Origin of the sequence: Serratia sp. CY83965, assembly GCF_052166375.1 — a bacterium.
GTDB classification, from domain to species: domain Bacteria; phylum Pseudomonadota; class Gammaproteobacteria; order Enterobacterales; family Enterobacteriaceae; genus Serratia; species Serratia marcescens.
Window position 1 is genome coordinate 226,883 of sequence record NZ_JBJNOV010000010.1, and the last position, 55,514, is coordinate 282,396.

General features: G+C 60.0%; 59 protein-coding genes (1 of these 59 cut by a window edge). 23 read left to right on the forward strand and 36 right to left on the reverse strand.

Translation table 11 applies throughout. The features are described from left to right. Positions 1-105: 105 nt before the first annotated feature. Both arcB and ACJ8PL_RS18920 read right to left on the reverse strand, forming a co-directional pair. Entirely contained in the window at positions 106-2,445 is a 2,340-nt protein-coding gene (gene arcB, locus ACJ8PL_RS18915) for an aerobic respiration two-component sensor histidine kinase ArcB (protein ID WP_016930193.1), read from the reverse strand. A 92-nt stretch (positions 2,446-2,537) separates the two neighbouring features. After that, positions 2,538-3,476 (reverse strand): TIGR01212 family radical SAM protein, encoded by a 939-nt coding sequence (locus ACJ8PL_RS18920; protein ID WP_079450137.1) that lies wholly within the window; start codon positions 3,474-3,476, stop codon positions 2,538-2,540. A 691-nt stretch (positions 3,477-4,167) separates the two neighbouring features. Between ACJ8PL_RS18920 and gltB the strand changes: the two genes are divergently transcribed. The 3 genes from gltB (at position 4,168) to ACJ8PL_RS18935 (ending at position 10,706) form a co-directional block, all read left to right on the forward strand. Next, the gene (gene gltB / locus ACJ8PL_RS18925) at positions 4,168-8,628 is read left to right on the forward strand and encodes a glutamate synthase large subunit (protein WP_116403809.1); all 4,461 of its coding nucleotides are present in this window, start codon (positions 4,168-4,170) and stop codon (positions 8,626-8,628) included. 14 nt (positions 8,629-8,642) lie between these two features. Then, positions 8,643-10,061, forward strand: coding sequence for a glutamate synthase small subunit (locus ACJ8PL_RS18930; RefSeq protein ID WP_016930196.1), 1,419 nt, complete (start codon positions 8,643-8,645; stop codon positions 10,059-10,061). 165 nt (positions 10,062-10,226) lie between these two features. Beyond that, positions 10,227-10,706 (forward strand): hypothetical protein, encoded by a 480-nt coding sequence (locus tag ACJ8PL_RS18935; protein ID WP_049299898.1) that lies wholly within the window; start codon positions 10,227-10,229, stop codon positions 10,704-10,706. Positions 10,707-10,768: 62 nt separating this feature from the next. On the opposite strand, the gene sspB is transcribed toward ACJ8PL_RS18935, so the two are convergent. From sspB to zapE, 5 genes are all read right to left on the reverse strand, one after another. Further along, positions 10,769-11,269, reverse strand: coding sequence for a ClpXP protease specificity-enhancing factor (gene sspB, locus ACJ8PL_RS18940; protein ID WP_004937084.1), 501 nt, complete (start codon positions 11,267-11,269; stop codon positions 10,769-10,771). Positions 11,270-11,274: 5 nt separating this feature from the next. After that, positions 11,275-11,916, reverse strand: coding sequence for a stringent starvation protein SspA (sspA, locus tag ACJ8PL_RS18945; protein ID WP_004937082.1), 642 nt, complete (start codon positions 11,914-11,916; stop codon positions 11,275-11,277). Positions 11,917-12,241: 325 nt separating this feature from the next. Further along, entirely contained in the window at positions 12,242-12,634 is a 393-nt protein-coding gene (gene rpsI, locus ACJ8PL_RS18950) for a 30S ribosomal protein S9 (RefSeq protein ID WP_004937080.1), read from the reverse strand. A gap of 15 nt (positions 12,635-12,649) precedes the next feature. Beyond that, entirely contained in the window at positions 12,650-13,078 is a 429-nt protein-coding gene (rplM, locus tag ACJ8PL_RS18955; RefSeq protein ID WP_004937079.1) for a 50S ribosomal protein L13, read from the reverse strand. A gap of 264 nt (positions 13,079-13,342) precedes the next feature. Continuing rightward, entirely contained in the window at positions 13,343-14,470 is a 1,128-nt protein-coding gene (gene zapE / locus ACJ8PL_RS18960) for a cell division protein ZapE (protein WP_016930199.1), read from the reverse strand. A gap of 231 nt (positions 14,471-14,701) precedes the next feature. Between zapE and zapG the strand changes: the two genes are divergently transcribed. The 3 genes from zapG to degS all read left to right on the forward strand — a co-directional run bounded on the left by zapG (position 14,702) and on the right by degS (position 17,801). Next, a complete protein-coding gene (gene zapG / locus ACJ8PL_RS18965; RefSeq protein ID WP_004937074.1) occupies positions 14,702-15,103 on the forward strand; it encodes a Z-ring associated protein ZapG in 402 nt (133 codons plus the stop codon). 180 nt (positions 15,104-15,283) lie between these two features. Continuing rightward, positions 15,284-16,654: a serine endoprotease DegQ gene (gene degQ / locus ACJ8PL_RS18970; RefSeq protein WP_123867916.1), complete on the forward strand. Its 1,371-nt coding sequence runs from the start codon at positions 15,284-15,286 to the stop codon at positions 16,652-16,654. Between the two features lie 88 nt (positions 16,655-16,742). Next, the gene (gene degS, locus ACJ8PL_RS18975; protein ID WP_016930201.1) at positions 16,743-17,801 is read left to right on the forward strand and encodes an outer membrane-stress sensor serine endopeptidase DegS; all 1,059 of its coding nucleotides are present in this window, start codon (positions 16,743-16,745) and stop codon (positions 17,799-17,801) included. Positions 17,802-17,872: 71 nt separating this feature from the next. Here the strand turns inward: degS and murA are convergent, their stop codons facing one another. From murA to mlaF, 7 genes are all read right to left on the reverse strand, one after another. Beyond that, on the reverse strand, positions 17,873-19,132 hold the full coding sequence (murA, locus tag ACJ8PL_RS18980) for a UDP-N-acetylglucosamine 1-carboxyvinyltransferase (protein WP_004937068.1): 1,260 nt from the start codon (positions 19,130-19,132) through the stop codon (positions 17,873-17,875). A 55-nt stretch (positions 19,133-19,187) separates the two neighbouring features. Then, entirely contained in the window at positions 19,188-19,442 is a 255-nt protein-coding gene (ibaG, locus tag ACJ8PL_RS18985; protein ID WP_004937066.1) for a BolA family iron metabolism protein IbaG, read from the reverse strand. Between the two features lie 140 nt (positions 19,443-19,582). After that, the gene (gene mlaB, locus ACJ8PL_RS18990) at positions 19,583-19,885 is read right to left on the reverse strand and encodes a lipid asymmetry maintenance protein MlaB (RefSeq protein ID WP_016930202.1); all 303 of its coding nucleotides are present in this window, start codon (positions 19,883-19,885) and stop codon (positions 19,583-19,585) included. Further along, the gene (gene mlaC, locus ACJ8PL_RS18995) at positions 19,885-20,514 is read right to left on the reverse strand and encodes a phospholipid-binding protein MlaC (RefSeq protein ID WP_004937063.1); all 630 of its coding nucleotides are present in this window, start codon (positions 20,512-20,514) and stop codon (positions 19,885-19,887) included. The genes mlaB and mlaC overlap by 1 nt, the downstream gene beginning before the upstream one ends. Before the next feature lie 14 nt (positions 20,515-20,528). Beyond that, on the reverse strand, positions 20,529-21,077 hold the full coding sequence (gene mlaD, locus ACJ8PL_RS19000) for an outer membrane lipid asymmetry maintenance protein MlaD (RefSeq protein ID WP_004937061.1): 549 nt from the start codon (positions 21,075-21,077) through the stop codon (positions 20,529-20,531). A 4-nt stretch (positions 21,078-21,081) separates the two neighbouring features. Beyond that, entirely contained in the window at positions 21,082-21,864 is a 783-nt protein-coding gene (gene mlaE, locus ACJ8PL_RS19005) for a lipid asymmetry maintenance ABC transporter permease subunit MlaE (RefSeq protein WP_004937059.1), read from the reverse strand. A 4-nt stretch (positions 21,865-21,868) separates the two neighbouring features. Beyond that, a complete protein-coding gene (gene mlaF / locus ACJ8PL_RS19010; protein WP_028127533.1) occupies positions 21,869-22,684 on the reverse strand; it encodes a phospholipid ABC transporter ATP-binding protein MlaF in 816 nt (271 codons plus the stop codon). Between the two features lie 303 nt (positions 22,685-22,987). On the opposite strand from mlaF, the gene ACJ8PL_RS19015 reads away from it, so the two are divergent. The 11 genes from ACJ8PL_RS19015 (at position 22,988) to npr (ending at position 31,022) form a co-directional block, all read left to right on the forward strand. Further along, positions 22,988-23,965 carry a calcium/sodium antiporter gene (locus ACJ8PL_RS19015; RefSeq protein ID WP_261106412.1) on the forward strand — a complete coding sequence of 326 codons (978 nt, stop codon included), beginning with the start codon at positions 22,988-22,990 and terminating at the stop codon, positions 23,963-23,965. A gap of 16 nt (positions 23,966-23,981) precedes the next feature. Next, positions 23,982-24,968: an arabinose-5-phosphate isomerase KdsD gene (gene kdsD / locus ACJ8PL_RS19020; RefSeq protein ID WP_016930207.1), complete on the forward strand. Its 987-nt coding sequence runs from the start codon at positions 23,982-23,984 to the stop codon at positions 24,966-24,968. A gap of 17 nt (positions 24,969-24,985) precedes the next feature. Then, positions 24,986-25,540 (forward strand): 3-deoxy-manno-octulosonate-8-phosphatase KdsC, encoded by a 555-nt coding sequence (gene kdsC, locus ACJ8PL_RS19025; RefSeq protein ID WP_021505108.1) that lies wholly within the window; start codon positions 24,986-24,988, stop codon positions 25,538-25,540. Next, complete coding sequence (lptC, locus tag ACJ8PL_RS19030; RefSeq protein ID WP_016930209.1) at positions 25,537-26,115, forward strand: LPS export ABC transporter periplasmic protein LptC; 579 nt, start codon at positions 25,537-25,539, stop codon at positions 26,113-26,115. Before kdsC ends, lptC begins: the two co-directional genes overlap by 4 nt. Continuing rightward, positions 26,084-26,623 carry a lipopolysaccharide ABC transporter substrate-binding protein LptA gene (gene lptA / locus ACJ8PL_RS19035; RefSeq protein ID WP_028127535.1) on the forward strand — a complete coding sequence of 180 codons (540 nt, stop codon included), beginning with the start codon at positions 26,084-26,086 and terminating at the stop codon, positions 26,621-26,623. The genes lptC and lptA overlap by 32 nt, the downstream gene beginning before the upstream one ends. Positions 26,624-26,629: 6 nt before the next feature. Beyond that, positions 26,630-27,355 (forward strand): LPS export ABC transporter ATP-binding protein, encoded by a 726-nt coding sequence (gene lptB, locus ACJ8PL_RS19040; RefSeq protein ID WP_004937040.1) that lies wholly within the window; start codon positions 26,630-26,632, stop codon positions 27,353-27,355. Positions 27,356-27,407: 52 nt separating this feature from the next. Next, the gene (gene rpoN, locus ACJ8PL_RS19045) at positions 27,408-28,841 is read left to right on the forward strand and encodes an RNA polymerase factor sigma-54 (protein WP_016930211.1); all 1,434 of its coding nucleotides are present in this window, start codon (positions 27,408-27,410) and stop codon (positions 28,839-28,841) included. A gap of 23 nt (positions 28,842-28,864) precedes the next feature. Then, on the forward strand, positions 28,865-29,152 hold the full coding sequence (gene hpf, locus ACJ8PL_RS19050) for a ribosome hibernation promoting factor (RefSeq protein WP_004937038.1): 288 nt from the start codon (positions 28,865-28,867) through the stop codon (positions 29,150-29,152). A 155-nt stretch (positions 29,153-29,307) separates the two neighbouring features. Next, positions 29,308-29,769: a PTS IIA-like nitrogen regulatory protein PtsN gene (gene ptsN / locus ACJ8PL_RS19055; RefSeq protein WP_016930212.1), complete on the forward strand. Its 462-nt coding sequence runs from the start codon at positions 29,308-29,310 to the stop codon at positions 29,767-29,769. 129 nt (positions 29,770-29,898) lie between these two features. Continuing rightward, positions 29,899-30,753 carry an RNase adapter RapZ gene (rapZ, locus tag ACJ8PL_RS19060; RefSeq protein WP_015379177.1) on the forward strand — a complete coding sequence of 285 codons (855 nt, stop codon included), beginning with the start codon at positions 29,899-29,901 and terminating at the stop codon, positions 30,751-30,753. Beyond that, on the forward strand, positions 30,750-31,022 hold the full coding sequence (npr, locus tag ACJ8PL_RS19065) for a PTS phosphocarrier protein NPr (protein WP_004937034.1): 273 nt from the start codon (positions 30,750-30,752) through the stop codon (positions 31,020-31,022). Before rapZ ends, npr begins: the two co-directional genes overlap by 4 nt. 40 nt (positions 31,023-31,062) lie before the next feature. Here npr and ACJ8PL_RS19070 read toward each other — a convergent pair whose 3' ends face one another. The 10 genes from ACJ8PL_RS19070 to ACJ8PL_RS19115 form a co-directional block, all read right to left on the reverse strand. After that, entirely contained in the window at positions 31,063-32,979 is a 1,917-nt protein-coding gene (locus ACJ8PL_RS19070; RefSeq protein WP_049299903.1) for a BglG family transcription antiterminator, read from the reverse strand. 51 nt (positions 32,980-33,030) lie between these two features. Then, on the reverse strand, positions 33,031-34,245 hold the full coding sequence (locus tag ACJ8PL_RS19075; RefSeq protein ID WP_397609284.1) for a lactonase family protein: 1,215 nt from the start codon (positions 34,243-34,245) through the stop codon (positions 33,031-33,033). An 87-nt stretch (positions 34,246-34,332) separates the two neighbouring features. Further along, complete coding sequence (dagF, locus tag ACJ8PL_RS19080) at positions 34,333-35,073, reverse strand: 2-dehydro-3-deoxy-phosphogluconate aldolase (protein WP_016930215.1); 741 nt, start codon at positions 35,071-35,073, stop codon at positions 34,333-34,335. Next, positions 35,070-36,188, reverse strand: coding sequence for a DgaE family pyridoxal phosphate-dependent ammonia lyase (locus tag ACJ8PL_RS19085; RefSeq protein ID WP_016930216.1), 1,119 nt, complete (start codon positions 36,186-36,188; stop codon positions 35,070-35,072). The genes dagF and ACJ8PL_RS19085 overlap by 4 nt, the downstream gene beginning before the upstream one ends. Then, on the reverse strand, positions 36,172-37,311 hold the full coding sequence (locus tag ACJ8PL_RS19090; RefSeq protein WP_016930217.1) for an amidohydrolase/deacetylase family metallohydrolase: 1,140 nt from the start codon (positions 37,309-37,311) through the stop codon (positions 36,172-36,174). The genes ACJ8PL_RS19085 and ACJ8PL_RS19090 overlap by 17 nt, the downstream gene beginning before the upstream one ends. 60 nt (positions 37,312-37,371) lie before the next feature. Next, positions 37,372-38,022: a DUF4310 family protein gene (locus ACJ8PL_RS19095; RefSeq protein WP_004937013.1), complete on the reverse strand. Its 651-nt coding sequence runs from the start codon at positions 38,020-38,022 to the stop codon at positions 37,372-37,374. An 11-nt stretch (positions 38,023-38,033) separates the two neighbouring features. Then, entirely contained in the window at positions 38,034-38,810 is a 777-nt protein-coding gene (locus tag ACJ8PL_RS19100; RefSeq protein ID WP_004937006.1) for a DUF4311 domain-containing protein, read from the reverse strand. Between the two features lie 30 nt (positions 38,811-38,840). After that, a complete protein-coding gene (locus ACJ8PL_RS19105; protein WP_004937003.1) occupies positions 38,841-39,137 on the reverse strand; it encodes a DUF4312 family protein in 297 nt (98 codons plus the stop codon). Next, positions 39,137-39,502, reverse strand: a complete 366-nt coding sequence (locus ACJ8PL_RS19110) for a glycine-rich SFCGS family protein (protein ID WP_004937000.1) — start codon at positions 39,500-39,502, stop codon at positions 39,137-39,139. Before ACJ8PL_RS19110 ends, ACJ8PL_RS19105 begins: the two co-directional genes overlap by 1 nt. Before the next feature lie 36 nt (positions 39,503-39,538). After that, the gene (locus tag ACJ8PL_RS19115; protein WP_086013604.1) at positions 39,539-39,865 is read right to left on the reverse strand and encodes a glycine dehydrogenase; all 327 of its coding nucleotides are present in this window, start codon (positions 39,863-39,865) and stop codon (positions 39,539-39,541) included. 444 nt (positions 39,866-40,309) lie between these two features. Here ACJ8PL_RS19115 and rnk point away from each other — a divergent pair, with 444 nt between their 5' ends. After that, the gene (gene rnk, locus ACJ8PL_RS19120; RefSeq protein ID WP_004936993.1) at positions 40,310-40,720 is read left to right on the forward strand and encodes a nucleoside diphosphate kinase regulator; all 411 of its coding nucleotides are present in this window, start codon (positions 40,310-40,312) and stop codon (positions 40,718-40,720) included. 37 nt (positions 40,721-40,757) lie between these two features. On the opposite strand, the gene ACJ8PL_RS19125 is transcribed toward rnk, so the two are convergent. From ACJ8PL_RS19125 to ACJ8PL_RS19135, 3 genes are read right to left on the reverse strand one after another with little or no spacing between them, the layout of a single operon-like run. Beyond that, a complete protein-coding gene (locus tag ACJ8PL_RS19125) occupies positions 40,758-41,546 on the reverse strand; it encodes a sulfite exporter TauE/SafE family protein (RefSeq protein WP_261106416.1) in 789 nt (262 codons plus the stop codon). Then, positions 41,539-42,420, reverse strand: a complete 882-nt coding sequence (locus ACJ8PL_RS19130) for a formyltransferase family protein (protein ID WP_261106417.1) — start codon at positions 42,418-42,420, stop codon at positions 41,539-41,541. Before ACJ8PL_RS19130 ends, ACJ8PL_RS19125 begins: the two co-directional genes overlap by 8 nt. Then, positions 42,417-43,871, reverse strand: a complete 1,455-nt coding sequence (locus ACJ8PL_RS19135; protein WP_016930222.1) for an FAD/NAD(P)-binding protein — start codon at positions 43,869-43,871, stop codon at positions 42,417-42,419. The genes ACJ8PL_RS19130 and ACJ8PL_RS19135 overlap by 4 nt, the downstream gene beginning before the upstream one ends. A 283-nt stretch (positions 43,872-44,154) precedes the next feature. Here ACJ8PL_RS19135 and ACJ8PL_RS19140 point away from each other — a divergent pair, with 283 nt between their 5' ends. After that, on the forward strand, positions 44,155-44,937 hold the full coding sequence (locus tag ACJ8PL_RS19140) for an AraC family transcriptional regulator (RefSeq protein ID WP_016930223.1): 783 nt from the start codon (positions 44,155-44,157) through the stop codon (positions 44,935-44,937). 4 nt (positions 44,938-44,941) lie between these two features. Here the strand turns inward: ACJ8PL_RS19140 and cybC are convergent, their stop codons facing one another. Together cybC and pmbA are read right to left on the reverse strand one after the other, a co-directional pair. Beyond that, positions 44,942-45,328 carry a cytochrome b562 gene (gene cybC, locus ACJ8PL_RS19145; protein WP_016930224.1) on the reverse strand — a complete coding sequence of 129 codons (387 nt, stop codon included), beginning with the start codon at positions 45,326-45,328 and terminating at the stop codon, positions 44,942-44,944. A 138-nt stretch (positions 45,329-45,466) separates the two neighbouring features. Next, positions 45,467-46,807: a metalloprotease PmbA gene (pmbA, locus tag ACJ8PL_RS19150; RefSeq protein ID WP_442531327.1), complete on the reverse strand. Its 1,341-nt coding sequence runs from the start codon at positions 46,805-46,807 to the stop codon at positions 45,467-45,469. A 179-nt stretch (positions 46,808-46,986) separates the two neighbouring features. Between pmbA and yjgA the strand changes: the two genes are divergently transcribed. Next, positions 46,987-47,535 carry a ribosome biogenesis factor YjgA gene (gene yjgA, locus ACJ8PL_RS19155; RefSeq protein ID WP_004936968.1) on the forward strand — a complete coding sequence of 183 codons (549 nt, stop codon included), beginning with the start codon at positions 46,987-46,989 and terminating at the stop codon, positions 47,533-47,535. 27 nt (positions 47,536-47,562) lie between these two features. Here yjgA and ACJ8PL_RS19160 read toward each other — a convergent pair whose 3' ends face one another. The 5 genes from ACJ8PL_RS19160 to aaeX form a co-directional block, all read right to left on the reverse strand. Then, positions 47,563-47,862: a barstar family protein gene (locus tag ACJ8PL_RS19160; RefSeq protein ID WP_004936963.1), complete on the reverse strand. Its 300-nt coding sequence runs from the start codon at positions 47,860-47,862 to the stop codon at positions 47,563-47,565. Positions 47,863-47,867: 5 nt separating this feature from the next. Beyond that, positions 47,868-48,335 carry a ribonuclease gene (locus tag ACJ8PL_RS19165; RefSeq protein WP_004936959.1) on the reverse strand — a complete coding sequence of 156 codons (468 nt, stop codon included), beginning with the start codon at positions 48,333-48,335 and terminating at the stop codon, positions 47,868-47,870. 280 nt (positions 48,336-48,615) lie between these two features. Beyond that, positions 48,616-50,583, reverse strand: coding sequence for a p-hydroxybenzoic acid efflux pump subunit AaeB (gene aaeB, locus ACJ8PL_RS19170; RefSeq protein ID WP_016930226.1), 1,968 nt, complete (start codon positions 50,581-50,583; stop codon positions 48,616-48,618). Next, the gene (gene aaeA / locus ACJ8PL_RS19175; protein ID WP_028127537.1) at positions 50,583-51,518 is read right to left on the reverse strand and encodes a p-hydroxybenzoic acid efflux pump subunit AaeA; all 936 of its coding nucleotides are present in this window, start codon (positions 51,516-51,518) and stop codon (positions 50,583-50,585) included. The genes aaeB and aaeA overlap by 1 nt, the downstream gene beginning before the upstream one ends. A gap of 7 nt (positions 51,519-51,525) precedes the next feature. Next, positions 51,526-51,729, reverse strand: a complete 204-nt coding sequence (gene aaeX / locus ACJ8PL_RS19180; RefSeq protein WP_004936952.1) for a p-hydroxybenzoic acid efflux pump operon protein AaeX — start codon at positions 51,727-51,729, stop codon at positions 51,526-51,528. A 314-nt stretch (positions 51,730-52,043) separates the two neighbouring features. Here aaeX and aaeR point away from each other — a divergent pair, with 314 nt between their 5' ends. Beyond that, a complete protein-coding gene (gene aaeR, locus ACJ8PL_RS19185) occupies positions 52,044-52,955 on the forward strand; it encodes an HTH-type transcriptional activator AaeR (RefSeq protein WP_025304394.1) in 912 nt (303 codons plus the stop codon). Here the strand turns inward: aaeR and ACJ8PL_RS19190 are convergent. Next, entirely contained in the window at positions 52,946-53,290 is a 345-nt protein-coding gene (locus ACJ8PL_RS19190; RefSeq protein ID WP_033639293.1) for a hypothetical protein, read from the reverse strand. The two genes, aaeR and ACJ8PL_RS19190, sit on opposite strands and share 10 nt — an antisense overlap. Then, positions 53,287-53,562 (reverse strand): zinc ribbon domain-containing protein, encoded by a 276-nt coding sequence (locus tag ACJ8PL_RS19195; protein ID WP_016930230.1) that lies wholly within the window; start codon positions 53,560-53,562, stop codon positions 53,287-53,289. The genes ACJ8PL_RS19190 and ACJ8PL_RS19195 overlap by 4 nt, the downstream gene beginning before the upstream one ends. Before the next feature lie 207 nt (positions 53,563-53,769). Between ACJ8PL_RS19195 and uriH the strand changes: the two genes are divergently transcribed. Beyond that, positions 53,770-54,711: a uridine-preferring nucleoside hydrolase UriH gene (gene uriH, locus ACJ8PL_RS19200; protein WP_016930231.1), complete on the forward strand. Its 942-nt coding sequence runs from the start codon at positions 53,770-53,772 to the stop codon at positions 54,709-54,711. A 693-nt stretch (positions 54,712-55,404) separates the two neighbouring features. Next, positions 55,405-55,514, forward strand: partial view of a PglL family O-oligosaccharyltransferase gene (locus ACJ8PL_RS19205; protein WP_079450129.1) — the 5' portion only. Its footprint extends 1,573 nt past the window's final position; 110 of the gene's 1,683 nt are visible here — the first part of the coding sequence; it begins with the start codon at positions 55,405-55,407; its stop codon lies off the right edge, out of view.

Genomic DNA, 55,514 nt, shown 5'->3' on the forward strand with positions numbered 1-55,514 from the left:
AGGAATTCGCAACAACCTGCTCGACCAGAACACTGAAACCAATACGCAGGTTCACAATTTCCCTGGTGTTGGCGCAATATTCGCGCACCCCGGCTTAGGTCGGGGTCATTTTTTTTCAGCGTTCTCAACCCAAGCCCGCAGTACCTGCACGTCGTTGCGCCACTCTTGTTTCAGCTCATCCACCCAATCCTGCACGTTATCCCACCAGGCCGGCAGCGTCGGCGTTTGAATCTGCTGCGCCAGCTGCTGCAGATGGCGCAGACCGACCGAACCGGCGGCGCCCTTGATCTTATGCCCTTCCTCAGTGATGCCTTTCTGATCGCGCGCCGTCATGTTGGAGTCCAGCACCGCCAGATAGCCCGGCATCATCTGTTCGAACATCTCCAGACTTTGGTGGATCAACTGCGGGCCAACCAGATCCATGTACTGTTCCAGCATCGCGGTATCGAGTAACGACTCATTAATCTGCATCGCCTTGTGCTCCGTTTTCTTTGAAGTGTGAGAAGGTTGATGATCCCAATAGTGTTTGATGACCTTGGTCAGCGCCGGCACCGACAGCGGCTTGCTCAGCACATCGTCCATGCCCGCCTCGAGATACTCTTTTTTGTCTTTCAGCACGTTGGCGGTCAGGGCCACCAATGGCGGCAGCGCCTGCCCGGCATAGCGCTCGCGCAGCGCCCGGGCGATGTCCAGCCCGGTCATGTCCGGCAGTTGAATGTCCAGCAGCACCAGATCGAACTCGTCCGGATCGAACATCGCCAGCGCATCGTGGCCGTTCATCGCCACGTCGACGCTGTTGCCCAGCTTCTCCAGCACCGAGCGCGCCACGATCACGTTCAGTTCGATATCCTCCACCAGCAGGATGTGCAGCGCCGGCAACGGCAGCGCCTCTTCTTCCGGCGCCGCGCTGACGGCTTCCTGCACCGCCGGCGCCTTGATGGTTAAGGTAAAGCAAGAACCGTGCCCTTGTTCGCTGCGCACGGTAATGTCGCCGCCCATGCTCTGCGCCAGCCGCTTGGAGACCGCCAGCCCGATGCCGGTGCCGGTGGCCGGGCGGCCGCCGCGCTGATCTTTCACCTGGTAATACATGGCGAAGATCTTGTCCTGCTCGTCCTGCGGGATGCCCATGCCCGAGTCTTCCACCTCGAACACCAGTTTCTCCTGCGCCTCGCGCCGCACGCGCACCACAATTTGCCCCTGCTGGGTAAATTTCACCGCGTTGCCGATCAGATTCCACAAGATCTGCCGCAGGCGGGTGCCGTCGGTCACGATCTGCTGCGGCAGCGGCGTCTGCGGCTCCATGACGAACTGCAGCCCTTTCGGCTGCGCCAGCAGGCCCGAGAGGTTCTCCAAATCCGCCAGAAAACCGGTGAAGTCCACCGGCTGGTTGTCGAGCTGCACCTTGCGCCGCTCGAGCTTGTCCATTTCGATAATGTCGTTGAAGATATTGCCGAGGGTGATGGCGCTGACGTGGATGGTCTTCAGGTATTTCAGCTGCTCGTCGTTCAGCTCGGTATCGAGCAGAATGCGGCTCAGGCCGACGATGCCGTTAAGCGGCGTACGCAGCTCGTGGCTGATGGTGGAGATAAAGGTGGTCTTCTCCCTGCTGGCGTTCTCCAGCGCGTCCTGGTAGCGCTTACGCTCGGTAATATCGCGGCCGAAGCCCATCAGCCCGTGGCGTTTGCCTACCCGGTCGTAAAACGGCACCTTGCGCAGCTCGAAACAGGCCTTGCGGCCGTCGGGATACACCAGCCACTGTTCGTAGGTCAGCGAGACGTTGTGGCGGAACACCTTCTCGTCGGTCTCAATGACCTTTTCGGCGATCTCCTGGCCGTAGACGTCGAACGGCGTCAGGCCAATCAGCTGCTTCTCGCTTTTGCCGGTCAGCAGCTCCATCGCGCGGTTGCAGCCGGAAAACTCTTTGTCTTCGTTGCGGTAGTAGACCAGATCCGGCGAGGCATCGAGGAAGGAACGCAACAGCGCCGATTGCTGGCCCAGCTCAATCTGCGCCAGCTCGCGCTGTTCCATCTCTTCGGTCAGCTTTTCCATCACCTGCAGGCGCTCTTCTTCCGCCTTGATACGGTCGGCGATCTCCTGATTCAGCTGGCTGATATTGTCTTTGAGCTGCTGATTGAGCTCCAGATCGCGGTGGCGCATCTCTTCGAGCTTGTCCACCAGCCGCGCCAGCCGTTGGCGCGACTCTTCCAACTGTTCCACCACCACCGAGAGAAAATAGACCGCCCACGGGGTGATCAACAGGCCGAAGAAGATCGAACGCACCACGTCGATGCTTTCCACTTCGCCGCGCAGCAGCATGGTCACCGCCATCTGCACCACCATCGCCAGCACCACCAGCGCCGAGGCCAGCAGCAGCGAGAAGCGCACCAACCCCAGTTTCACCATTAAATCAACGTAGTACTGGGCCAACACCCGGATTTGCTTCATAGCGGCTCCCTTCAGACACAATCTTTTGAATCATACCGTAAAACAGCGGTGAGATAAGGCGGCAAACGCCGAAGTGTGGCAAAGATTGCACTTCAGAGCGGCATGCCGGGCCGGTAGCGCCGTTTTTCATCCAGCGCGCTGCCCTGCCCGCCGTGCCGTTGCAGATAAGCGCCGACCGCCTGCATGCCGCTCCAGCGGTTTTCGCACCACAGCGGCGCCAGCAGCGTCGGCCGCCGGGCGCTGGCGGAAAGACGGTGGTACACCACCTCGCCCGGCGTATGGCGGATCATCTCCCCGGCGCTGGCGGCGTAATCCTCCAGCGCCAGTTCGGGCAACCGCCCGGCCTGCCACGCCCGCGCCAGGATACTGCCGGTGACGACGTGCAGCGGATGCAGCTTGATGCCGTCGACGCCGGTCTCCGTCACCCGCTGCAGCGTGAGCAGATGATCGCGCGGGGTTTCTCCCGGCAGCCCGACGATCAGATGGCAGCACACCTTCAGCCCGCGCTGCCGGGCCAGCCGCGCAGTCTGCTGATAACAGCGAAAATCATGGCCGCGGTTGATGCGCTTCAGTGTTTTATCATGCGCCGTCTGTAGCCCCAGCTCCAGCCACACCTCATAGCCTTGCTCGCGGTATCCCGTCAACAGATCCAGCGCGGCGGCCGGCACGCAGTCCGGCCGGGTGCCGACGCACAGTCCGACCATGGCGCTCTGCGCCAACGCCTGCCGATACATCGCCTCCAGCCGTTCAACCTCCGCATAGGTGCTGGTATAGGCCTGGAAATAGGCCAGATAGCGCCGCGCCCGATCGACCCGCGCAGCCTGCTGCGCCAGCTGTTCGGCGATGCTCTGGCGCTGCATCGCCTCATCGGCAAACGAGGCGACGTTGCAGAACGTACAGCCGCCGCGCCCCAACGTGCCGTCGCGGTTAGGGCAGCCGAATCCGCCGTGCAGCGTGAGTTTATGGATCTTTTCGCCATAGCGGCGCTGGAGATCCGCGCCAAACATATTGACTAATTGCGGCAACTGCATAATCTTGGTGGTTCTCTGTGTTCAAAGCCGCGATGCTAATAAGAAACGGTTTTTCCCGCGATGACAGAGATCAACGCTTTCCCCGCAAGGCGCCACCAGGCATAACTATTCATCATAAATGCAAATCAATTCACTATAATTCTGATGAATTATTCTAATCGTCACGCAACCGTTAACGGCAATATGACAACACGGTGAAAAATAGTTATAAACATCAGCCAAGCAATATCTTATAGAATAAAATTCTGGCATTAACCCCCGCACTAGCATGGTGCAGAGATTAAGGGGTTGCACTATAGTGAGACAGCTCACACTTCTGCGGGGATCGGCGTTGCCCCACGATAGTGCAAAAATGCATTAAAACACTTATTTTTCAAACAAATAAACATCACTAATTCGATAAGAATCTATCTTAAGCCCACATTTGACCTGCGAATTCTTTCTCGCTAAGTTGGAAGTCCGCTGGAAGCTTTCTGGACGGGCAAACGTCTCGTCATATTTATGCAGTAATTGAAGACTCCCTCTTAAAACAAGTCCTATACCACTTGTGAGACCGTCACGAGAGGCCATTGATGGAGGGCGGAAAAGCAGATTGGCGGGGTTAACTTGCTGATTGGACTTCTGCCTGAAATTGGGAAGCCCCCTCGCAGTAGGTTGTGAGAGTCACGCAGAGCCTGGGGAGGTTCACGATATGTTGTACGATAAATCCCAAGAGAGGGACAACTGTGGTTTCGGCCTGATCGCCCACATAGAAGGCGAACCTAGCCACAAGGTGGTGCGCACCGCCATTCACGCGCTGGCCCGCATGCAGCACCGCGGCGCGATCCTCGCCGACGGCAAGACCGGCGACGGCTGCGGCCTGTTGCTGCAAAAACCCGATCGCTTCTTCCGCATGGTGGCGGAAGAGCGCGGCTGGCGTTTGGCCAAGAACTACGCCGTCGGCATGATGTTCCTCAGCCAGAATGAAGAGGAAGCGCGCCTCAGCCGCCGCATCGTGGAAGAAGAGCTGCAAAACGAAACGCTGTCGATCGTCGGCTGGCGTGAAGTGCCGACCAACCCGGACGTGCTGGGTGAAATCGCCCTCTCTTCCCTGCCGCGCATCGAGCAAATCTTCGTTAACGCCCCGGCCGGCTGGCGCCCGCGCGATATGGAGCGCCGCCTGTTCGTGGCGCGCCGACGCATCGAGAAACGGGTGCAGGATGACAGCTTCTACGTCTGCAGCTTCTCCAACCTGGTGACGATCTATAAAGGCCTGTGCATGCCTGCGGATCTGCCGCGCTTCTATCTCGATCTGGCGGACCTGCGCCTGGAGTCGGCCATTTGCCTGTTCCACCAGCGCTTCTCCACCAACACCGTGCCGCGCTGGCCGCTGGCTCAGCCGTTCCGCTACCTGGCGCACAACGGCGAAATCAACACCATCACCGGCAACCGCCAGTGGGCGCGCGCCCGTACCTATAAATTCCAAACGCCGCTGATCCCGGATCTGCAGGCCGCCGCGCCGTTCGTCAACGAAACCGGCTCCGACTCCAGCTCGCTGGACAACATGCTGGAGCTGCTGCTGGCGGGCGGGATGGATCTCATCCGCGCCATGCGCCTGCTGGTGCCGCCGGCCTGGCAGAACAACCCCGACATGGACGGCGATCTGCGCGCCTTCTTCGACTTCAACTCGATGCACATGGAGCCGTGGGACGGCCCGGCCGGCATCGTGATGTCCGACGGCCGCTACGCCGCCTGTAACCTCGATCGCAACGGCCTGCGCCCGGCGCGCTACGTGATCACCAAAGACAAGCTGATCACCTGCGCCTCCGAAGTCGGCATCTGGGATTACCAGCCGGATGAAGTGGTGGAAAAAGGCCGCGTCGGCCCCGGCGAGCTGATGGTGATCGACACCCGCAGCGGCCGCATTCTGCACTCGGCGGAAACCGACAACGATCTGAAAAGCCGCCACCCGTATAAAGAGTGGATGGAGAAAAACGTCAAACGCCTGGTGCCGTTCGAAGATCTGCCGGACGATCAGGTCGGCAGCCGCGAGCTCGACGACGCGCAGCTCGAAACCTACCAGAAACAGTTCGGCTACAGCAGCGAAGAGCTGGATCAGGTGATCCGCGTGCTGGGCGAGATTGGCCAGGAAGCCACCGGCTCGATGGGCGACGATACCCCGTTCGCCGTGCTCTCCAGCCGGCCGCGCATCGTTTACGACTACTTCCGCCAGCAGTTCGCGCAGGTCACCAACCCGCCGATCGATCCGCTGCGCGAAGCGCACGTCATGTCGCTGGCCACCAGTATCGGCCGTGAAATGAACGTGTTCTGCGAAGCCGAAGGCCAGGCGCACCGCCTGAGCTTCAAATCGCCGATCCTGCTGTACTCCGATTTCAAACAGCTCACCACGCTGGAAGGCGAATACTATCGCGCCGAGACGCTCGATCTGACCTTCGATCCGCAGCAGCAGGATCTGGAGCAAACCATTCGCGCCCTGTGCGACGAAGCGGAACGCAAGGTGCGCGAAGGCGCGGTGCTGTTGGTGCTGTCCGACCGCGCCATCGCGCCCGGCCGCCTGCCGGTACCGGCCCCGATGGCCGTTGGCGCCGTGCAGACCCGGCTGGTGGAGAAAAGCCTGCGCTGCGACGCCAACCTGATCGTTGAAACCGCCAGCGCCCGCGATCCGCACCACTTCGCTGTGCTGCTCGGCTTCGGCGCGACCGCCATCTACCCGTATCTGGCCTATGAAACCCTGGCCAAACTGGTGGACAGCCAGGCGATCGACAAGAAATACCGCGACGTGATGCTGAACTACCGCAACGGCATCAACAAAGGCCTGTACAAGATTATGTCCAAGATGGGCATCTCGACCATCGCCTCTTACCGCTGTTCCAAGCTGTTCGAAGCGGTCGGCCTGCACCGCGATCTGGCGGATCTGTGCTTCCAGGGCGTGGTCAGCCGCATCGGCGGCGCCAGCTTCAGCGACTTCCAGCAGGATCTGCAGAACCTTTCCAAGCGCGCCTGGCTGAAACGCAAGCCGCTGGAGCAAGGCGGCCTGCTGAAGTTCGTGCACGGCGGCGAATACCACGCCTACAACCCGGACGTGGTGAACTCGCTGCAAAAAGCGGTGCACAGCGGCGAGTACAGCGACTACCAGGCCTACGCCAAGCTGGTGAATGAGCGGCCGGTCGCCATGCTGCGCGATCTGCTGGCCATCACGCCGAAAGGCGAACCGATCCCGGTCGATCAGGTCGAGCCGGCGGAGTCTCTGTTCAAACGCTTCGACACGGCGGCGATGTCGATCGGCGCGCTGAGCCCGGAAGCGCACGAATCACTGGCGCTCGCCATGAACGGCCTCGGCGGCTTCTCCAACTCCGGCGAAGGCGGCGAAGATCCGGCGCGCTACCGCACCAACAAGGTGTCGCGCATCAAACAGGTGGCCTCCGGCCGCTTCGGCGTGACGCCGGCCTACCTGGTGAACGCCGACGTGATCCAGATTAAGGTGGCGCAAGGCGCCAAGCCGGGCGAAGGCGGCCAGTTGCCGGGCGATAAAGTCACCCCGTACATCGCCAGACTGCGTTACTCGGTGCCGGGCGTGACGTTGATCTCCCCGCCGCCGCACCACGACATCTACTCGATCGAAGATCTGGCGCAGCTGATCTTCGATCTGAAGCAGGTCAACCCGAAGGCGGTGATCTCGGTGAAACTGGTGTCCGAGCCGGGCGTGGGCACCATCGCCACCGGCGTGGCGAAAGCCTATGCCGATCTGATCACCATCGCCGGTTACGACGGCGGCACCGGCGCCAGCCCGCTGTCCTCGGTGAAATATGCCGGCTGCCCATGGGAACTGGGCCTGGTGGAAACCCAGCAGGCGCTGGTGGCCAACGGCCTGCGCCACAAGATCCGTCTGCAGGTGGACGGCGGTCTGAAAACCGGCGTGGACATCGTCAAAGCGGCGATCCTGGGTGCGGAAAGCTTCGGCTTCGGCACCGGGCCGATGGTGGCGCTGGGCTGTAAATACCTGCGCATCTGCCACCTCAACAACTGCGCGACCGGCGTTGCGACTCAGGACGACAAGCTGCGCCGCGATCACTACCACGGCCTGCCGGAACGCGTGACGAATTACTTCCAGTTTATCGCGCGTGAAACCCGCGAGATCATGGCACAACTAGGCGTGAGCCAACTGGTGGATCTGATCGGCCGCACCGAGTTCCTGACCGAGCTGGACGGCATTTCCGCCAAGCAGAACAAGCTGGATCTGTCGCCGTTGCTGACAACCGCCACGCCGCATCCGGGCAAAGCGGTGTACTGTACCGAAAGCAGCAACCCGGCGTTCGACAAGGGTCTGCTGAACAAAGAGTTGCTGGCGCAGGCGGAACCGTACATCGAAGCGAAGCAGGGTAAAACCTTCTACTTCGACATTCGCAACACCGACCGCTCCGTGGGCGCCATGCTGTCCGGCGCGATCGCCAACGTACACGGCGATCAGGGGATGGCAGCCGATCCGATCAAGGCGCACTTCTCCGGCACCGCCGGGCAGAGCTTCGGCGTCTGGAACGCCGGCGGCGTCGAGTTGACCCTGACCGGCGACGCCAACGACTATGTCGGCAAAGGCATGGCCGGCGGCAGCATCGCGGTGCGTCCGCCGATCGGCTCCGCCTTCCGCAGCCATGAAGCCAGCATCGTCGGCAACACCTGCCTGTACGGCGCCACCGGCGGCAAGCTGTTCGCCGCCGGCCGCGCGGGCGAACGCTTCGCGGTGCGCAACTCCGGCGCCATCACCGTGGTGGAAGGCATCGGCGACAACGGCTGCGAATACATGACCGGCGGCATCGTCTGCGTGCTGGGTAAAACCGGCATCAACTTCGGTGCCGGCATGACCGGCGGCTTCGCCTACGTGCTGGACGAAGACGGCGAGTTCCGCAAGCGCGTAAACCCGGAGCTGGTGGAAGTGCTGGATGTCGATCAGCTGGCGATCCATGAGGAGCACCTGCGCGGCCTGATCACCGAACACGTGCAGGCGACCGGCTCTTCCCGCGCGGAAGAGATCCTGGCCAACTGGCCGGAGTGGGCGCCGAAGTTCGCCCTGGTCAAACCGAAGTCCAGCGATGTCAAAGCGCTGTTGGGTCACCGTAGCCGTTCCGCAGCCGAGCTGCGGGTGCAGGCGCAGTAAGAGGTAGGTCATTAATGAGCCAGAACGTTTACCAATTTATCGACCTGCAGCGTGTTGATCCGCCAAAGAAACCGCTGAAGATCCGCAAAATCGAGTTCGTCGAGATCTACGAACCGTTTTCGGAAACCCAGGCCAAGGCCCAGGCGGACCGCTGTCTGTCCTGCGGCAACCCGTATTGCGAGTGGAAGTGCCCGGTGCACAACTACATCCCGAACTGGCTGAAACTGGCCAACGAAGGCCGCATCATGGAAGCGGCGGACCTGGCGCATCAGACCAACAGTCTGCCGGAAGTGTGCGGCCGCGTATGCCCGCAGGATCGCCTGTGCGAAGGCTCCTGCACTCTGAACGACGAGTTCGGCGCGGTCACCATCGGCAATATCGAGCGCTACATCAGCGATAAGGCCATCGAAATGGGCTGGAAGCCGGACATGTCTCACGTACAGCCGACCGGCAAGCGCGTGGCGATCGTCGGTGCCGGCCCTGCCGGGCTGGCCTGCGCCGACGTGCTGACCCGCAACGGCGTCAAAGCGGTGGTGTATGACCGTCATCCAGAGATCGGCGGCCTGCTGACCTTCGGCATCCCGGCTTTCAAGCTGGAAAAGGAAGTGATGGTCAAACGCCGCGGCATCTTCAGCGAGATGGGCATCGAGTTCCAGTTGAACACCGAAGTGGGCAAAGATGTCAGCATGGAGACTTTGCTGAGCGAGTACGATGCGGTGTTCCTCGGCGTCGGCACCTATCAGTCGATGCGCGGCGGCCTGGAGAATGAGGAAGCGCAGGGCGTGTACGACGCGCTGCCGTTCCTGATCGCCAACACCAAGCAGCTGATGGGGTATGAAACCGATCAGCACGAGCCTTACGTCAGCATGGAAGGCAAACGGGTGGTGGTGCTGGGCGGCGGCGATACCGCCATGGACTGCGTGCGCACCTCGGTGCGTCAGGGTGCAACGCAGGTCATCTGCGCCTACCGCCGCGACGAAGCCAACATGCCGGGCTCCAAACGCGAAGTGAAGAACGCCCGGGAAGAAGGGGTGGACTTCCAGTTCAACCTGCAGCCGCTGAGCATCGAACTGAACAGCGCCGGCCGCGTGGCCGGAGTGAAAATGGTGCGCACTCAGCTGGGCGCGCCGGATGCCAATGGCCGTCAGACGGCGGAGCAGGTGCCAGGTTCCGAACACGTGATCGACGCGGACGCGGTGGTGATGGCGTTCGGCTTCCGCCCGCACCGCATGGACTGGCTGGCGGCACACGATGTGCAGCTCGATAAACAGGGCCGCATCCTGGCGCCGGAAGGCAGCGACAACGCGTTCCAGACCAGCAACCCGAAAATCTTCGCCGGTGGTGACGCAGTGCGCGGATCTGACCTGGTAGTGACGGCGATCGCCGAAGGCCGTAAAGCGGCAGACGGCATCATGAACTACCTGGAAGTGTAAACCTTCCGTACCATCAGAGGCTCGGCATATTGCCGGGCCTCTGTTTTTAGCCTGCCACGCTTTGTAACAACCTCCCCTCTCCCCACCGCCTCAACGCGCTATAGTATTGAGTTAGCACCATTGCGGGGCGCGGCTGCGCCTGACACCGAGATAAGGATAGCGAACATGAAATGCTCCATTTCCCTGTTGGCCGGCGCGCTGCTGGCCGTCAGCTTCAGCGCTTCAGCCATGGCGCTGGATTCGCAGGAGGTTGGTTACAATATCGAAGCGCGCGGCGCACGGCCGGTCGTGGTGCAGTTGGGCAAGGCCGGGCAGTTCGGCGCCGTGGAAAACAGCATCCGGCTGGGGGACGACAGCTGGATTGCCCTGGCGCCCAAGTTGGCCGGCGGCGGCAATGCCGGCTTTACCGCCGGCATCAAATCGGCCCTCTCCGCGGCCCTGATCTACAATCCGGCGGCGGTGTTGCAGGCGCTCAACAAAGGCAACGATCTGCCGCTCAATGACATTTGCACCGCGCCGCCGGAGGTGCAAGGCGACACCGCCATCACCAGTTTCCGTGAGCGCGCAACCCACGCCCTATCTACCGTGCGCGTAGGCGATCTCAGCGCGCCGCGCGACGCCTGCATTGCCGCCTTGAAAGGCTGAGCGCGTCTGCCGGGCAAAAAAAAGCACCCCCATGGGGTGCTTTTTCGTTTGTTCTCACGGGGTTATTTCACCACGCGCAGCGCCGGGCGGCCACCGCGCGGCGGCTGCGGCGGTTCGTCATCCGGGCCGTTGTCTTCCGCGGTATCCGGGCGATCGCCGTCGATCACCGACATCAGGGTTTCCGAAGGGATCGTCTCATTGTCCAGACCTTCGAACACGCCTTCGCTTTCGTCGTAGGCGGCTTCCGGTTCGAACATCGTGCCGGCGCCGTTTTCACGCGCATAAATCGCCAGCACGGCGGCCATCGGCACCGAAACCTGACGCGGCACGCCGCCGAAGCGCGCGTTGAACTGCACGTCTTCGTTACCCAACGCCAGGTTGCCTACCGCGCGCGGCGCGATATTCAGCACGATCTGACCATCGCGCGCGAACTCCATCGGCACCTGCACGTCCGGGCGAGTCACGTCGACCACCAGGTGCGGCGTCAGTTGGTTATCCAGCAGCCAGTCGTAGAACGCCCGCAGCAGATACGGGCGACGCGGCGTCATCTGAGACATGTCCATCGCGCTTAGCCCCGGGTCTGCAGGCGCATTTCACGCTCGGCTTCGGTCAGGGAAGCCAGGAAGGCGTCGCGTTCGAAGACGCGGGTCATGTAGCCTTTCAGCTCTTTGGAACCGGCGCCGCTCAATTCGATGCCCAGCTGCGGCAGACGCCACAACAGCGGCGCCAGGTAGCAATCCACCAGGCTGAACTCTTCGCTCATGAAATACGGCGCCTGACCGAAGATAGGCGCGATCGCCAGCAGCTCTTCGCGCAGTTGGCGACGGGCGGATTCCGCTTCCTGGCCGCTGCTCTTCTCGATCTTGTCCATCAGCGAGTACCAGTTCTTCTCGATGCGCAGCATCATCAGACGGCTCTCACCACGGGCAACCGGGTAAACTGGCATCAGCGGCGGGTGCGGGAAGCGCTCATCCAGATATTCCATGATGATGCGGGATTCATACAGGGTCAGTTCGCGATCGACCAGCGTAGGCACCGTCTGGTAAGGGTTGAGGTCAATCAGATCTTGCGGCAGGTTATCCATTTCGACCTGCTCGATCTCGACGCTGACACCTTTCTCCGCCAGTACGATACGTACTTGATGGCTAAAAATGTCGGTCGGGCCAGAGAACAGCGTCATTACCGAACGTTTGTTGGCAGCGACAGCCATGAAAACCTCCAAGTTATCTAGAAAATACTGCGAATAGCCAACTGACAGGCTGCTATCCTGAATAATCTTGCCGCAGGCCGGCAGCACGCAGCGCGACCCGAGCCCATAAAAAACCGGCCCAGGAGGTCAACTGCACGGCGAACAGGCGCAAAAGTGGGTGATAGTTTACCAGATTCTGCTTGTTTTGTGGGGACGGTGCGGCGAATTCATGTTGAATTGTCTGATATGCCACAGATTTTAGTCGGGGACGGCGGATTTCAGGCGTAAAAAAACCCGGTGAAGCACCGGGTTTTTTGCGTAAATCGCACTGCCGAAGCAGCGAAAATTAACGCTTGGAGAACTGCGGACGACGACGTGCTTTACGCAGACCGACTTTCTTACGTTCAACCTGACGAGCGTCACGGGTGACGAAGCCAGCTTTACGCAGTTCAGAACGCAGAGTCTCATCGTATTCCATCAGTGCACGGGTGATACCGTGACGGATAGCGCCAGCTTGACCGGAGATACCACCACCTTTAACGGTGATGTACAGGTCCAGTTTGCCAACCATGTCGACCAGTTCCAGCGGCTGACGAACTACCATGCGGGCAGTTTCGCGACCGAAGTACTGTTCCAGGCTGCGCTGGTTGATAACGATGTTACCGTTGCCCGGCTTGATGAAGACGCGAGCGGCGGAGCTTTTGCGGCGACCAGTGCCGTAGTATTGATTTTCAGCCATTGCCATTAATCCCGATTAAATGTCCAGAACTTGCGGTTGCTGTGCCGCGTGATTGTGCTCGGTGCCCGCGTAAACTTTCAGTTTACGGAACATAGCACGACCCAGCGGGCCCTTTGGCAGCATGCCTTTAACCGCGATTTCAATCACGCGCTCAGGACGGCGGGCAATCATCTCTTCAAAGGTCGCTTGCTTGATACCACCGATGTGGCCGGTGTGGTGGTAGTACACTTTGTCTGTACGCTTGTTGCCGGTTACAGCAACTTTGTCAGCGTTCAGAACGATGATGTAATCACCGGTATCCACGTGCGGGGTGTATTCCGCTTTATGCTTGCCGCGCAGGCGACGAGCCAGTTCAGTAGCGAGACGGCCTAAAGTTTTACCATCTGCATCAACAACGTACCAGTCGCGTTTTACGGTTTCTGGTTTAGCTGTAAAAGTTTTCATTAGAAAGCTTACCCAATAATTAGTTACACGTTGGTGAACACCCAAACGCTCGAAAACAGTTGAGGCTCACACGACCATACAAGTCCAGCAAACCTACCCCTTCGAATAGCCATTGCCGGCACTATAAAGTTTTTGGGAAAAAAAACTTTGTTGTAACGTGGGGTCGCAAGATTATAGAGAAGTCGCTCACAAAGATCGAACGGTTTTTGAATGGAAAATAAATTTATCGCCGGCGGCGGACAACCGGCGATAGGCCCGGCGGGCTCAGGGCAGATGCGGCAGCTTGAGGTACTCTTCGCTCTGCATTTCCTGCAGGCGCGACAGGCAGCGCTGGAATTCAAATTTCAGCTGCACCCCCTGATAGATCTCGAACATCGACGCTTCGGCGCCGATCACCAGCTTGATGTGCCGCTCGTAGAATTCATCCACCAGCGCCAGGAAACGGCGCGCGGTATTCTCTTTCAGCGGCCCCATCACCTGCACATTATACAGGATCACGCTGTGGTACAGCCGCGACAGCGCGATGTAGTCCAGCTGGCTGCGCGCCTCTTCGCACAGCGTGTGGAAATCCACCGCCAGCACGCCGTCCACCGAACGGATCGCCTGCAGCGGCCGATGGTTAATCTGCAGCACCGGCGCGTCCTCCCCCGCCTTGCCCGCCAGCTTGACGAACATCCGATCCAGCGCCTCGCGCGTCTGGTCGCTCAGCGGCGTCAGGTAGAGGTGCGCCTGGGTCAGGGTGCGCAGACGATAGTCGATGCCGGCGTCGACGTTCATCACGTCGCAGTACTCGTTGATCAGATCGATAGCCGGCAGGAAACGCGCCCGCTGCAGGCCGTTGCGGTACAGATCGTCCGGCGGGATGTTCGACGTGGCCACCAGCGTGATGCCGCGCGCGAACAGCGCCTGCAGCAGCGTGGCCAACAGCATGGCGTCGGTGATGTCGGAGACGAAGAATTCGTCGAAGCACAACACGTCGGTCTCGGCCTTGAAGCCGTCGGCGACGATTTCCAGCGGGTTTTCCCGCCCCTGCAACTCGGTCAGCTCTTCATGCACCCGCAGCATGAAGCGGTGGAAGTGCAGGCGCATTTTGCGATCGCCCGGCAGACTGTGGAAGAACATATCCATCAACCAGGTTTTGCCGCGCCCGACGCCGCCCCACATGTACAGCCCCTGCACCGGGCGCTGAGGCGCCGTTTCGCCGCCCTTGCCCAGCAAGCGGCTGAGCTTGCCGCGCAGCCCGCCGGCCGGCGCGCTCGCCGCCGGCTTTTGCAGCAGAGCCTGATAAATGCGATCCAGTTGAGTGACGGCCCGGCGTTGAACCTCATCGGCCTGATATTCCCCCGCCTCCAGCGCCTGCTGGTAGCGAGATAACGGTGATAGTGCCTGCATCTGTTCGATGTTCCCTAAGAACGCTTAGAAATTATTTAGCCAACGTTGGCGGCAAGTTGATGCCGATTCGCACCGTTATCGCCACAAATGCCCGCTGCGGGCGCCGCTGAAAACCCTGTGAAAACCAGGTGGAAGCGCATCAGGATTCCACTCGGACAAGGTTAACGGTTATAGTGGATATTATTAAGTGAAAAATCCCTGCGGAACAACGAAGTCAAAATAGGAGTCATCATGACCTGGGAGTATGCGCTGATTGGTTTGGTCGTCGGTATCGTGATTGGTGCGGTGGCGATGCGTTTTGGCAACCGTAAATTACGTCAACAACAAGTCCTGCAGAACGAGCTGGACAAGAGCAAAACCGAGCTGGAAGAGTACCGTCAGGAGCTGGTCGGCCACTTTGCCCGCAGCGCCGAGCTGCTGGACAACATGGCGCGCGATTATCGCCAGCTGTATCAGCACATGGCGAAAAGCTCCAACAACCTGCTGCCGGATCTGCCGATGCAGGAGAACCCGTTCCGCTATCGCCTGACCGAAGCGGAAGCGGACAACGATCAGGCGCCGGTGGAAATGCCGCGCGACTATTCTGAAGGGGCCTCCGGCCTGCTGCGCGGTCAAAGCGCACGCCGCGACTGATATTCTTTCTTCGCCCGCGGGGCCACCCGCGGGGTTAATCCCGTTTGCGCCATATTGACCTTCCTTCGCATTACCTTTACTGAACTTTGCACGCAAATTCACGGTCTTACCCTTCACTATGACAAGGCGATTGCCTTATCATCAAATTTTCATCGGCAGGTATTGAGAGAGTTATCATCAATGAAGAAAAAGTCGTTAATTCTTAGTGCATTGGCAATGAGCCTCGGCCTGGCGCTCAGCGCCGCACCGGCGGCCAACGCGGCCCTGCCCGTCGCCGTGCAGGGGCAGCCGCTGCCGAGCCTGGCGCCGATGCTGGAAAAAGTCTTGCCCGCCGTAGTGAGCGTGCATGTCGCAGGCACCCAGGTGCAGCGTCAACAGCTGCCGGAAGAGTTCAGACGCTTCTTCGGCCCCAATTTCCCCGGCCAACAGCAGAGCTCCCGCCCGTTTGAAGGGTTGGGATCCGGCGTGATCATCGACGCCGCCAAGGGCTACGTGCTAACCAACAACCACGTCATCAACAACGCCGACAAAATCCGCGTGCAGTTGAACGACGGCCGCGAGCTGGACGCCAAGCTGGTAGGGCGCGATGAACAATCCGACATCGCCCTGCTGCAGCTCAGCGATACCAAAAACCTGACCGCCATCAAGATGGCCGATTCCGACAAGCTGCGCGTCGGCGACTTCGCCGTGGCGGTCGGCAACCCGTTCGGCCTGGGCCAAACCGCCACCTCCGGCATCATCTCGGCGCTGGGCCGCACCGGCCTGAATCTGGAAGGGCTGGAAAACTTCATTCAGACCGACGCCTCCATCAACCGCGGCAACTCCGGCGGCGCGCTGGTTAACCTGAACGGCGAACTGATCGGCATCAATACCGCCATTCTGGCGCCGAGCGGCGGCAACGTCGGCATCGGCTTCGCCATTCCGAGCAATATGGCGCAGAACCTGAGCCAACAGCTGATCGAATTCGGCGAAGTGAAACGCGGCCTGCTTGGCATCAAGGGCAGTGAAATGACCCCGGACATGGCCAAAGCCTTCAACACCGACGCGCAGCGCGGCGCCTTCGTCAGCGAAGTGTTGCCGAAATCTGCCGCCGCCAAGGCCGGCATCAAAGCCGGGGATATTCTGGTTTCCGTCGACGGCAAACCGGTGAACAGTTTTGCCGAACTGCGCGCCAAGGTCGGCACCACCGCACCGGGCAAAACCCTCAAGGTAGGCCTGCTGCGCGACGGTAAACCGCAGGAAGTCTCGGTCACGCTGGACAACAGCGAGAGCGCCTCGACCAACGCCGAAACGCTGTCGCCGGCGCTGCAGGGGGTATCCCTCAGCAACGGCGCGCTGCCGAGCGGCGACAAGGGCGTGAAGGTGGAGAACGTGGATAAAGGCTCGACGGCGGCGCAAATCGGCCTGCAAAAAGGCGACGTGATCATCGGCGTCAACCGCCAGCGCGTAGACAGTATCACCGCACTGCGCAAGGTGCTGGAAGCCAAACCACCGGTGATGGCGCTCAATATCGTGCGCGGTAACGAAACCATTTATCTGCTGCTGCGTTAATTTGTGCAAAAACCGGGCTCGGTGACATACTGCGCCCGGTTAACTCATGCTATCCTCCGAACATCGTTCACCACACCACGAAAACTCCATGTTTGCTAAGCTCTTGCGTTCTGTCGTTATCGGTCTCATCGTTGCCGGCCTGTTGTTGGCCGCTCTGCCCATGCTGCGTTCTTCCAACGGTCTGTTTGCAGAGAAAACCGAGAATACCAGCGACGAAACGCCGGTGAGCTACAACAAGGCGGTGCGCCGCGCCGCCCCTGCCGTGGTGAACATCTACAACCGCAACCTGAACGGCGCCGCCAACGTGCTGTCGCTCGGTTCCGGCGTGATCATGAACGAACGCGGCTATATCATCACCAACCGCCACGTGATCAAAGACGCACAGCAGATCACCGTGGTGTTGCAGGATGGCCGCCGTTACGAAGCGCTGCTGGTGGGCTCCGACGGCCTGACCGATTTGGCGGTGCTGAAGATCGATCCCGGCAACCTGCCGGTGATCCCGACCAACAAAAACCGCGTTGCCCACGTCGGCGATGTGGTGCTGGCGATCGGCAACCCGTATAACCTGGGGCAGACCGTCACTCAGGGCATCCTCAGCGCCACCGGGCGCATCAGTATGAGCACCACCGGCCGGCAGACGTTCCTGCAGACCGACGCCTCAATCAACCGCGGCAACTCCGGCGGCGCGCTGGTCAACTCGCTGGGTGAGCTGATCGGTATCAACACCCTGACCTATGACAAAATCACCGACGGCGAAACGCCGGAAGGGCTGGGCTTTGCGATCCCGATCGAACTGGCCACCAAGATCATGGACAAGCTGATCCGTGACGGCCGCGTTATCCGCGGCTATTTCGGTATTCAGGGCAAGGAGATCATTCCGCTGCGCTCGTCCAATTCCGGCATCGATCGCCTGCAGGGCATCATCGTGACCGAGATTACGCCGAACGGCCCGGCGAGCAACGCCGGCTTCCAGATCAACGACATCATCATCAACGTGGATAACAAACCGGCGGTGTCCGTGCTGGAGACCATGGATCAGGTGGCGGAGATCAGACCGGGCACCGAGATACCGGTTATCGTGCTGCGCGACGGCAAACGCATTACGTTGAAAATGACGGTGGGTGAATTCCCGGAAGACAGCAATTAAAAAAGGGCCGGCATTGATAACCGGCCCTTTGCTATTCATCCTACCGACGCAGCCGCACCGGCGCTAATGACTTACTCGCCTTTCACGCGTTCGATGTTCGCACCCAGCGCGCGCAGCTTGTCTTCAATACGCTCATAGCCGCGATCGATGTGATAGATGCGATCGACGACGGTCACGCCGTCGGCGATGCAGCCGGCGATCACCAGGCTGGCGGAAGCGCGCAGATCGGTAGCCATCACTTGAGCACCGGACAGCTGTTCAACGCCATGGCAGATCACGGTGTTGCTCTCGATCTCCGCGTGCGCGCCCATGCGGATCAATTCCGGCACGTGCATGAAGCGATTTTCGAAGATGGTTTCGGTGATAACGCCAGTGCCTTCCGCCACCAGGTTCAGCAGGCTGAACTGGGCCTGCATGTCGGTCGGGAAGCCCGGGTGCGGCGCGGTGCGCACGGTGACCGCTTTCGGGCGTTTGCCGTGCATGTCCAGGCTGATCCAGTCTTCGCCCACTTCGATATCGGCACCGGCTTCGCGCAGCTTGGCCAGCACCGCATCCAGCGTGTCCGGACGGGTGTTGCGGCACATCACTTTGCCGCCGGAAACCGCGGCGGCGATCAGGAAGGTGCCGGTCTCGATGCGGTCAGGCAGCACGCGGTACACGCCGCCGCCCAGACGCTCGACGCCCTCGATGGTGATCTTGTCACTGCCGGCGCCGCTGATCTTCGCGCCCAGCGTGTTGAGGAAGTTGGCGGTATCGACAATTTCCGGCTCACGCGCGGCGTTTTCGATAACGGTGGTGCCGGTCGCCAGGGTCGCGGCGCTCATGATGGTCACGGTCGCGCCCACGCTCACCTTGTCCATGACGATGTGCGCGCCCTTCAGACGGCCCTCGACGGACGCCTTGACGTAGCCTTCTTCCAGCTTGATCTCGGCGCCCAACTGCTCCAGGCCGGTGATGTGCAGATCGACCGGACGCGCGCCAATCGCGCAGCCGCCCGGCAGGGAAACCTGGCCACGGCCGAAACGCGCCACCAGCGGCCCCAGCGCCCAAATGGAAGCGCGCATGGTTTTCACCAGATCGTAAGGGGCGCAAAACTCGTTCACGCCGCTGGCGTCCACGAAGACCGAACCGTTGCGCTCAATCTTGGTACCCAACTGGTTGAGTAGTTTAATGGTGGTGTCGATGTCCTTCAGCTTGGGGACATTCTGCAGCTCGACCGGCTCTTCCGCCAACAGGGCGGCGAACAGGATCGGCAGGGCGGCGTTTTTGGCCCCGGAAATAGACACTTCACCGCTCAGGCGGGTCCGACCCTGCACACGAAATTTATCCATCTGACTACTCTCTGTTATCTAATCTGAAGCTGTCCGCCCGGCAGGGCAAACAGCCTTAAAATCCGTTGAGTTTGCGGTCTCGCTGCCACTCTTCAGGGGTGTACGCCTTAATAGACAAGGCATGAATGCGGTTGTCCGCAATGTATTCCATCAGCGGTGCGTAAACCGTCTGCTGTTTTTTGACGCGGCTCATGCCGGCGAACAGTTCACCGACCACAATCGCCTGAAAATGGCTACCGTCGCCCGTCACATGTACTTCATCCAGTGCCAATGCCTGCATCAGCACGTCTTTAATCTCGTTGGTTTCCATAGTATCCAGTTCTGCCGCTAAAGGATCATAAACAGCCTAGTATCTTAGTGGAATACGATGTTTTCTTAAACTAAAGAAAAAGCCCCTGCATAACAGGGGCTTTGTATCGTTTTGCCACGCAAGAGCGGCGTAAAACGCCGCTAACCGGCGGTATCGACAGGCATTATCGCCTGCAGGTTGTAGAGCGCGATCAGCGTTTTCAGGCGCTCGGTGGCGCCGAAAATTTTCAGCGCTACGCCGCGCTCGCGCTGCTCTTCCTGCAGATGCAGCAACAGCGCCAGCCCGGCGGAGTCCACGCGCTGCAGTTGCGCCACGTCGATCGCGGTTTTATCCGCCATCAGCGCGTCGCGCTGCCGCCACAGCGGCTGCAGCGTTTCCCGATCCAGTTCACCGCGCAGGATCAGCGTCTGCTGCTCTGATTCGAAGCTGAGCGCTGCCGACATCAGTTTTTCTTGTCCAGCGTGATAGGCTGCGCGGCGGCGGCCTGCAGCTGTTTGGTCAGGCCGTCGATGCCCTGAGTACGCAGCGTAGACGCCCACTCATTTTGCTTGGTGGTGATCATGCTGACGCCTTCGGCGATCATGTCATACGCCTGCCAGTAGCCGGTTTTGCTGTTCTTGCGCCATTGGAAATCCAGACGCACCGGCGGACGGCCACCGTTGTCGATGATGGTGACGCGAATAGCCACGATGTCGGCATTGCCCAGCGGCTGTTCAGGCGCGATCTGGTAAGTCTGGCCGTGATACATCGCCAGCGCCTGGCCGTAAGCCTGCTCCAGGTAAGCCTGGAAGGCGGTGAAGTAAGCTTCGCGCTGCGCAGGCGTTGCCTCTTTGTAGTAACGCCCCAGCACCAGCGCGCCAGCGTATTTCACCTGCACGAACGGCATCAGTTCCTGATGCACGATGGCACGCAGGTAGTTCGGGTCCTGCTTGATCTTCGGCTGTTCGTTCTTCAAACGGCTGAAAGTCTTCTGCGCCGCTTCTTGCATCATGCTGTAAGGATTGGTTTGGTCGGCTGCGCTCGCCAGCGGTGCAACCACCAGCAGAGCCACCATCAGTAAACGTTTAAACATGCAGGTATCCTCTTTTAATGATTTGGAACAGCGGGTTGCGGTGCGGCGCCGGCAGCCGGCTCAGCGGCCGCGTCTCCCGATTTGGCGCTGTCCTGACCGCCGCTTTTATACAGGAACTGGCCGATCAGGTCTTCCAGAACCATGGCTGATTTGGTGTCCTGAATGGTGCCGCCATCTTTCAGGATGGTGGTGCCCATATCAGGATCTTCGAAGCCCACGTTAAGCGCCAGATATTGCTCGCCCAGCAGGCCGGAGGTGCGGATCGCCAGCGAGCTGGTATCCGGGATTTGGTCGTACTTTTTCTGGATATCCAGCGCCACGCGCGGCGTGTAGGTTTTCGAATCGAGTTCGATGTCCGCCACGCGGCCGATCACCACGCCGCCAATCTTCACCGGCGAACGCGGTTTCAGGCCGCCGATGTTGTCGAACGTCGCGTAAATGCGGTAGGTCGGCTCGCTGCCGATCGATTTAAGGTTCGCCACCTGCAGGCAGATAAACACGATGGCGCACAGCGCGATCAGCATAAATGCCCCAACCCAGATTTCACTCTTCTTCGTTTGCATCGAATCAATTCCCAAACATCAGTGCGGTCAGCACGAAATCCAATCCCAACACCGCCAGTGACGAATGCACCACGGTACGCGTCGTCGCCCGGCTAATCCCTTCAGAGGTAGGCACGGCGTCGTACCCATTGAAAATGGCAATCCAGGTTACGGTAATGGCGAATACCACGCTTTTGATCAGGCAGTTGAGCAGATCTTTTTTCCACTCCACGGCGCCCTGCATCGCCGACCAGAAGAAGCCGCTGTCGATGCCTTTCCAGTCCACGCCGACCACCGAGCCGCCCCAAATGCCGATCGCCACGAAAATGATGGTCAATAGCGGCATGCTGATCAGCCCGGCCCAGAAGCGCGGCGCCACGATGCGCCGCAGCGGATCGACCGCCATCATTTCCAGGCTGGAGATCTGCTCCGTCGCCTTCATCAGGCCGATTTCCGCCGTGAGCGCGGAACCGGCGCGGCCGGCGAACAGCAGCGCCGTGACCACCGGCCCCAGTTCGCGCAGCAGCGACAGCGCCACCATCATGCCGAGGCTGGCCTCGGCGCTGTAGGTGGTGAGCACGATATAACCCTGCAGGCCCAGCACCATGCCGATAAACAGCCCGGAGACCATGATGATCAGCAGCGACTGCACGCCGACGCTGTAGAGCTGTTTCAACAGCAGCGGCCACTGCTTGCCGGGTTCCGGCCGGCCAATCAACGCGTTGAACAGCATCAACCCCGCGCGGCCGAAGCTGGCGCTGGTGTTGATGCCACTGCGCCCCAACGACGCTAACGCTCTTAATAACATGAGCTTATTTACTCCCTAAGCCTAGCAGTTCGGTCTGATAATCCCCGGCCGGATAGCGGAACGGCACCGGCCCATCCGCTATACCATCCAGGAACTGGCGCACGCGCGCATCAGGATTGTTCTGCAATTGCTGCGTGGTGCCTTCGGCGATCACCCGGTGGTCGGCCACGATGTAGGCGTAGTCGGCGATGCTCAGCACCTCCGGTACGTCGTGCGACACCACGATGCAGGTAATGCCCAGCGCATGGTTCAGCTCATCGATCAGCTTGACCAGCACTCCCATGGTGATCGGATCCTGGCCAACGAAAGGTTCGTCGAACATGATCATTTCCGGGTCCAGCGCGATCGCGCGCGCCAACGCCGCCCGGCGCGCCATGCCGCCGGAAAGCTCGTTGGGCATCAGCTGAGCCGCGCCGCGCAGCCCCACCGCTTCCAGCTTCATCAGCACCGTGCTGCGCAACAAAGGCTCCGGCAGGTTGCTGTGCTCGCGCAGCGGGTAGGCCACGTTTTCGAATACGGTCAAATCGGTAAACAGCGCGCCAGACTGGAACAGCATGCTCATTTTTTTGCGCGCGTCGTATAACTGACGGCGGGACAACGCGGGAATGTTGTCGCCGTCGAACCAAATCTCCCCGCTGTCCGGCGCCAGCTGGCCGCCTATCAGGCGCAGCAGCGTGGTTTTGCCGATGCCCGATGGCCCCATGATCGCCGTGACCTTACCGCGAGGCACCGTCAGGTTGATGTCTTCAAATATCCGTCGGTCGCCGCGCGAGAAGCTCATGTCGCGCACTTCGACCAAATTATCTGCCTTTTGGAGCATGTTAATGGACCCTTTACGACTCATCTTTTGCTGAATCTACCCGTGATGTTAAAGCAATGGGCGCAATCCGTCTCATCTTTACAAAAACTTACTGCCATTTCGCAACCAATGGTGCCATTGGTTTTACTTTTCCGCGCCACCCGGTCAAAATTGGCGCCATAACGAAAAAAAACGAAACTGTTCAACTATTAGCCGGGGAAAACCGTTGCTGCGGCTCAAACGCGCGCAACGGAGGGCAAGCAATACCGCCGCATTGACGGCTTTAACCAACGAACCGGGATAATACCCGACAAAGGACCCTGCATGTTTCTCGCGATAGCATTATTAATCGTTGGTTTATTTCTACTGGTGTACGGTGCAGACCGCTTAGTTTATGGTGCTGCCGTGATTTCCCGCTCGCTCGGCGTACCGCCGTTGATCATCGGCATGACCATCGTCGGCATCGGCACTTCGCTGCCGGAGCTGATCGTGTCCACCACCGCCGCGCTGAACGGGCAGATAGATATGGCCGTTGGCAACGTAGTCGGTTCCAACATCACCAACATTTTATTGATCCTGGGCGTGGCGGCGTTGATTCACCCGCTGGCCGCGCGCTCTGAGATACTGCGGCGCGAACTGCCGCTGATGTTAGCGGTCACAGTATTATGCGGTTTCGTGTTGATGGACGGCACCCTGAGCAGGCTGGACGGCGTGATGCTGCTGGCCGCCGCCGCCGGCTTCATCCTGCTGATGCTGAAAATCGCCCGGCTGGCGCAGCGCGAGGGCAGCGACAGCCTGACTATGGAGCAGATCGCCGAGCTGCCGCAGGACAGCAGCAATACCGTGGCGGTGCTGTGGCTGGTGCTGGCGTTTATCATTCTGCCGCTCTCTTCCAGAATGGTGGTCGATAACGCGACGGTGATCGCGCACTATTTCGGCCTGAGCGAACTGGTGGTCGGTTTGACCATTATCGCCATCGGCACCAGCCTGCCCGAACTGGCCACCTCCATCGCCGGGGCGCTGAAGGGCGAGGATGATATGGCGATTGGTAATATCATCGGCTCCAATATTTTCAACACGGTGATCGTGCTGGGCGTACCCGCCCTGCTGTCGCCGGGCAGCGTAGACACCGCCGCTTTCCAGCGCGATTACTGGGTGATGCTGGCGGCCAGCGTGCTGCTGAGCGTGCTGTGCATCGGCCGCAAACATCGCATCGGCCACCTGGCGGGCGCGCTGTTATTATGCGGCTTTATTGCGTATCTTGCGGTGCTGTTCTTTAACCCTTTCAGTACTTTCGGCTAAACCGACGGGAATGAGTATGTCGAACATTGAGTTGCAACCGGGCTTCGATTTTCAACAGGCCGGTAAAGAAGTGCTTCAGATAGAGCGTGAAGGGCTGGCCCAGCTCGATCGCTACATCAACGCAGACTTCACCCGCGCCTGCGAAACGATCGCCGCCTGCGGCGGCAAAGTGGTGGTGATGGGCATGGGCAAATCCGGCCATATCGGCTGCAAGATCGCCGCGACCTTCGCCAGCACCGGCACGCCCTCATTCTTCGTTCATCCGGCGGAGGCCAGCCATGGCGATTTGGGCATGGTCACCCCGCAGGACATCGTGCTCGCCATCTCCAACTCCGGCGAGTCCAGCGAGATCCTGGCGCTGATCCCGGTGTTGAAACGCCAACAGATCACCCTCATCTGTATGACCAACAATCCGGAAAGCGCGATGGGTAAAGCGGCGGATATCCACCTGTGCATCAAGGTGCCGCAGGAAGCGTGCCCGCTGGGGCTGGCGCCGACCACCAGCACCACCGCCACGCTGGTGATGGGCGATGCGCTGGCCGTTGCGCTGCTGAAAGCGCGCGGTTTCACGCCGGAAGATTTCGCGCTGTCGCATCCGGGCGGCGCACTCGGCCGCAAACTGCTGCTGCGGGTTAGCGATATCATGCACAGCGGCGATGAAATACCCCACGTCAGCGCCGACGCCTCGTTGCGCGACGCGTTGCTGGAAATTACCCGCAAAAATCTGGGCCTGACGGTGATCTGCGACGATTTGATGAAAATCGCCGGCATCTTTACCGATGGCGACCTGCGCCGGGTGTTCGACATGGGCATCAACCTGCACGAGGCGAAGATCGCCGATGTCATGACGCCGGGCGGCGTGCGGGTGCGCCCCAACCTCCTGGCAGTCGATGCATTGAACCTGATGCAACAACGCCACATCACCGCGCTGCTGGTTGCCGATGGCGACCAGTTGCTGGGTGTGGTACATATGCATGACATGCTGCGCGCCGGCGTCGTTTAATTAAGGAATAGAACGGAATGGGTATGGTAGAAACCTGCTACGGGCCGGTAGAACAAGAGGTTATGGCGCGTGCCGGGAACATCCGCCTGTTGATTTGCGACGTTGACGGCGTGCTGTCGGACGGCCTGATCTTCATGGGCAACAACGGTGAAGAACTGAAGGCGTTCAACGTGCGCGACGGTTACGGCATCCGCTGCTTGAAAACCTCGGACATCGAGGTGGCGATCATCACCGGTCGCTCCGCCAAGCTGCTGGAAGATCGCGCGCAGACGCTCGGCATCACCCATCTGTATCAGGGGCAATCCGATAAGCTTTTGGCCTTCCGCGAACTGTTGGATAAACTGTCGTTAACGGCGGATCAGGTCGCCTATATCGGCGATGACCTGATCGACTGGCCGGTGATGGCGCAGGTCGGCCTGGCGGTCGCGGTGGCGGACGCCCACCCGCTGCTGACGCCGCGCGCCCACTACGTCACCCGCATTGCCGGCGGCCGCGGCGCGGTGCGCGAACTGTGCGACATCATTCTTTTGGCTCAAAATAAGCTGGAGGACGCCAAAGGGCTGTCGATATGAGTAAAACCAAACTGTGGATCACCATCCTGTTGACGGTGATCGTTCTGGCGCTGATCGGCTGGAACATGACGGACTTCAGCGACGACACGGCCCCTGGCCCGGTCAACGATCAGGATCCGACCTACCAGAGCCAGCACACGGTCACCGTGGTGTACAACCCGGCCGGCAAGCTGAATTACAAACTGGTGGCGGAAGACGCGAAGTATTACACCGCCGGCGAGCTGAGCTGGTTCACCCAGCCGGTGATGACGCTGTTCGATGAGAATGCGGTGGCCACCTGGTCAGTTCGCGCCGATCGCGCCAAACTGACTAAAGACCGAATGCTGTATCTGTATGGTCACGTCGAGGTGAACAGCCTGACCACCACCTCGCAGCTGGAAAAAATTAAGACGGACAACGCTCAGGTAAACCTGGTCACCCAAGACGTCACCTCCGATGACGAAGTCACGCTTTACGGGACCAATTTTACCTCTAACGGCATGAAAATGCGTGGGAACCTGCGGACCAAAACCGCTGAGCTGATTGATAAGGTTAAGACCAACTATGAAATTCAGAACCAAAAAACAACTCCGTAACCTGTTGCTCGGCAGCTTAGTTTTGGCCGCCAGCGCCCCCGCTCTGGCGCTGAAATCCGACTCCAGCCAGCCGGTCAGCATCGACTCGCTCAAGCAGTCGTTGGACATGCAAAGCAACGTCAGCACCTTCACCGACAACGTGGTGATCAAACAGGGCACCATCGATATTCGCGCCGACAAGGTGGTCGTCACCCGCCCGGGCGGAGATCAGAATAAGACCTATATTGAAGCGTTCGGCAACCCGGTAACCTTCTACCAGATGCAGGACAGCGGCAAGCCGGTCAAAGGCCACGCGCAGAAAGTGCGTTACGACGTGGCGACCCAGCTGGTGACCCTGACGGGCAACGCCTATCTGGAGCAGCTCGACAGCAACGTGAAAGGCGATCGCATCACCTATCTGGTGCAACAGCAGCAAATGCAGGCGTTTAGCGATAAAGGCAAACGCGTGACAACGGTTCTGGTACCGTCGCAGTTGCAAGACAAAAACGAGCAAAAAAAGAGTAACTAATCACTTATGGCAACACTCATCGCAGAAAACCTGGCGAAAGCCTACAAGGGCCGTAAAGTTGTCGAAGACGTCAGCCTGAAAGTGAAATCCGGCGAGATCGTCGGCCTGCTCGGCCCGAACGGCGCCGGTAAAACCACCACCTTCTACATGGTGGTCGGCATCGTGCCGCGCGACGCCGGGCGCATCGTGATCGACGAAGAAGACATCAGCCTGCTGCCGCTGCACGCCCGCGCGCGCCGCGGCATTGGTTACCTGCCGCAGGAAGCGTCGATCTTCCGCCGCCTGAGCGTGTACGACAACCTGATGGCGGTGCTGGAGATTCGCCCCGACCTCACCAGCGAACAGCGCGAAGACCGCGCCAAAGAGCTGATGGAAGAGTTCCATATCTCCCATCTGCGCGACAGCCTCGGCCAGGCGCTGTCCGGCGGTGAACGCCGCCGCGTCGAAATCGCCCGCGCGCTGGCGGCCAACCCGAAATTCATTCTGCTGGACGAACCCTTCGCCGGGGTGGATCCGATTTCCGTTATCGACATCAAAAAAATCATCGAGCACCTGCGTGACAGCGGCCTGGGCGTGCTGATCACCGACCACAACGTGCGCGAGACGCTGGACGTGTGTGAACGCGCCTACATCGTCAGCCAGGGCAAACTGATTGCCCACGGCACGCCGGATGCTATTCTGGCCGACGAGCAGGTTAAACGCGTTTATCTGGGCGAAGAGTTCCGCCTCTAAGCGCCGGCGCGCCCTGCGGGGCGACACCGTTAACGGAAGTAGACAGAAAACTATGAAGCAAGGTTTGCAACTCAGGCTCAGTCAACAGCTGGCCATGACTCCTCAGCTCCAGCAGGCGATCCGCCTGCTGCAGTTGTCCACGCTTGAGCTTCAACAAGAGATCCAGCTGGCGCTGGAGAGCAATCCGCTGCTTGAACAGACCGATCTGCACGACGAAATCGACGCCAAAGAAACCCAGGAGACCGAGGGGCTCGATACCCGCGAGGCGCTGGAACAGAAAGACATGCCGGAAGAGCTGCCGCTGGACGCCACCTGGGATGAGATCTACACCGCCGGCACGCCGTCCGGCACCGGCACCGACTACAGCGACGATGAGCTGCCGGTCTATCAGGGCGAGACCACCCAAACGCTGCAGGATTACCTGATGTGGCAGGTGGATCTGACGCCGTTTTCCGATACCGACGCCGCCATCGCCACCTCCATCGTCGACGCGGTGGACGACACTGGCTATCTCACCGTGCCGCTGGAAGACATTCTGGAAAGCCTGGGCGACGAAAACGTGACCCTCGATGAAGTCGAGGCGGTGTTGAAGCGCGTGCAGCGTTTCGATCCGATCGGCGTCGCCGCGCGCGATCTGCGCGATTGCCTGCTGGTGCAGCTCTCCCAATACGCCAAAGACACCCCTTACCTGGCCGAAGCGCGGCTGATCATCAGCGACCATCTGGATCTGCTGGCCAACCATGACTTTCGCAGCCTGATGCGATCAACCCGGCTAAAAGAAGATACACTGAAAGAAGCGATGCTGCTGATTCAGTCGCTCGATCCGCGCCCGGGGCAGTCGATCAATACCGGCGAATCGGAATACGTGATCCCGGACGTGCTGGTGCGCAAGACGCAGAACAAATGGACGGTCGAGCTCAACGGCGACAGCGTTCCGCGTTTAAAGATCAATCAGCAATACGCCGCGCTGGGCAACAGCGCCCGCAGCGAAGCCGACGGCCAGTTCATCCGCAGCAACCTGCAGGAAGCCAAGTGGCTGATTAAAAGCCTGGAGAGCCGTAACGAGACGCTGCTGAAGGTCACCCGCTGCATCGTCGATCAGCAGCAGGCGTTCTTCGAGCAAGGCGAAGAGTTTATGAAACCCATGGTGCTGGCGGATATCGCCCAGGCCGTGGAAATGCATGAATCGACGATCTCGCGCGTCACCACGCAGAAGTTTCTGCACAGCCCGCGCGGCATTTTCGAATTGAAATATTTCTTCTCCAGCCACGTGAATACCGACAGCGGCGGCGAAGCCTCCTCGACGGCGATCCGCGCATTGGTGAAGAAATTGATTGCGGCGGAAAACCCCGCCAAACCACTCAGCGACAGCAAGCTGGCCACCCTGCTCGCCGATCAGGGGATCATCGTGGCGCGGCGCACCGTCGCCAAGTACCGAGAGTCTTTGTCCATCCCGCCGTCGAACCAGCGTAAACAGTTGGTTTGACCTCTATTGAGAAGGAAGACACTATGCAGCTCAACATTACCGGACACCACATCGAAATCACCGATCCGTTGCGCGAGTTCGTGAACAACAAGTTCGCCAAACTCGAACAGTATTTTGATCGCATCAATCAGGTGTATGTTGTATTAAGTGTGGAAAAAGTGCAGCAAATTGCGGAAGCAACGGTGCACGTGAATGGAGGCGAGTTGCACGCCACCTCGGAAGACGAGAATATGTATGCCGCAATTGATACGCTGATCGACAAATTGGCACGTCAATTGAACAAACATAAAGACAAATTGAAGCAACACTGACACCCTAACCCATTCCATGAGGCGGCATCCGTCGCCGCCTCCCCCTTCGGCGCGTGACCCGCATGGGTGACGCGCCGAACGGTAATCAGGGTTAAAACCGACGAAAAACCGCCTTGCCGGGCGCGCCCGGCGGCGCGGTTTTAAGTGAAGATGAGATGAACAACGAATATATGCAATTAAGCTCGGTGTTAAACATCGAGTGCACCAAAAGCTCGGTACACTGCACCAGCAAGAAGCGGGCTTTGGAAATTATCAGCGAACTGGCCGCCAAACAGCTCAATCTGCCTTCGCAGGTGGTGTTTGACGCGGTTCTCACCCGGGAACGCATGGGCAGCACCGGTATCGGCAACGGTATCGCCATTCCCCACGGCAAACTGGAAGAGGACACACTGCGGGCCGTTGGCGTGTTTATCCGTCTCGACCAACCCATCGCTTTCGACGCTATCGACAACCAGCCGGTCGACCTGCTGTTCGCGCTATTGGTGCCTGCCGATCAGTGCAAAACCCATTTGCATACCCTGTCGCTGGTCGCCAAACGCCTGGCTGACAAAACCGTATGTCGCCGCCTGCGCGCCGCGCAAAGCGACGAAGAACTTTACCAAATCATCACCGAGTGATGCCCGGCCGGCGTGACTTCCAGCCCGGATAACGTTACTGTTTCACGATGATGGATCCGGCTGCGGCCGGAATAACAAAGTTTCCACCGGTGGCGATGAACGCCGCCGCGATGCCAGGGGAGTTGCCACATGGTGCTGATGATTGTCAGCGGCCGTTCCGGTTCCGGAAAATCCGTCGCCTTGCGGGCGCTGGAAGACATGGGTTTTTACTGCGTTGACAACCTGCCGGTGGTTCTGCTGCCGCAGCTCGCCAATACGCTGGCGGAACGCAATATCTCCGCGGCGGTCAGCATCGACGTGCGCAACATGCCGGAATCGCCGGAAGTGTTCGAATACGCGATGACTCAGCTGCCGGACAGCTTCTCACCGCAGCTGCTGTTCCTCGACGCCGATCGCAACACGCTGATCCGCCGTTACAGCGACACCCGCCGCCTGCATCCACTCTCCAGCAAAAACCTGTCGCTGGAAAGCGCGATCGACGAAGAAAGCGATCTGCTCGAACCGCTGCGCTCGCGGGCTGACTTGATTATCGACACCTCGGAAATGTCGGTGCACGAACTGGCCGAAATGCTGCGCACCCGCCTGCTGGGCAAGCGCGAGCGCGAACTGACCATGGTGTTCGAATCCTTCGGTTTCAAACACGGCATCCCGATCGACGCCGACTACGTGTTCGACGTGCGCTTCCTGCCGAACCCGCACTGGGATCCGAAGCTGCGGCCGATGACCGGTCTGGACAAGCCGGTAGCGTCGTTCCTCGATCGCCATACCGAAGTGCACAACTTCATCTACCAGACCCGCAGCTACCTGGAGCAATGGCTGCCGATGCTGGAAACCAACAACCGCAGCTACCTGACGGTCGCCATCGGCTGTACCGGCGGCAAGCACCGCTCGGTGTACGTGGCGGAACAGCTGGCCGATTACTTCCGCTCGCGCGGCAAGAACGTGCAGTCGCGCCACCGCACGCTGGAAAAGCGTAAACAATGACGGTCAAACAGACGGTTGAAATCAAAAACAAACTGGGCATGCACGCGCGCCCGGCGATGAAGCTGTTCGAACTGGTGCAAAGCTTCGATGCGGAAGTGATGCTGCGCAACGAAAGCGGCACCGAGGCCGAAGCCAGCAGCGTCATCGCGCTGCTGATGCTGGACTCCGCCCAGGGCCGGCATATCGAAGTCGAAGCGACCGGCCCCGACGAAGTCAACGCGCTGGCGGCGGTGGTCGAGCTGTTCAACTCCGGGTTTGATGAAGATTAGTCGTTGAGGGCGCTTCTGCGCCCAATCACTCACATGCCCCTCAACTCCGGCTCAGGCAGTCCAACGCCACCGCCTTAAAACTGTCGAAGCTGTCGCTGCCCAGCAGGCGGCTCATTGAGCGTTCACGCACAAAGGTGACGAACAGCTCGTAGATCGCCATCGCCTCTTCATAGTCGCTCTTGCTGATCGCCAGCAGGAAAATCACGTGCGCGATCTCACCTTCCCCCCAGACGACGCCCTGCGGCGCCAGCAGCGTCACCACCACGGTCTTTTTCGCCAGCAGCCCCAGCGAGTGCGGCAAGGCGATGCCTTCGCCCAGCAGCGTGGAGACGATCGCCTCGCGTTCGACCACCGACGGATAGAAGTCCGCGCCGACGTATCCTTCCCGCTCCAGCTGGCCGCATACCCGGCTGAACAGCTCCGCCTGCGTCAGCGGCTCGTCGAGCACCATGAAATGCTCGGCGTCGAAGAACTTCTCCAGCATGTACGGTTTGGTGCGATCCACCAGCACCAATTTGCCCAGTTGCTCCAGCTGATAATCGGTCGGGAACGGCGACATCACCACCACCGGCTTGTTCTTTTCGCCGATGCGGGCGTTGGAAATCACGAAGTCTTCGTCGATGTGCGCAAGCATCTCATAATCGCGCAGCGAGACGATGCGCGTCATCACCAGTTGCGGATACTTGCGCGCAATCTGCGCCTGGATCATGCGCACCGTCGAGTTGCCGGTATCGCACACCAGCATCACCTGCGGGTGGCGTTCATAACCGATGTTGTAATGCCGCTCCAGCCCCACGCCGATGTGCAACACCAGATAGCCGATCTCGTTTTCACTCAGGGTATAGGGGGTGTATTTGCCCCAGCTGGAGACCGCCGCCAGCGTCACATCGTAAGCCATCGGATAGTGCTGCTTGATGTTGGCCAGCAGCGGATTGGGGATGTTGATCTGGTATTTCACCCGCGTAATCATGGTCTTGATATGGGTGAGCAGATCGGCCCGCAGCTGCTCGTCGCCCTGCAGATTGTAGTTATAGTGTGCGTTGATGTAGGACAGGATGTAGTCCACCAACGCTTCTTCATCGTCGGCGTTGATCTCGGTCGGTTGCACGTCCTGCACGCGGCGCGCGGCGATGTTGACCCGCAGATAGGCCTCTTCGGCCATCGAGATCTCTTTGCCGGAGGCCGCGCGCAGCTCCGCCGCCAGACGGGTCGACACCTGGCGCACCGCCTCGTCGCCGTCCTCCACCTCGAAGTCCGGCAGCGGATAACCGTCGTTGATGCGCCGCAGGGCCACCGCGCAGTAGAAGATCAGATACTGCTCGCCCTCGTCGGTCAGGCGAATGGCGTATTGCGACAACAGCGGGTGCAGCAATCCGGCGAACGCCGCCACCTGCGGCTGCAACAGGATCTCGTTGTTGAGCAACGGGTTCTCGGCGTCGGCCAGCTGCAGCTGGAACAGCAGATCGGTCAGGCAGGCGCGGATCGCCATCTCCGCGCCGAACAGCTTCATGCCGTAACGCGGTTTGGTTTCAATCGTCAATTGATAATGCGCCAGACGCTCTCTCACCTCAGCCATGTCGTTTTGCAGCGTGCCGCGGCTGACGAACCATTCGTCGGCCAGATCTTCCAGTTTGAGAGAGAAGGCTGAGGTCAAAAAACGCACCAGCAGATAATGCACCCGCTCCTGCGCGCTGCGCGGGGTGGCCTGTTTGCGGCGTTCCTGATGCTGCAGGGCGCTGAACAGCGCGGCGTTATCGACCTGCAGGCGATAGCCGGCTCCGCGGTTATGCACGAAACGCGCGCCATATTTATCCAGGATCTCGTTCAGCGCGGTGATATCCGCTCGCACCGTGCGGGTGGACACGGCGAAACGCTTCGCCAGCTCATCCTGCGGCAAAGTCTCGGTTTGCAAAGCATCGAACAAGTAAGCCAAACGCGGGTAAGGAAATCGCACCATTCTGTGTCCGTCAATCAGGCGGCCCACCCGGCGAACCGGGCGGGCCACGGGTTACTTCGCCGGCGGCAGAAACGCCATTTGCGAGGGGCTGCCGATCGGCAGATAGCCACCCACAAAGCTGAGTTTGCCGTCCGTCGGGTTGACGCTGAAGCGGGTGACGTTATCGCTGCGCTGGTTCAGCGCATACAGATAGCGGCCATCCGGGCTCAGCGCCAGCGAACGCGGATAATCGCCGCGGGTCCAGGTTTCCGCCACCGGTTTCAACTCGCCGCCGGCGCCCACGCTGAACTGGGCAATGCTGTTATGCAGTCGGTTGGCGACGTACAGCGTGCCGCCGTTTTTGCTGAGCGCCAGCCCCGAGGCGAAGCTGGTGCCCTGATAGTCGGCGGGCAGCGCGGAAACCGCATGCAGTTGTTTCAGAGTACCTTTTTGGCGATCAAAACGGTAGCTGGTCAACGTCGAGGCCTCTTCGTTCACCAGCAGCACGGTGTCGCCGTCCGGGTGGAACACAAAATGACGCGGGCCGGCGCCGGCGGAAGAGGCGGCGATCCACGGCGGATCGTTCGGCGTCAGGCGGCCGCTCGCGGCGTCAAAGCGCCATTGGTAGATGCGATCCAACCCCAGATCCGTGGAGAACACGAACTTGCCGCTCGGATCGCTGGCGATCATATGGGCATGCGGGCCGTTGTGATCGCTGATGGCGAAGCTGCCGTTCACCGCCGCCGCCGGTTTGGCCGCGCCCGCCGGCCCCTGCTGTTGCTGCACCGAGCTGGCGGCGCCCAGGCTGCCGTCCGCTTCAATCGGGAAAGCCGCCACGCTGCCGCTGACGTAGTTCGCCACCAGCAGATGGCGGCCGTCCGGCGTCGAGGAGAGATACACCGGCCCTGCCCCCTGCGAATCCACCTGGTTGAGCTGCGTCAGTGCGCCATCGGCCGGATTGACCCGGTAGGCGGTGATGCCGCCGTGCTTGCCGCCGTTGAAATCGGCCACTTCGCTGGCGACATACAGCGTCTTGCCGTCAGCGCTCAACGTCAGCTGCGCCGGATTCGGCACATTGCTGACCAGCGTGGCGTGGCTCAGCGCGCCGCTGGCCGGATCGACCTGCACCCGGTAAACGCCTTCGCCGTTGGGATTGTAGGTGCCGATATAGGCAAAATGAGATGACGTGGAGTTCATTGCATCCTCAGCATGCAGCGCCGGGCCGGTCACGGCCAGCAGCGCCAGGAACAACGCGGTGCGTCGGGTTGGAACCTGCCAGTTTCGCATAGTAATCCTCAGTATAGGTAACGGCGCGGCATGCCGCGCCACGGGAAAACCTTCGCCTCCCAGCGTTTACCTCATCCCATTGTGCGTTCAGCCCACCAGCGTTTTGGTCATCGCCAGTAAGGTTTTCACGTCCTGCGGGCGCGTGTCGCCGCTGGCGGCGTCGATGATCGAACTGTAGATATGCGGGATCACGCGTTTCACGCCGGCCGCCAGCGCGATCTCGACGATCGGCTCAAAGTTCTCCAGATCGATGCCGCCGGTCGGCTCCAGCATGAAGTCATGCTCGGCGCAGGCCTTGGCTACGTACTGGTATTCGTCCTTGCACTTCAGGCCGCCCATCGGGAAATACTTGATGGAGCTGCCGCCCATGTCTTTCAGCAGGGCGATGGCGGTTTCCACCGGCACGATGCCGTCCGGCGCCGCGGCGCTCAATGGGCCGGTAGAGATCTTCACCCAACCGACGCGGCCGGTCGGCGACACCAGGCCGTTGACCACGCTGTCGTTCTGACCCAGCAGCGCGCGGCTGGCGCCGACGCCGGTAAACACCTGGTTAACGTGCTGCGGCTGCACCTGCTGAGCGATCAGGCTAACCATCGCCGACTGCTTCGGATCGCCGGCGCCCAGGCCGACCGAGAGCGCGTTTTCAATCAGGCGCGCATAGCGCAGCATGTCGGTCACCGCGCTGTCGACGTCCGGGTAGTTTTTGGAGAGCACGCCCACCAGCACATGGCCTTCCGCCGCGGCGTAGATATCTTGCGCGTTGGCTTTGGAGCCGGCCAGCACGTTCAGGCAAACGCGGTCGCGATAGTAGTTAGGCTGCAGCTTCATGCTTGTTTCTCCGTAAACAGGTTTTTGATACAGCTAAAGACGGTCATCAGCTGTTGCTCGTCGACGCTGCGCACGTCGACCTCAATCTTGCCCTCGTTGGCTTTATAGCCGCGGAAGTAGATGGCGATGTCGCCGGTTTTCAGCGCCTGGACGATGTCATAGGTCGACCGCCCCAGCACCGCCTCATCAAAGGTGATCTCGGCGCGAGCGATATCGCGGCCGGCGCTGTCCCAGACGGTCCTGGCGCTGACGCCGGTCAGGGTGTTGAGGCTGTCGAGGAACGGCGTCATCCGTTCCACCATCTGTTGCCCGGTGGTTTTCTCAAGCGTCAGATAGCTTTCAATCGCCTGCGTCAGGCCGAGGATGCCCTCTTTGCCGACCTTCATCGCCCGGCCGATGCCGCCGGATTGCAACTTCACCCACTCGACGTACTGTTTCTTGCCGATCACGAGACCGCTGGTCGGCCCCTCGATGGCTTTGGCGCCGCTGTAAATCACCAGATCGGCCCCCATCTGGTAGTAACACATCAGATCTTCTTCCGCCGCGGCGTCGACGATCAGCGGTAGGTTATGCTTGCGCGCCACCACCGCCGCCTGTTCGACGGACAGGATGCTTTTCTGCACGCAGTGGTGCGATTTGACGTACAGGATCGCCGCGGTCTGCGGCGTGATGCAGGCTTCAATCTGCTCCGGCGAACATTCGTTGGCGTACCCCGCCTCCACCACCTTGCCGCCGCCCAGCGCCACCATGGTGTCCACCGGGGCGCCGAAGTTGACGTTGTGACCGCGCGGCAGCACGATCTCGCGCGGCACGGTCACCGGCGCCGAATGCAGGTTCACCAGCAGATTGGCGTTATCTTTAACGATCACCGCCGCCACCGACTGGGCGATGCCCGCCGAGGCGCAGGAGACGATCACCGCATCCTCCACGTTGAGCAGATCGGCAATGTAGGCGCCGGTCTTGTTGACCAGATCCTTGATTTCGAAATAGTGGTTCAGGCCGTAATCAACGGCGTCGATCACGTCCTGGCGCGGCGTGGAAACGCCGAGAATGGTCATGCGGCCGGAGGTGTTGATCACCTGCTTCAAACCGTATTTTTCATAAATCGAAGACATGGCTTGCCTCCCCTTGTTCGGTTAATAGGATTTCCCCGGCCACCACCGCGGCCAGCGGCACCAGCAGCCGTTCGCCCTCGGCGGTTTGCCCTTCGGCGTCGGCGAATACCTGCGGTTCGCGGCGCAGCTCAAACAGCGTGAAATCGGCGTCATAGCCCGGCTCCAGCCGCCCTTTGCCGCTCAGCTGCAGCGCCGACGCGGCGTTCTCCGTCACGCAGGCGATCACCTGCGGCAGCGTCAGGCCGACGCTGAAGAATTTGGACATCACCGTCGCCAGGCTGTGCACCGGTCCGTTCATGCGGTTGCGGCAGTAAATATCGGAGCTGATGGTGTGCGGCAAAATGCCCAGTTTGATCGCCTGGCGCGCCACCTCGAAGCTGAAGCTGGCGGTGCCGTGCCCTACGTCGAGCAATACGCCGCGCCGCAGCGCGCGCTGGATAGACTCGCGCAGCGTGCCCGCCGGCGTCAGAATGCGGTTCGGTTTGCCGTTGTAGCAGTGGGTGATGATGTCGCCGCGGGTCAGCAGATCGGCGATCTCATCCAGATCCGGCGGGTTATTGCCGATATGCACCATCAACGGCAGCTGGCGGTTTTCCTGCTGGATCTCTTTGGCCAACACCAGCGGGCGAGTGCCGTTCTTGCCCACCACGCTGCTGCTCATGCGCGCCTTGATGCCGATGACAAAGCCGGGGTGGTTGGCGATGGCCTGGCCGGCCTCGCGCTTGTCGATGTCCGTCATCTCCGCCAGCTCGTTCTGCCGCAGCAGGCCGATGCGCGAGATATTGAGGAAGGCGAAAACGTTGGTTTTGGCGCTGCGCGTCAGCTGATAAAAGGCGTCGATATCGTCGGCGCCGGTGCTACCGGCATCGACCACGCTGGTGACGCCGCTGGCGACGCCGACCCGATCCGGCTCGTCATGGTAAATCGGCGATTCGGGATAGCAATGCACGTGCGCGTCGATCCAACCGGCGCTCAGGCGGCAGTTGCCCGCCAAATCCAGCTGGCGAACGGCGCTGACGTCCGCCGCCAACCGCCCCACCGAGGCTATTTTGCCGTCTTTCACCGCCAGATCGATCAGCGTGTCGTCCGCCAGTCTGGCGCCTCTGATTACTAAGTCATACATACCGCATTGCTCCTGTTAGCCCGGGTGCCGCCGTATCGGGCGGCGCCTGGCGCAGGCCTCTTAAGAAATGGCTACCGGGAAGATCGCCCCCAGGATCATCGCGCCGAGGATCGCTCCGCCGGTGATCGGTTTACCCCAGATATAGAACAGCAGCGCGCCGAGCAGCGAACCGATGCCGATCGGGATCGAAGCGGTCATCGCCGACAGGATGATCAACGGCCCGAGGAAACGGCCCGACGAGTTGCCCGCCCCCATCATCACGTCCGCCCCGTAGGTGGAGTTGCTCTGATTGATGGTGAATTTGCGCGCCAGAATGATCACGTAACCGATCGCCAGGCCGATGATCAGACCGGTGGCCAGCGAAGCGGCGAAGTTGGCGACCGGGAACACGATGCCGGCCCCCAAAAGCAGCGCCGGCACGCCCAGCCCGACGCCGGTCTGGATCGCGCCGCCGATGTCGAGGATGCCCACCAGCGAGCCTTCGATGATGCGCGCGAACAGGAAGCTGGCGCCGAACGCCGCCACCGCGCCGTATACGCCGGTATCCATCCCCGCCCGCAGCATGGAGACGAACGCCACTTCGTTAAAGGCGCCGATGCCGTACAGGTAGTACATGTGCGTCCCGGCGAACACGCCGGAGGACAGCAGGCCAACAAAAATCGGGAATGACCAGTCGGCGTACCAGAAGCCTTTTTGGGTTTGCTCTTCCATCATCCCGCTCCTTATTTACCGCTCAGGGTGTTGTGAATGGCGTCCAGCCAGCCCGGCACGCCGAGGCTGAAGGACTCGAGAACTTTCATGTCGAAGCCGCGGAAAAAGCCGCTCAGCACGAACAGCAGCACGATCACCGCCATCATGATCTTGGTGATTTTGTTCCAGCCGCTCTCTTCCACGCCCTTGCCGATCAGAATGCCCAGCACCAGGCCCGGTACGGCGTTGCCCATGATCAGCTGCGCCAGGCCGCCGAAGATGGTGCCCCAGAAGCCGGAACGGCGCCCGGCGTCGATCGCCGCCAGCCAGAAGATCACCGGCATCACGGTGTTCACCAGCAGGTTGGCCGCCGGCACCAGCACCTTGATGGCGGTAACCTGCAGCGCGGCAGGCACGGCGGAAGCGGTGGTATTGAGGAAGGCCACCACCAGCATGCCGATGATGCCGCAGGCGATGGCCATTTTTTTCGGATCGTGCAGCGTTTGCGCCAGATTGCGGTTTTTGACCATCAGGGCCGCCGCGCCCCAGTGCGGGATGATGCGATGATCGACGTCCTGCGTGAAGGAGCCCGCCGCCACGGAAGACGCCCAGGCGTTGAAGAAGAAGCCCAGACCGAATGAGAAGTGGGAAGCCGGATCGCCCTCGCAGGAGTTCAGCTCGCCCAGGGTGCGAAACGCCCCCATGCCCTGTGTTGTCGGCGCGTGGAACATGCGTGCGGCGCCGGCCCCTACGCCGACTCCCACCAGCCCACCGATAATTATCGATTTAAATAAGATGATTAAAAACATCAGTATACCCTTTCATTTATGCTAACGTTTTTATTTCGTGACGAAGACAACCTTCTCGGTATTGATAATGGTTACGTTCACGGTTATTTCCAGAGAAACGGCATAGCTCTTTCTTTCACGCGGCAAAAAGAAGAAAAGAAATTTCTCTTTAGTTATTTTCTCTTCCGCCTTCACTACGCTGACGTCCTGCGGCTCGATGCGCAGCAGAATATTGTTGGTGGACTTTAATACCGCGCCCTGCACATTAGCCAAGGCGGAAGCAAAAGCTTTCGCTTTGCTGTCGCCTTTACCCTCCACCTTTACCGATGTGGTATATTGCTCTTTCATTATGGGTTGCCATGTTTTTTGACGTAGGCTTCCACCAGTTTCTGGCCCAGCTCTTCTTTATCCATAAAGCCGAAACCCAGCACGTTGCAGCCTTCGTTAATTGCCGTCACGCCCTCTTCCACCGAACGCATGCCGTATTTGGCCTTGTAGCCGTATTTGGTTTGCGCGGTAATCGCGCCTGCGCCGCCGCTGCCGCAAAAAGAGATGCCCAGCTGCGCGTTTTCCGCTTTCATGACGTCGCCCAGCTTCATATCCGCCGCCACGCCGGGGATGACCACCGCTTTTCCGCCTGCGTTTTCAACGCCCTGGCCGACTTTTTGCCCTTTGCCCAAACGATCGCCGATCACTACGGTAATTTGACCCATGGTATATTCTCCTGATTGAAATCGATGCGTTAACCGCTATGCGTTATTATCTTTCGCCACTTCGAAGTGCACGGACAGCAAATAGGCTTCTTCGATAGGCAATGTGCCAAACTGATTCACCACACGTTCCGCCATTTGCATGGACTCGGCGGAAATTTCGTCGAAAAGCGATTTATCCACCTCCGGCAACGGCTCACCGGTTATTGAACGCAGCACCATGGCGCGAATATGCGATTCCAGCATCTGTTGCTGCACCGCATTGGTATAAATATTCTCAGCATTCAGCATCGCGGTAATATCCGCCAGCACCCTAGCGGTGATCTCACCGGCTTCGCTGACATCGGATTGTTCAATTTCTTTTATCGAAGCAGATCCATCATTCACTTTTCAGTACCCCTAGATCCCACATTAATCAGTAAGCCGTAAAGCGCATCACCTGAATAACCCGCTTTCTGTGATGTCTTTACCCTACCCCCGGCAAGATTTTCTGTGTAGACCGGTTTTTTCCAGTTCGAAGTGGAAATCGAATGACGCGCGGGGATCCATTTCGCAAAACGGCGTTATGGCGAAAAAGTAAATGAGATAACAATTACATAACCCGGCTAACGGTTTTTTTTGCCTCGATTGACGATAAAAGCCTTCGTGATCGGGATCTCTTTCTTTTCTCGCCCCAACCGCCTACTATCAATGGGACAAATCGACATTACCCACACCCCCGCTCCTCTGGCGCGGGGGTGTTGCTTTGTGTTGTTTTTCCGAATTTATGGGCGCACAGACTGGCGCCCTTTGATTTGACTGGAGAGTGGAATGACCAAACCCATCATTACTATTAATGAGCTGGATGCGGAACGCCTGGATGCGCTATTGGAACAACCGGCCTTTGCCAACACCGACGTCGCCGCCGCGCTGAACGACGAGTTGGATCGCGCGGAAATCCTGCCGCCGGAGAAAATGCCGGCCAACGTGGTGACCATGAACAGCCGCGTGCGTTTTCGCGATCTGCACACCGATGAAGAGCATGTGCGCACGCTGGTCTACCCAGCCTCGCTGAAAGACAGCCACGATCAGCTGTCGGTGATGGCGCCGCTGGGTGCAGCGCTGCTCGGCATGCACGTCGGCAAGCAGATCTCCTGGCAATTGCCGAACGGTGAAGAAGCGCGGATTGAAGTGCTGGAATTGCTGTACCAGCCGGAAGCGGCGGGCGAATACCACCGTTAAGCGGTTTTCAGGGCGGCATCCGGCCGCCCTTTCTGTCTCAGAGGCAGATAGCGATCAGCACGGCGATCAGCAGCAGCACGTAGATTTTGGCATGCAGCGCATCGCTCACCTTCGGCAAACAGCGCCTGGCAAACACGATCCCCGCAATCCCCGCCACCACCAGCAGCCCCAGAATGTTCAGATTGACGTAGCCCAGATACTGCGGCCCGCTCATCTCGCGCCATCCCAACACGATATACATCAGCGCTCCGATCACCGCCACCGGGATCGACAGCGGGTTGGCGGCGCTGACGCAATATTTCATGTCGTAACCATGGCGGCGCAGCAGCGGCACGGTCATCACGCTGCCGCCCACCCCCAGCAGGGTGGCGATGCCGCCGATCAGCGGCCCGCCGCCCCACAACGTGGCGGGAGACAGTTCGGCGCGCGCCGGTTTGATCAGGAAGCCCCGGCGGAACAGACAGTCGGCGATGGTCACCGCCATATAGACCACAAACAGCCCGCGGATCACGCCGTCCGCCAGCAGCGAGGAAGCGAACGCGCCCAGCGCCGCGCCGATGCCGATGAAAAAGATCAGCGGCACGATGGTTTCTCGCAGCAGGTTGCCGCTGCGCCAGTTGGTTAGGGTGGCGTAACTCGCGTTGAGGATCATCACCGCTGTCGAGGTCGCTACAGCAATATGCATCGCCTGGCCGGGCTGCTCGCCCGAGGCGGAGATCAGGTGATAGACGAAAGGCACCACCACAAAGCCGCCGCCGAAGCCGAACAGAATGGTGGTGATGCCGGTCAGAAAACCGGCGCCCAGTACAATCAACGTTTCAATCATGGCCGTGCGCCCGCACGAAGTCGTCGAACCCGGCGCAGAACTGCCCCGCCAGCGGGTGGAAGCGCTCGCCGACGAACAGCCCCAAATACTGCTCGCGCACGGCGTCGTGATCCACCAGCTCAATGCCCGCCTGTTCCGCCCGCGCCAGCGTCTGTGCGTCCGGGAAGCCCCAATAGCGCGAATCACCCTGCTTTTCCGCCGCTATCGCTTCGCTCCGTTCCGCCCGCATCAGCTGGCGCGCCAGGAAGGTGCCGCTTTGCACACCCAGCAACATCATGTTTTCCAGGAACGACAGATCGTGACGCAGCTCGGCGGGCAGACGGGCGAGCACCGGGCCGGCGTCCCAGTGTTCATCCATTTCATGCAGCGTCACCGCACAGCCCTTGTCACCGTTCATCATCGCGCGGAATAGCGTCATCACCCCGCGATAACGCGGCAAGTCGCCGGGGTGCAGGTTCCACAGCAGCTTGCCGCGTCGGCTGAAGGCGCGCACATAGTCGGCGGAGAATTTCTGATAGCAGCGCAGGGAGATCACCGCGTCCATATGCTCCAGGCTGCTGATAAACGTGGCGTCATTGATGTCGAGAACGCGATGCGCCTTGACCCCGGCGGCGGCCAGGAACAGGGCCGGCGGTTGATAGGCCCCCTCACAGGCGGCGGCGTTGCGGCCAACGAACGGGAACACAAAATCGTTCAGCACCTCGCGCTCATACAGCCCCAGGCGGCGAATCGCCGGCTCCTGGGTGCGGCCGCCGCTTTTCGCCAGGGGGAAATACACCGTAAAAGCACACTCGCCTTTCAGGGCGGCGATCAGATCCTGACACACCAGCCAGGAGAAAATGTCGTTGCCGACAAAGAGCGCTACGTTCTTCATACTTCAGCCTTCTTTGCGTTGAAAATAGGGTTGTTGAACACGATTTTGCTGATATCCCGCGTGATGGATTCCATCGCCGAGGTGTAAAAAAGATCGCCCTTGGCGGGCGCGCCGAGCGAGTAAAGATGCTGCTCACGGCCGCGTCGGTCGGCAATTTTCAGCGTATGCGGGTTGCACTTCACGCCGCCGAACAGGTTCTCTTGCACCAGCCCGTCTTGCAGCAGCTGCTGGCTCAGGCGGTTGGGTGGCAGTTGATAGGAAGGCGTGGTGCAGTTGAACAGATACTGCGCGCGCACCCGCGTCTCATGGCAACGAAGGATAAACCCGTCCGTTGCCTTGCTGATATCCACCAGGCCGCCGCAGGCGCGCAGGCGTTGGCTCTCCAGCGCCGCCACGATCTTGTTGGCATTCTTGATCGGCATGGCGTGCCGATTGCGCATCCAGGAGGAGTTGTAAAAGCGCATGAAGACCTGCCGGTTGTTGGCATCCATCTTGACCCAGGCGGCGCACACTGCCGGGTGGATCGCCGCCAGATAGCTGCAGATATGCTCCCGGGCAAAACGCGCGCGATCGAGGCTGTCCGCCAGATCGCGGTAGCAATCGCGCCTTTCCCCCAGCGCCGAGAGCACCGTCAGCCGCTCCGGCCCCGGATAGTGGCGCGCCAGCGCGGCGTTGATCGCATGCACCAGCTGATGCGCGTCAATAAAATCGCGGCCGGCGACAAAGCGCCGCAGCGCCTCAACAAACGCCTCCGGCGGCGGACGCATCACCGCCGGCTGCACGCTGGGGAACAGGCCCGAGCGCGACAGGGCGCAGATGTCGGTCGCTCCCAGGCGCTCCATCAGTTCAACGATGGCGTCAATCGCCGTCAGGCTGCAGCCGATCACGCCAATGCTCGAATAAGGGTTGATCGGCGGCAAATCCTGATGGGCCTGATAAGCGATCACCCCATCCACCGGGTAAAGGCACTCCGGCGGGTTGTGCCCCGAACACAGCACCAGCGCGTTCATCTGCTCGGCGCCGCCGCAGGCGGTGGTCAGCCGATAGCCGGCTTCGTGCGGCGCGATGGCATTCACTTCGGCAGTGACGAAATTCAGCACCACGTTACTGTCCGCCGCCATATATATTGTCATGTCGCGAATAAAATCGAGATATTCCCGATACAGCCAGCGCGGCGGATAACGATCCTGGCAAAACTGCGGGAAATGCATGGCGATCCAATCAACGAAGTGCGCATCGTCGAAAATATCCGCCGACATATTTTCCGGCGTCATATTTAATATATGGCTGTCAAAATCGCTGCTGTATGCCATGCCGCCTTTAAATCCCTGCTTGTCGAAAACCGTCAGGGAAAGCGGCCTTTTGCAATGATTAACCGACTTATTTTTTATAAAGTTATACGCAAAAGAGATGCCGGCGGCCCCGCCGCCAATCACACCGAACTTATACATGAAATATCACCTTATAGTCATTGAACTGCGCTAAGAACTATTGCTTCAGGTGTTGGAATAAAATGACGCTTTATTCCTTATTAACTTCTTGTATTGCGAGAACGAGAACCTTCGTCCCACCCTGGTGTGAAGACTTGCACGGGCTTCATGGCCGATAAAATAACGGCGCCCCGAACAAGCGTTATTTTTCTGCCCCGATAGTAGGGCGACCGTCGCTGGCTTGCTTTATATGAAGGGCCAACTATCATTGCGTTTCGGCCAATCTGCCCGCCAAAGGGAACACATGCGCAACGTCCGCATTGATGACATCGACCACGTAACCCGCGCGGTGATCGCCATCGGCACCGATTATCCGCCGGGGCATCTGCTGCCAATGCACAGCCACCGGCGCGCGCAGTTGCTGTACGGCGCTACCGGCGTCATGCACGTTTTCACGCAGCAAGGCAATTGGGTCGTTCCGCCGCAGCACGCGGTGTGGCTGCCGCCGCAGATGCCGCACGCGGTGCGGATGGTCGGCGTCACCACCCGCAGCCTGTACCTTGAACCCGGCGCGTTGCCCGCCGAACGGCCGCAGGTATGTCAGGTGGTCAGCGTCACTCCGCTGATGCGCCAGCTGTTGATGGCGGCGGTGGATATGCCGCTGGAGTATGAACAACAGGGCCGCGACGGAGCGCTGGCGGCGCTGCTGCTGCACGAGCTGGCCAGGCTGCAGCCCTTGCCGTTGCACATCCCGCTGCCCGCCGATCCTCGGCTGGGTGAGCTGTGCCGCGCCTTTTTGCAGCACCCCGACGCCCACGACTCCGCGCAGCGGTGGGCGCCTCGTCTGTACATGAGCATTCGCACCTTCAGCCGCTTCTTTCGCGCGCAGACCGGCCTGCCGTTTTCGCAATGGCGTCAGCGCGCCTGCGTGGTGCTGGCGTTGGCGCTGCTGGCCGAAGGACGCAGCGTGACGCAGGTAGCGATGGAAATGGGGTATGACAGCAGCGCGGCGTTTTCAACCATGTTTCGCCGCGTGCTGGGGCAGGCGCCCTCCTCCTATCTGACGGAAGACGGGCGCGACGGTTGACGGATTAGCGGAATTTCTTGTGGTTGGCGTCGCGGGTTTGCTTGAAGCCCTGCGCCAGCTGCTTCGCTTCGGCGACTTTGCCCTGATTGGCCAGCGCCAGCGCCTGATCGATTTGGCCGATCAGGGTATCCAACCCGCTGCGGAAATCTTTCATCTCCGGGCTGTCGGCGGCTTTGTCTTCCAGCTTCGGCGGGGTGCCCTGTTTGGCATCCTGCGCGGCGGCGCGCATGTTCTGCAGGCTCTGTGTGAGGGTAGCGGCGGAGTCGGTATTCAGCACCGTTTTGTAGTTTTCCGCCAGGGTGTCCATATCGTCGCCAAGATCGGCGGCGACCGCCAGCGAACTGGCTGCCAGCAGCGTCAACGCCGCCAGCGCTTTCAGGGTATTCTGCATGTTTGCTCACCTTCCAGTTATTGTTTTAATTAACCCACCGTTACCATAGGCAAGGCCGGGAAAAATCGAAACCGGAGATTTGTAAGCAAGGTTGAGACGGGATAACGCGCAGCCGGCGGGCGCCGGCCGCGCAGCGGATCACTGGCCGGCGATCTTCATTTCCGGCAGCAGCACCGAACCGCACTGGATATTGCTGCGGGTTTCGATATCGCTGCCGACGCTGACGATGTTGCGCAGCATGTCTTTCAGGTTGCCGGCGATGGTGATCTCGCTGACCGGGTATTGGATCTCACCGTTTTCCACCCAGAAACCGGCGGCGCCGCGCGAGTAATCGCCGGTGACGCCGCTGACGCCCTGGCCCATCAACTCGGTGACCACCAGGCCGGTGCCGAGCTGCTTCAGCATGCCGGCGAAATCCGCGCCCTGCCCGGCAATGCGCCAGTTATGGATGCCGCCGGCATGGCCGGTGCTGTGCAGGCCCAGCTTGCGCGCCGAGTAGCTGGTCATCAGCCAGGTTTGCAGCACGCCGTCCTTGACGATATCGCGCCTCTGGGTGCGCACGCCCTCGCTGTCGAACGGCGTCGACGCCAGCCCTTTCAGCAGGTGCGGATGCTCCTCGACGGTCAGCCACGCCGGCAGGATCTGCTTGCCGAGCGAGTCCAACAGGAAGGTAGATTTGCGATAAACGCTGCTGCCGCTGATGGCGCCCACCAGATGGCCGAACAATCCGGTGGCCACCTCGGAGGCGAACAGCACCGGCGCCTTCATGGTCGACAATTTGCGCGGCGCGAGACGCGCCAACGTGCGGCGGGCGCACTCCTGCCCCACCCACTCCGGGCTGTGCAGATCGCCCATCGCCCGACCTATGGTGTAAGCGTAATCCCGCTCCATGTCGCCGTCCTGTTCTGCGATGACGCAGCTGGACAGCGAGTGACGGCTGGAACAATAGCTTTGCAGCATGCCGTGGCTGTTGCCGAACACCTTGATGCCGTAGTGGCTGTTGAAACTGCCGCCTTCGGTGTTGGTAATGCGTTTGTCCGCCGCCAGCGAAGCCTGCTCGGCGCGCGCCGCCAGCTCGATGCCGCGCTCGGCGTCCAGCTCGGTCGGGTGGAACAGATCGAGATCCGGCGCCTCGAACGCCAGCAGATCTTTCTCCGCCGGGCCGGCGCAAGGATCCTTAGAGGTGTAGCGCGCGATGTCCAGCGCCGCCTGTACGGTGCGGGCGATGGCGTCCGGGCTGAGATCGGTGGAAGAGGCGCTGCCTTTGCGCTGGCGGTGATACACGGTGATGCCCAGCGCGCCATCGCTGTTGAACTCGACGTTTTCCACTTCGCCGAAGCGGGTGCTGACGCTGATGCCGGTCGATTTGGTGACCGCGACTTCCGCCGCGTCGGAACCGGCGCGGGCCAGCTCCAGCGCCTGAGAAACGGCCTGTTCCAGCGCCTTGCGCTGTTCTGCAACTTGAGTGACTACTTTCATCAATCTGCCATAATTAATCAGAAAATCGTTGAGAAAAGTGCCGGAGCGGCGTAGTTGTGCACGCGGGGCGGCGCGCAAAAATCCTGAGATCTCTGCCGTTGAGTCTAACAGGAACCGCGTTGAATTTCGCATAAAGCCGGCAACCTGTTAGGATTAGCCTCTTTTTAACGGAGCCTACCATGAACAAACAGCCTGAAGACTGGCTCGACGATGTCCCGGAGAATGAAAACGAGGACGATGACGAGATTATCTGGGTCAGTAAAAGTGAAATTAAACGTGATGCCGAAGCGCTGAAAGACCTGGGGGCCGAAATGGTCGATCTGGGCAAAAACGCGCTGGACCGCATTCCGTTGGACGAAGATTTGCGCGCCGCCATCGAGCTGGCGCAGAAGATCAAGAAAGAGGGCCGTCGCCGTCAGCTGCAGCTGATCGGCAAAATGCTGCGCGCCCGCGATATCGAGCCGATCCAGACCGCGCTCGACAAGCTGAAAAACCGCCACAACCAGCAGGTTTCCCTGTTCCATAAACTGGAAGCGCTGCGCGACCGCCTGGTGGAAGAAGGCGATGACGTCATTCCGTCGATCCTGGATCTGTATCCGGCCGCCGATCGCCAACAGCTGCGTTCACTGGTGCGCAACGCGCAGAAAGAGAAGGCCGCCAACAAGCCGCCTAAGGCTTACCGCCAGATCTTCCAATACCTGCGCGAGCTGGCCGAAGCGGCCGACTAAGCGCCGCCATCCCGGGATGAACCCGTTTCATCCCCGGTGATGCGCCGGTTCGCCGCTGCTTTCGCGGATATTGAAGCGCAGGCTGCCTTCCAGCTCTTCTTCCGCCTCTTCAAACAGCAGAATGATCGCGCCGAAACGACGCTTGCTGCGGGCATTCAGGTGAGTGAACTCGATTTCCACCGGCAGACCGATATCGCCGGTCACTACGTCCCACAGCGCGTCGAGGTTGGCGCCGAATCCCTCGTCCAGCGCAAACTTGTGCGCAAAATCGCGGTAGAAGGTCGGCACATCCTGGATCTGTTCAAAATCAAACTCTACTTTTGCCATCAAACTCACTCCACACGAATGAAGTTTTTGTAATGGTCGCGCGTGACGAAGATCAGACCGTCGCTCGAATACAGCAGGCGATCGGCGCCGCGCCGGCCACACTGGTAATTGATGTCCGCTTCGCGCCAGACCCGGCCGCCGGCGCTCGGCAGTTGTCCTTCACGGTTAGAGAATCGATCGCCGCCAATCGCCTTGCCCGGCAATACCGCACAGAGGTTGCCTGAACGCGGGTCCCAGCCCTGCTCGCGCGCCTGCTTCTTGGTGACGTAATAGCCCGGCAGCCGCTGATGCTGCTGCAGGTAGCTCACCACCGTTTGCTGCTGCGTGAGCCGATCGATGCTCTGCTGTTGCCCCGCCGGCGCTTGCACCACCGTCGCATTGCCGCCGATCGCACGGTGCTCGTTGCCGCGCAGCGCGCTGAAGACGGCGATGACCACGGCGATGACAATCGCCAACAGAATCCGCTTGTTCATGACATTCCCTGAAATTATGCCGCCGAAGGCGCCGCAGCTCCCCCAGGCTAGTTAGGTATATAGTCGACCTGGATGAAACTAAGATGACCGGCACGTCACGTTTTCGCGGCGGTGAGCGTTTCATCCATTCATGACAATGATGCCACTTTCCAGTCGTTCTGGCACTCGGAGTCTCTCTGAAAACAGGCCGCCTCACATGAGACGGCCCGCCATGTCAGGCACTGCTTTCAGTATAGTCAGGGAAGGCGCCGCACAACGCGGCGCAACAGGAGGGAACGCATCAATCGATCAAGGCGTGACGATAGCGATGCAGCATGTCGGCCAGGCGTTTCACCGGCCCGGTGACGCTGAGCGGCGCCTGATTGTCCACCAGCTTCTGCTGGTACTCGTTCATTTCACCCAGCAAGCGATCGTAGTAATAGGCGCGCTTGACGTCGTTCTTGGCGGAGACCACCCGATCGGCGGTGCTGCGGATCTGGCGGTGGAAGGCCGACAGCTCTTCGCTGACCGGAATCTCCGCCCGCTGCATGCGCTGGTGGGCAATGATCAGGTTCAACGCCAGACGATACTTGGCGATGTCGTTCGGGAACATCATCAGCAGCTGGTTAAGCTGCTGATACAGCGCAGGCAGATGGTTTTGCCGACGACGCGCCGCCTTGGTGGTCAGCGCCGACACCGCGCTGCTGACGAACTGGTTAAGCAACGTGCGCCCGGTGCGTTCACGCGAATTGTCGCGGATCAGCAGCAGCACCATCAGCCCAACGCAGCTGCCGAGGAACTGGCCCAGTGCCCCGTCGAGAAACTGGGTGACGTTGAACTCCATCGGGTTGCTCAGCACCAGAATGTTGATGGTCCCGGCCAGCAGCCCCAGCGAACCGAGCCGCCGCTTCTGCACCTCGATGCCGATGAAAAACGCCAGCAGACCGAGGCTGAGACACAGCAGCAAAATGCTCTGCTGCGTCGCCGGCAGGATCACCATGAAGAACAGGGAACCGACCGGGATCGCCGCCAGCATGCCCAGCACGAAATCCATCGCCACCATGCGCGGCGCCGGGGTGCGCATCGCCAGCGAGGTGATCACCGCGATGATCACCATAAAACCGCTGCCGGACGTCCAGCCGGTCCACAGCCACAGCAGGCTGCCGAAGGCCGTCGCCACAAAGGTGCGCAGGCCGTTGATCATCGCGTGATGCCCTTCCGCCGAAGTCGGCTTGACCACGGTTTCATTGCTCAACACCCCCTCTTCCACCGCGCTGATGCTGCAGTTGGCGTGCACGCCTTTCGACAGCAGCAGGTAGCGCGTCGCCGCGCCGACCCAACCGGTGATGGTCGGCAGCGTTTCCTCGGAACGATGCGTGGTCAGCACCTGGCGCAACAGCTTCATGCGCTTGTGGATCTCCTGCGGGGTTTCCGCCGGTACCATCAGCTGCTCCCGCAGGCTGTCTTTCAGTGCCTCCGGGTGATTCACCAAGATCAGATAGGTTTCGCAGGCCTGGGTGATCAGCGTCAGCGACAGCGTATGCAGCGCTTTTACCCGGCGGTTGACCTTCTGCCAGCGCGAGGACTCCATCATCAGATTGTTGCGCATGCCGTCCAGCGCCGTGGTGCTCTTCACCAGATTGCTCCAGGCGCGGTCGATATCCTCTTTGTCGGCGTTGCTGATGCACATCTGCATCAGGCGGTATTGAGCTACCAGCAGCTGATCCACCGCCCGATCGATGTCCTGTTTGATCGAACGCGGCGAGAACAGCAGATCCGCCAACACGGCGCTGACGATCCCCAGCACGATCTCGCTGCAACGCTCGATGGCGAACTGCGGCGCTTCCAGCAGATGAGACTCGCTGGTGGCGACCGTCACGATGATGATCAGCGCGGTATACCCGGCCAGCCCCCAGGCATAGGAGTTCTCCACCTTGATGAGCGAAGAAAGCCAGGTGCAGAAACCGGCCCAGATGCAGCACAGCAGCAGCATCACCACCGGCGCGCGGGCGGTGGTGATGATAATGATCAGGCCGACGAAGCAGCCGATAAAGGTGCCGATGATACGCAGCCAGCCGCGGTGGCGGATGGCGCCGGAGAAGGGTTCGCCGCCGGCGGCAAAGGCCGGGCCGGCGGCGACGATGGCGGCGGTCATCGCCGACCAACGCGGGGTTTCCAGATTGAGATGGAAGCCGACGAACAGCGCAAACACAATCGCGAAGCTGAGTTTGAAGGCGAATCTCAGCCGGATAAAGGTTGGGCTGCTCATTAGCCGAACTCACGCAGCCGGTGCATCAGGCGCACAAAAGGCGAACCGCTGTCGGCATTGCGATCGTTCTTGCCGACGATCACCACGGTGGCGGTGGTGCCGGCCGGGTACGGATGCTGTTGATCCTTGGCGTCCAGCAGGATCTTCACCGGCACGCGCTGCGCCAGGCGCACCCACTCCAGGTTGCTGTCGATCGAGGCCAACCCTTTGTTGTTCACCGTGCTGCTGCTGTTGTTCACCGCCGCCGCCACGCTGTCGACGGTGCCGTGCATGATGCGGTTGCTGCCGAGCGGGGTGATCTCCGCGCGGTCGCCCTTATTCAGGCCATTCAGCTTGGTTTCTTCCAGGTACGCCAGGATGTAGAAGGAATCTTTCTTCACCAGCGCCACCGCCACCGAGCCCCGGGTGATGTATTCGCCGGCATGGACGTTGAGGTTGGTGATCCAGCCATCGGCCGGAGCCCGCACCGTGGTGCGTTCCAGATCCAGCTGCGCCAGCTCGCGTGCCGCCACGGCCTTCGCCAGCTGGTGCTGCACGGTCTGCAGCGAGTTGTTCGACTGGTCAATCTCTTCCTGCGACATCGCCTGCACGCCCAGCTTCACGCGGCGGCCGGCCTCGCGCCGTTTTTCCGCCGCCAACGCTTGATAGTAGGCGACATCGGCGCCGGCTTCCGCCAACGCCTGCTCATAACGCGGCCGATCGACCACGAACAGCACCTGGCCTTTCTTCACCAGTTGGTTATCCACCACCGGCACGTCGGTCAGCAGGCCGCTGACGTCCGGCGCGATCGCCACCACATCGGCGGTAAACTTGGCATCACGCGTCCACGGCGACTCGGTGTAGAACACCCAGGCCTTGAATATCGCGGCGATGCCCAACAGCACAAGAATCAAAGTGATCGCGATTCGGGTTATTTTTATCGAAAAATTTTTCACAGCGACCTCAAACAAAAAGACATGAAATCAGATAAAACAAGCAGCAATACAGCGCAGTGTTAAACAGCGCCGGATGCCAGACAAAATCGTAAATCCCCGTCGGCTGCAGCAGGCGGCGCAAGAGAAAAAACAGCGCCAGCGACACCAGCAGCTCGAAAAACACCGGCGGAAACGACAGTCCGAAGATGACCATAACCGGAAGCAAACTCATCACTTTTTCCTTATTGTTCACTGCGCCGGGGAAAGACACATCTCGCCATTCACATTCTCTTTACATTTTAGCGTGCGCGCGCCACAAATCTTGACCAGACAGCTTGTCCAGGTCACGAACCCGAAAAAAGGTTAAACTTTGGGGCAGACGTCCACGACAGGGATTGCGAGGGTGCCGGAGGAGCGGCAGGATTACATCGCCGATCGCTCTCGCACGTTGGTAAGGTCTATTCACCCGACCACGTTATATTAGCCTGCTTACTATCAAGGCATCAACAATCTGTGATCTAAATCACTTTTAAGCCAGAGTGAATAATGGAAAGATTAAAACGGATGTCGGTATTCGCCAAAGTGGTTGAGTTCGGGTCGTTTACCGCGGCCGCGCGCCAACTCGGCATGAGCGTTTCATCGATCAGCCAAACCGTCTCGAAACTGGAAAATGAGCTGCAGGTCAAGCTGTTGAACCGCAGCACGCGCAGCATCGGCCTGACTGAGGCCGGCAAAATCTACTATCAGGGCTGCCGACGCATGCTGCAGGAAGTCAGCGAAGTGCATGAACAGCTGTATGCGTTTAACAACACGCCCGCCGGCACGCTGCGCATCGGCAGCTCATCCACCATGGCGCAAAACGTGCTGGCGAACATGACCGCCGAGATGATGAAAGAGTACCCGGGCCTGACGGTCAACCTGGTAACCGGCATTCCGGCGCCGGATCTGATCACCGACGGGCTGGATCTGGTGATCCGCACCGGGGCGCTGCAGGACTCCAGCCTGTTCTCTCGCCGCCTGGGGCAGATGCCGATGGTGGTGTGCGCCGCCAAAAGCTACCTGAGCCAGCACGGCACGCCGCAGAAGCCGAGCGACATGGTCAACTTCTCCTGGCTGGAGTACAGCGTGCGGCCCGACAGCGAATTCGAACTGATGTCGCCGGAAGGCATCACCACGCGCATTTCCCCGCAGGGGCGCTTCGTCACCAACGACTCCTCCACCATGATCCGTTGGCTGAAAAACGGCGCCGGCATCGCCTACGCCCCGCTGATGTGGGTGATCGAAGAGATCAAACGCGGCGAGATCGAGATCCTGTTCAAAAGCTACCATTCGGATCCGCGGCCGATCTACGCGCTCTATACCGAGAAGGACAAACTGCCGCTGAAGGTGCAGGTGTGCATCAATTATTTAACCGACTATTTCGAACGCGTAGCGGCGGTCTATCAGGGCTATCGCTGAGCAGCGCTCAAATAGCGTCGCGCCAGCGCGGCCAGCAGCGTCAGCGCCACCATGCCGAAGCCCCACAGCAGCCAGATGGCGTAGCCCGCCCAGGTCAGCAGCGCAGGAAAATAGCTCGCCAGCCCGCTGCCCAGCTGTTTCAGCCACGGCAGCCAGGCGTCCAGCACCGCCTGCGGCACCAGGCTCAGCGCACCGTTCACCGGCAACGATGCATTCCCGGCTGCCTCCGCCAACGCCGGGAGCCAGGCCAGCACCCCGGCTACGCCCCAGGCCAGCAGCGTCCATAGCGCCATGGCGCCCAGCAGCAGCGCGAGTGTCCAACCGCCCCGGTTCACGGCACACCGCCACCGCACTGCGGACAAAATCGGCTGCCCGACGGCAACGGCGCGGCGCACTGGCCGCAGGTGGCGCTCACCGCGGCAAACGGCTGACCGCAGCGGTGGCAATAACGCGCGCCCGATTTATTCACAGCCCGGCATTCCGGGCACAGCGGCCCCGGCTCGCCATGCTGGTTATAGCGGTTGCCATGATGCCCGCCGCCGTGGCCCGCGCGCTGATGACCGCCGTTAATACCGCCTTGCCCCAACAACCGTTTCAGTAAGCTCATCCCGCCTCTCCTCTGTGCATTGACGCTGAACCTCACTGTAAACCCTGGAGTAAACTCCAGGGTAAAGCCCGGCGAGCAGGATTTACGTTTCATTACATCGTAAAAGTGACAAGGCTTTGATGCCGTTAACAAAAGCACCATCGGCATTATCCCACGCCGCCGCGCTGCGTTATGCTGCGGAAACCTCTCCCTGCATCAGGAATAACCATGAAAAAAATCATACTGGACTGTGACCCGGGGCATGACGACGCCATCGCTCTGTTGCTGGCCTGGGGCAATCCGCAGATCGACCTGCTGGCGGTCACCACCGTGGTGGGTAACCAGACGCTGGACAAAGTGACGCGTAACGCCCTGGCGGTGGCCCGCATCGCCAATATCACCGGCGTCCCCTTCGCCGCCGGCTGCCCGCGCCCGCTGGTGCGCAATATCGAAGTGGCGCCCGACATTCACGGCGACTCAGGCCTCGATGGCCCGGTGCTGCCGGCCCCCCACCTGCAGTTGGACTCACGCCATGCGGTAGACCTGATCATCGAGACCGTGATGGCCCACCCGCCGGGCAGCGTGACGCTGGTGCCGACCGGCGGCCTGACCAATATCGCCATGGCGGTGCGTAAAGAGCCGCGCATTGCCGAACGGGTCAAGGAAGTGGTGCTGATGGGCGGCGGCTATCATGTGGGCAACTGGAGCGCGGTGGCGGAGTTCAATATCAAAATCGATCCCGAGGCGGCGCACATCGTGTTCAACGAAAAATGGCCGCTCACCATGGTCGGGCTGGATCTCACCCATCAGGCGCTGGCCACGCCGGCAGTCTGCGAACGCATCGCCGCCCTCGGCACCCGGCCGGCCGCCTTCGTCGGCGAACTGCTGGCATTCTTTGGCCGTATGTACCAACAGGCGCAAGGCTTCAGCGCCCCGCCGGTACACGATCCTTGCGCGGTGGCCTACGTGATCGACCCGAGCGTCATGACGGTGCGCAAAGCGCCGGTGGATATCGAACTGACCGGCACCCTGACGTTGGGCATGACGGTCACGGACTTCCGCGCGCCGCCGCCGCCGGACTGCCACACCCAGGTGGCGGTCAAACTGGATCAGGATAAATTCTGGGATCTGGTGGTGGATGCGCTAAAGCGGATCGGTGAGGTGGAGTAAGCGGACGGGAGACAAGACTAACGCGCTTGGGCAAGCGCGTTAGTCTGTATTCTGCCGCGGCAACGGGGAGGCTCAAGACATAACGTCTTTTATTTCCAATTCAGCAGAACAATCCTAACAATAAATCATTTTATAAAAACACAAATAAACAGATAGAGACAAGAAGAATCTTAATAAAAATAAAACCATGAAAATCACTTTTAATTTAAAAATCAACAATGGGAAACGATGAAACAAACCTCCTCCGTCACACCGCCGCTGACGAAACAAATTAAACAAGCAGATACCTATTTTATTCTTCACATTACCTGCCGATATAGGCCATTGCCGGGATGCCTCACGATATTCACACTCGCCAGTGCAAAGGCCAACCAACTGATTTTAATAAATAAAAATAATAATTAGATTAAAAATTGACTGAATCGCAATAGATTTGAGAAAATAACGCGTCTGTTTTTGAAAAAACAAAAATGCCTTTTGCGGGTGAAAAATACGGCTTAACCTTTCTTTAGGCGCACAGCCTCACGCATTCTCAGGGCAAACATTATTTATCGCTTCACCATGAAGACGGTTTAAATTTCCCGTGAGACATTTTCGAATTGAACATTACACACATTTCAACATCAGGATAAAGGATAGGGAATAATCAAAACATGCATTCAATAAACGCTATCAGGCCTTGGCAGGTTAACCATGGCCGATAAATCTCCCGCTAACGCAGCGACCATCGCCGTGCTGCCCCTGCTGCTGATCTGGATGGCGGCGCTCCTGCCGATCTATCATCCCAATATGGGCGGCGACGG

Coding starts and splice junctions, on each gene's coding strand:
- ACJ8PL_RS19140 (WP_016930223.1), top strand. CDS start 44,155: ATGCGCAACGTCCGCATTGATGACATCGACCACGTAACCCGCGCGGTG.
- aaeB (WP_016930226.1), bottom strand. CDS start 50,583: ATGAGCAGCCCAACCTTTATCCGGCTGAGATTCGCCTTCAAACTCAGC.
- aaeR (WP_025304394.1), top strand. CDS start 52,044: ATGGAAAGATTAAAACGGATGTCGGTATTCGCCAAAGTGGTTGAGTTC.
- zapE (WP_016930199.1), bottom strand. CDS start 14,470: ATGCAGGCACTATCACCGTTATCTCGCTACCAGCAGGCGCTGGAGGCG.
- lptA (WP_028127535.1), top strand. CDS start 26,084: ATGAAATTCAGAACCAAAAAACAACTCCGTAACCTGTTGCTCGGCAGC.
- ACJ8PL_RS19070 (WP_049299903.1), bottom strand. CDS start 32,979: ATGGTGCGATTTCCTTACCCGCGTTTGGCTTACTTGTTCGATGCTTTG.
- ibaG (WP_004937066.1), bottom strand. CDS start 19,442: ATGGAAACCAACGAGATTAAAGACGTGCTGATGCAGGCATTGGCACTG.
- mlaE (WP_004937059.1), bottom strand. CDS start 21,864: ATGTTATTAAGAGCGTTAGCGTCGTTGGGGCGCAGTGGCATCAACACC.
- dagF (WP_016930215.1), bottom strand. CDS start 35,073: ATGAAGCTGCAGCCTAACTACTATCGCGACCGCGTTTGCCTGAACGTG.
- arcB (WP_016930193.1), bottom strand. CDS start 2,445: ATGAAGCAAATCCGGGTGTTGGCCCAGTACTACGTTGATTTAATGGTG.
- mlaD (WP_004937061.1), bottom strand. CDS start 21,077: ATGCAAACGAAGAAGAGTGAAATCTGGGTTGGGGCATTTATGCTGATC.
- kdsD (WP_016930207.1), top strand. CDS start 23,982: ATGTCGAACATTGAGTTGCAACCGGGCTTCGATTTTCAACAGGCCGGT.
- ACJ8PL_RS19130 (WP_261106417.1), bottom strand. CDS start 42,420: ATGAAGAACGTAGCGCTCTTTGTCGGCAACGACATTTTCTCCTGGCTG.
- npr (WP_004937034.1), top strand. CDS start 30,750: ATGACGGTCAAACAGACGGTTGAAATCAAAAACAAACTGGGCATGCAC.
- mlaC (WP_004937063.1), bottom strand. CDS start 20,514: ATGTTTAAACGTTTACTGATGGTGGCTCTGCTGGTGGTTGCACCGCTG.
- ACJ8PL_RS19085 (WP_016930216.1), bottom strand. CDS start 36,188: ATGTCTTCGATTTATGAAAAATACGGTTTGAAGCAGGTGATCAACACC.
- lptC (WP_016930209.1), top strand. CDS start 25,537: ATGAGTAAAACCAAACTGTGGATCACCATCCTGTTGACGGTGATCGTT.
- zapG (WP_004937074.1), top strand. CDS start 14,702: ATGACCTGGGAGTATGCGCTGATTGGTTTGGTCGTCGGTATCGTGATT.
- ptsN (WP_016930212.1), top strand. CDS start 29,308: ATGAACAACGAATATATGCAATTAAGCTCGGTGTTAAACATCGAGTGC.
- ACJ8PL_RS19135 (WP_016930222.1), bottom strand. CDS start 43,871: ATGTATAAGTTCGGTGTGATTGGCGGCGGGGCCGCCGGCATCTCTTTT.
- pmbA (WP_442531327.1), bottom strand. CDS start 46,807: ATGAAAGTAGTCACTCAAGTTGCAGAACAGCGCAAGGCGCTGGAACAG.
- ACJ8PL_RS19075 (WP_397609284.1), bottom strand. CDS start 34,245: ATGCGAAACTGGCAGGTTCCAACCCGACGCACCGCGTTGTTCCTGGCG.
- degQ (WP_123867916.1), top strand. CDS start 15,284: ATGAAGAAAAAGTCGTTAATTCTTAGTGCATTGGCAATGAGCCTCGGC.
- sspA (WP_004937082.1), bottom strand. CDS start 11,916: ATGGCTGTCGCTGCCAACAAACGTTCGGTAATGACGCTGTTCTCTGGC.
- ACJ8PL_RS19100 (WP_004937006.1), bottom strand. CDS start 38,810: ATGTTTTTAATCATCTTATTTAAATCGATAATTATCGGTGGGCTGGTG.
- ACJ8PL_RS18930 (WP_016930196.1), top strand. CDS start 8,643: ATGAGCCAGAACGTTTACCAATTTATCGACCTGCAGCGTGTTGATCCG.
- rnk (WP_004936993.1), top strand. CDS start 40,310: ATGACCAAACCCATCATTACTATTAATGAGCTGGATGCGGAACGCCTG.
- ACJ8PL_RS19125 (WP_261106416.1), bottom strand. CDS start 41,546: ATGATTGAAACGTTGATTGTACTGGGCGCCGGTTTTCTGACCGGCATC.
- rpoN (WP_016930211.1), top strand. CDS start 27,408: ATGAAGCAAGGTTTGCAACTCAGGCTCAGTCAACAGCTGGCCATGACT.
- ACJ8PL_RS19095 (WP_004937013.1), bottom strand. CDS start 38,022: ATGGAAGAGCAAACCCAAAAAGGCTTCTGGTACGCCGACTGGTCATTC.
- rapZ (WP_015379177.1), top strand. CDS start 29,899: ATGGTGCTGATGATTGTCAGCGGCCGTTCCGGTTCCGGAAAATCCGTC.
- ACJ8PL_RS18935 (WP_049299898.1), top strand. CDS start 10,227: ATGAAATGCTCCATTTCCCTGTTGGCCGGCGCGCTGCTGGCCGTCAGC.
- degS (WP_016930201.1), top strand. CDS start 16,743: ATGTTTGCTAAGCTCTTGCGTTCTGTCGTTATCGGTCTCATCGTTGCC.
- yjgA (WP_004936968.1), top strand. CDS start 46,987: ATGAACAAACAGCCTGAAGACTGGCTCGACGATGTCCCGGAGAATGAA.
- ACJ8PL_RS18920 (WP_079450137.1), bottom strand. CDS start 3,476: ATGCAGTTGCCGCAATTAGTCAATATGTTTGGCGCGGATCTCCAGCGC.
- ACJ8PL_RS19110 (WP_004937000.1), bottom strand. CDS start 39,502: ATGGGTCAAATTACCGTAGTGATCGGCGATCGTTTGGGCAAAGGGCAA.
- ACJ8PL_RS19015 (WP_261106412.1), top strand. CDS start 22,988: ATGTTTCTCGCGATAGCATTATTAATCGTTGGTTTATTTCTACTGGTG.
- mlaF (WP_028127533.1), bottom strand. CDS start 22,684: ATGCTCCAAAAGGCAGATAATTTGGTCGAAGTGCGCGACATGAGCTTC.
- murA (WP_004937068.1), bottom strand. CDS start 19,132: ATGGATAAATTTCGTGTGCAGGGTCGGACCCGCCTGAGCGGTGAAGTG.
- uriH (WP_016930231.1), top strand. CDS start 53,770: ATGAAAAAAATCATACTGGACTGTGACCCGGGGCATGACGACGCCATC.
- lptB (WP_004937040.1), top strand. CDS start 26,630: ATGGCAACACTCATCGCAGAAAACCTGGCGAAAGCCTACAAGGGCCGT.
- aaeX (WP_004936952.1), bottom strand. CDS start 51,729: ATGAGTTTGCTTCCGGTTATGGTCATCTTCGGACTGTCGTTTCCGCCG.
- ACJ8PL_RS19090 (WP_016930217.1), bottom strand. CDS start 37,311: ATGTATGACTTAGTAATCAGAGGCGCCAGACTGGCGGACGACACGCTG.
- mlaB (WP_016930202.1), bottom strand. CDS start 19,885: ATGTCGGCAGCGCTCAGCTTCGAATCAGAGCAGCAGACGCTGATCCTG.
- gltB (WP_116403809.1), top strand. CDS start 4,168: ATGTTGTACGATAAATCCCAAGAGAGGGACAACTGTGGTTTCGGCCTG.
- sspB (WP_004937084.1), bottom strand. CDS start 11,269: ATGGACATGTCTCAGATGACGCCGCGTCGCCCGTATCTGCTGCGGGCG.
- kdsC (WP_021505108.1), top strand. CDS start 24,986: ATGGGTATGGTAGAAACCTGCTACGGGCCGGTAGAACAAGAGGTTATG.
- hpf (WP_004937038.1), top strand. CDS start 28,865: ATGCAGCTCAACATTACCGGACACCACATCGAAATCACCGATCCGTTG.
- cybC (WP_016930224.1), bottom strand. CDS start 45,328: ATGCAGAATACCCTGAAAGCGCTGGCGGCGTTGACGCTGCTGGCAGCC.
- rpsI (WP_004937080.1), bottom strand. CDS start 12,634: ATGGCTGAAAATCAATACTACGGCACTGGTCGCCGCAAAAGCTCCGCC.
- ACJ8PL_RS19160 (WP_004936963.1), bottom strand. CDS start 47,862: ATGGCAAAAGTAGAGTTTGATTTTGAACAGATCCAGGATGTGCCGACC.
- ACJ8PL_RS19195 (WP_016930230.1), bottom strand. CDS start 53,562: ATGAGCTTACTGAAACGGTTGTTGGGGCAAGGCGGTATTAACGGCGGT.
- ACJ8PL_RS19105 (WP_004937003.1), bottom strand. CDS start 39,137: ATGAAAGAGCAATATACCACATCGGTAAAGGTGGAGGGTAAAGGCGAC.
- rplM (WP_004937079.1), bottom strand. CDS start 13,078: ATGAAAACTTTTACAGCTAAACCAGAAACCGTAAAACGCGACTGGTAC.
- ACJ8PL_RS19165 (WP_004936959.1), bottom strand. CDS start 48,335: ATGAACAAGCGGATTCTGTTGGCGATTGTCATCGCCGTGGTCATCGCC.